This window comes from Acidobacteriota bacterium (genome assembly GCA_029861955.1).
Taxonomy (GTDB): Bacteria; Acidobacteriota; Polarisedimenticolia; order Polarisedimenticolales; family Polarisedimenticolaceae; genus JAOTYK01.
In genome coordinates this window covers 1-50,614 of the sequence record JAOTYK010000026.1, presented here as the reverse complement: position 1 = coordinate 50,614, position 50,614 = coordinate 1, and the positions used below count along the sequence as shown (strand labels likewise).

At 62.3% G+C, this 50,614-nt stretch carries 43 protein-coding genes; 26 read left to right on the top strand and 17 right to left on the bottom strand.

The window, feature by feature from the left end; all coding sequences use genetic code 11:
• Positions 1-198, top strand: a 198-nt coding sequence (locus OES25_13000; GenBank protein MDH3628556.1) for a hypothetical protein, incomplete at its 5' end; no start/stop codon positions are given.
• A gap of 22 nt (positions 199-220) precedes the next feature.
• Here the strand turns inward: OES25_13000 and OES25_12995 are convergent.
• The 3 genes from OES25_12995 to OES25_12985 all read right to left on the bottom strand — a co-directional run bounded on the left by OES25_12995 (position 221) and on the right by OES25_12985 (position 3,976).
• Positions 221-1,291, bottom strand: coding sequence for a thioredoxin domain-containing protein (locus tag OES25_12995; GenBank protein ID MDH3628555.1), 1,071 nt, complete (start codon positions 1,289-1,291; stop codon positions 221-223).
• A gap of 65 nt (positions 1,292-1,356) precedes the next feature.
• Positions 1,357-2,547 carry a hypothetical protein gene (locus OES25_12990; GenBank protein MDH3628554.1) on the bottom strand — a complete coding sequence of 397 codons (1,191 nt, stop codon included), beginning with the start codon at positions 2,545-2,547 and terminating at the stop codon, positions 1,357-1,359.
• A 16-nt stretch (positions 2,548-2,563) separates the two neighbouring features.
• Positions 2,564-3,976 carry a glycosyltransferase 87 family protein gene (locus tag OES25_12985; protein MDH3628553.1) on the bottom strand — a complete coding sequence of 471 codons (1,413 nt, stop codon included), beginning with the start codon at positions 3,974-3,976 and terminating at the stop codon, positions 2,564-2,566.
• A gap of 66 nt (positions 3,977-4,042) precedes the next feature.
• On the opposite strand from OES25_12985, the gene OES25_12980 reads away from it, so the two are divergent.
• Positions 4,043-4,414 (top strand): hypothetical protein, encoded by a 372-nt coding sequence (locus tag OES25_12980; protein ID MDH3628552.1) that lies wholly within the window; start codon positions 4,043-4,045, stop codon positions 4,412-4,414.
• On the opposite strand, the gene OES25_12975 is transcribed toward OES25_12980, so the two are convergent.
• The 3 genes from OES25_12975 to OES25_12965 are packed head-to-tail and all read right to left on the bottom strand — an operon-like array spanning position 4,411 to position 8,016.
• Entirely contained in the window at positions 4,411-6,006 is a 1,596-nt protein-coding gene (locus OES25_12975) for a peptide chain release factor 3 (protein MDH3628551.1), read from the bottom strand. The two genes, OES25_12980 and OES25_12975, sit on opposite strands and share 4 nt — an antisense overlap.
• Before the next feature lie 49 nt (positions 6,007-6,055).
• On the bottom strand, positions 6,056-7,156 hold the full coding sequence (locus tag OES25_12970; GenBank protein ID MDH3628550.1) for a HupE/UreJ family protein: 1,101 nt from the start codon (positions 7,154-7,156) through the stop codon (positions 6,056-6,058).
• Between the two features lie 5 nt (positions 7,157-7,161).
• The gene (locus OES25_12965) at positions 7,162-8,016 is read right to left on the bottom strand and encodes an SDR family oxidoreductase (GenBank protein ID MDH3628549.1); all 855 of its coding nucleotides are present in this window, start codon (positions 8,014-8,016) and stop codon (positions 7,162-7,164) included.
• An 89-nt stretch (positions 8,017-8,105) separates the two neighbouring features.
• Between OES25_12965 and OES25_12960 the strand changes: the two genes are divergently transcribed.
• Both OES25_12960 and hflX read left to right on the top strand, forming a co-directional pair.
• Positions 8,106-9,083, top strand: coding sequence for a carbamate kinase (locus OES25_12960; GenBank protein MDH3628548.1), 978 nt, complete (start codon positions 8,106-8,108; stop codon positions 9,081-9,083).
• A gap of 96 nt (positions 9,084-9,179) precedes the next feature.
• Positions 9,180-10,913, top strand: a complete 1,734-nt coding sequence (hflX, locus tag OES25_12955) for a GTPase HflX (GenBank protein MDH3628547.1) — start codon at positions 9,180-9,182, stop codon at positions 10,911-10,913.
• On the opposite strand, the gene OES25_12950 is transcribed toward hflX, so the two are convergent.
• Together OES25_12950 and OES25_12945 are read right to left on the bottom strand one after the other, a co-directional pair.
• Positions 10,891-12,129 carry an aminotransferase class I/II-fold pyridoxal phosphate-dependent enzyme gene (locus OES25_12950; protein MDH3628546.1) on the bottom strand — a complete coding sequence of 413 codons (1,239 nt, stop codon included), beginning with the start codon at positions 12,127-12,129 and terminating at the stop codon, positions 10,891-10,893. The two genes, hflX and OES25_12950, sit on opposite strands and share 23 nt — an antisense overlap.
• A gap of 106 nt (positions 12,130-12,235) precedes the next feature.
• Positions 12,236-13,261 (bottom strand): PDZ domain-containing protein, encoded by a 1,026-nt coding sequence (locus OES25_12945; GenBank protein ID MDH3628545.1) that lies wholly within the window; start codon positions 13,259-13,261, stop codon positions 12,236-12,238.
• A 217-nt stretch (positions 13,262-13,478) separates the two neighbouring features.
• Here OES25_12945 and OES25_12940 point away from each other — a divergent pair, with 217 nt between their 5' ends.
• The 4 genes from OES25_12940 to ilvE are packed head-to-tail and all read left to right on the top strand — an operon-like array spanning position 13,479 to position 17,441.
• Complete coding sequence (locus OES25_12940; GenBank protein MDH3628544.1) at positions 13,479-14,990, top strand: PLP-dependent aminotransferase family protein; 1,512 nt, start codon at positions 13,479-13,481, stop codon at positions 14,988-14,990.
• Positions 14,991-15,028: 38 nt separating this feature from the next.
• Positions 15,029-15,913: a pyridoxal 5'-phosphate synthase lyase subunit PdxS gene (gene pdxS / locus OES25_12935; GenBank protein ID MDH3628543.1), complete on the top strand. Its 885-nt coding sequence runs from the start codon at positions 15,029-15,031 to the stop codon at positions 15,911-15,913.
• A complete protein-coding gene (pdxT, locus tag OES25_12930; protein MDH3628542.1) occupies positions 15,913-16,560 on the top strand; it encodes a pyridoxal 5'-phosphate synthase glutaminase subunit PdxT in 648 nt (215 codons plus the stop codon). The genes pdxS and pdxT overlap by 1 nt, the downstream gene beginning before the upstream one ends.
• Positions 16,545-17,441, top strand: a complete 897-nt coding sequence (ilvE, locus tag OES25_12925) for a branched-chain-amino-acid transaminase (protein MDH3628541.1) — start codon at positions 16,545-16,547, stop codon at positions 17,439-17,441. The genes pdxT and ilvE overlap by 16 nt, the downstream gene beginning before the upstream one ends.
• A 14-nt stretch (positions 17,442-17,455) precedes the next feature.
• Here the strand turns inward: ilvE and OES25_12920 are convergent, their stop codons facing one another.
• Genes OES25_12920 through OES25_12910 form a run of 3 tightly spaced genes read right to left on the bottom strand, consistent with a single transcriptional unit; the run spans position 17,456 to position 22,065 of the window.
• Entirely contained in the window at positions 17,456-18,172 is a 717-nt protein-coding gene (locus OES25_12920) for a hypothetical protein (protein MDH3628540.1), read from the bottom strand.
• Positions 18,173-18,230: 58 nt separating this feature from the next.
• On the bottom strand, positions 18,231-19,049 hold the full coding sequence (locus OES25_12915; protein ID MDH3628539.1) for a phosphoribosylformylglycinamidine synthase subunit PurQ: 819 nt from the start codon (positions 19,047-19,049) through the stop codon (positions 18,231-18,233).
• Positions 19,042-22,065, bottom strand: coding sequence for an AIR synthase-related protein (locus OES25_12910; protein MDH3628538.1), 3,024 nt, complete (start codon positions 22,063-22,065; stop codon positions 19,042-19,044). Before OES25_12910 ends, OES25_12915 begins: the two co-directional genes overlap by 8 nt.
• 107 nt (positions 22,066-22,172) lie before the next feature.
• On the opposite strand from OES25_12910, the gene OES25_12905 reads away from it, so the two are divergent.
• Together OES25_12905 and OES25_12900 are read left to right on the top strand one after the other, a co-directional pair.
• Positions 22,173-23,060 carry a LysR family transcriptional regulator gene (locus tag OES25_12905; protein MDH3628537.1) on the top strand — a complete coding sequence of 296 codons (888 nt, stop codon included), beginning with the start codon at positions 22,173-22,175 and terminating at the stop codon, positions 23,058-23,060.
• A 504-nt stretch (positions 23,061-23,564) separates the two neighbouring features.
• Positions 23,565-26,159, top strand: a complete 2,595-nt coding sequence (locus OES25_12900) for a S9 family peptidase (protein ID MDH3628536.1) — start codon at positions 23,565-23,567, stop codon at positions 26,157-26,159.
• Here OES25_12900 and OES25_12895 read toward each other — a convergent pair.
• From OES25_12895 to OES25_12875, 5 genes are all read right to left on the bottom strand, one after another.
• On the bottom strand, positions 26,156-30,310 hold the full coding sequence (locus OES25_12895) for a DUF3857 domain-containing protein (protein ID MDH3628535.1): 4,155 nt from the start codon (positions 30,308-30,310) through the stop codon (positions 26,156-26,158). The two genes, OES25_12900 and OES25_12895, sit on opposite strands and share 4 nt — an antisense overlap.
• 141 nt (positions 30,311-30,451) lie before the next feature.
• Entirely contained in the window at positions 30,452-31,054 is a 603-nt protein-coding gene (locus tag OES25_12890; GenBank protein ID MDH3628534.1) for a cohesin domain-containing protein, read from the bottom strand.
• A gap of 4 nt (positions 31,055-31,058) precedes the next feature.
• Complete coding sequence (locus OES25_12885; protein ID MDH3628533.1) at positions 31,059-33,164, bottom strand: hypothetical protein; 2,106 nt, start codon at positions 33,162-33,164, stop codon at positions 31,059-31,061.
• Between the two features lie 293 nt (positions 33,165-33,457).
• Positions 33,458-34,468, bottom strand: coding sequence for an Lpg1974 family pore-forming outer membrane protein (locus OES25_12880; protein ID MDH3628532.1), 1,011 nt, complete (start codon positions 34,466-34,468; stop codon positions 33,458-33,460).
• A 66-nt stretch (positions 34,469-34,534) separates the two neighbouring features.
• On the bottom strand, positions 34,535-36,202 hold the full coding sequence (locus OES25_12875) for a methylmalonyl-CoA mutase family protein (GenBank protein MDH3628531.1): 1,668 nt from the start codon (positions 36,200-36,202) through the stop codon (positions 34,535-34,537).
• A 62-nt stretch (positions 36,203-36,264) separates the two neighbouring features.
• Here OES25_12875 and mtnA point away from each other — a divergent pair, with 62 nt between their 5' ends.
• Both mtnA and tsaD read left to right on the top strand, forming a co-directional pair.
• On the top strand, positions 36,265-37,317 hold the full coding sequence (gene mtnA / locus OES25_12870; protein MDH3628530.1) for an S-methyl-5-thioribose-1-phosphate isomerase: 1,053 nt from the start codon (positions 36,265-36,267) through the stop codon (positions 37,315-37,317).
• A 2-nt stretch (positions 37,318-37,319) separates the two neighbouring features.
• Complete coding sequence (gene tsaD / locus OES25_12865) at positions 37,320-38,345, top strand: tRNA (adenosine(37)-N6)-threonylcarbamoyltransferase complex transferase subunit TsaD (GenBank protein ID MDH3628529.1); 1,026 nt, start codon at positions 37,320-37,322, stop codon at positions 38,343-38,345.
• A 9-nt stretch (positions 38,346-38,354) separates the two neighbouring features.
• Here the strand turns inward: tsaD and OES25_12860 are convergent, their stop codons facing one another.
• Positions 38,355-39,131, bottom strand: coding sequence for an enoyl-ACP reductase (locus OES25_12860; protein ID MDH3628528.1), 777 nt, complete (start codon positions 39,129-39,131; stop codon positions 38,355-38,357).
• Between the two features lie 88 nt (positions 39,132-39,219).
• On the opposite strand from OES25_12860, the gene OES25_12855 reads away from it, so the two are divergent.
• The 14 genes from OES25_12855 to OES25_12790 all read left to right on the top strand — a co-directional run.
• Positions 39,220-40,197: an ABC transporter ATP-binding protein gene (locus tag OES25_12855; GenBank protein ID MDH3628527.1), complete on the top strand. Its 978-nt coding sequence runs from the start codon at positions 39,220-39,222 to the stop codon at positions 40,195-40,197.
• On the top strand, positions 40,194-41,174 hold the full coding sequence (locus OES25_12850) for an ATP-binding cassette domain-containing protein (protein ID MDH3628526.1): 981 nt from the start codon (positions 40,194-40,196) through the stop codon (positions 41,172-41,174). The genes OES25_12855 and OES25_12850 overlap by 4 nt, the downstream gene beginning before the upstream one ends.
• Positions 41,175-41,248: 74 nt before the next feature.
• Positions 41,249-42,769: a TolC family protein gene (locus OES25_12845; protein ID MDH3628525.1), complete on the top strand. Its 1,521-nt coding sequence runs from the start codon at positions 41,249-41,251 to the stop codon at positions 42,767-42,769.
• 19 nt (positions 42,770-42,788) lie between these two features.
• Entirely contained in the window at positions 42,789-43,493 is a 705-nt protein-coding gene (locus OES25_12840; GenBank protein MDH3628524.1) for an ABC transporter ATP-binding protein, read from the top strand.
• A gap of 172 nt (positions 43,494-43,665) precedes the next feature.
• Positions 43,666-44,310 (top strand): MotA/TolQ/ExbB proton channel family protein, encoded by a 645-nt coding sequence (locus OES25_12835; GenBank protein MDH3628523.1) that lies wholly within the window; start codon positions 43,666-43,668, stop codon positions 44,308-44,310.
• 5 nt (positions 44,311-44,315) lie between these two features.
• Entirely contained in the window at positions 44,316-44,783 is a 468-nt protein-coding gene (locus OES25_12830) for a biopolymer transporter ExbD (GenBank protein ID MDH3628522.1), read from the top strand.
• On the top strand, positions 44,780-45,289 hold the full coding sequence (locus tag OES25_12825; GenBank protein ID MDH3628521.1) for a biopolymer transporter ExbD: 510 nt from the start codon (positions 44,780-44,782) through the stop codon (positions 45,287-45,289). The genes OES25_12830 and OES25_12825 overlap by 4 nt, the downstream gene beginning before the upstream one ends.
• A gap of 18 nt (positions 45,290-45,307) precedes the next feature.
• Entirely contained in the window at positions 45,308-46,024 is a 717-nt protein-coding gene (locus OES25_12820; GenBank protein MDH3628520.1) for a TonB family protein, read from the top strand.
• Between the two features lie 198 nt (positions 46,025-46,222).
• Positions 46,223-47,416: a tetratricopeptide repeat protein gene (locus OES25_12815; GenBank protein ID MDH3628519.1), complete on the top strand. Its 1,194-nt coding sequence runs from the start codon at positions 46,223-46,225 to the stop codon at positions 47,414-47,416.
• Between the two features lie 227 nt (positions 47,417-47,643).
• On the top strand, positions 47,644-48,012 hold the full coding sequence (locus tag OES25_12810; protein ID MDH3628518.1) for an NADH-quinone oxidoreductase subunit A: 369 nt from the start codon (positions 47,644-47,646) through the stop codon (positions 48,010-48,012).
• Between the two features lies 1 nt (position 48,013).
• Positions 48,014-48,472 carry an NADH-quinone oxidoreductase subunit C gene (locus OES25_12805; protein ID MDH3628517.1) on the top strand — a complete coding sequence of 153 codons (459 nt, stop codon included), beginning with the start codon at positions 48,014-48,016 and terminating at the stop codon, positions 48,470-48,472.
• 62 nt (positions 48,473-48,534) lie between these two features.
• Complete coding sequence (gene nuoD, locus OES25_12800; protein MDH3628516.1) at positions 48,535-49,677, top strand: NADH dehydrogenase (quinone) subunit D; 1,143 nt, start codon at positions 48,535-48,537, stop codon at positions 49,675-49,677.
• A gap of 17 nt (positions 49,678-49,694) precedes the next feature.
• Positions 49,695-50,159 (top strand): NAD(P)H-dependent oxidoreductase subunit E, encoded by a 465-nt coding sequence (locus OES25_12795; protein ID MDH3628515.1) that lies wholly within the window; start codon positions 49,695-49,697, stop codon positions 50,157-50,159.
• Between the two features lie 13 nt (positions 50,160-50,172).
• Positions 50,173-50,614, top strand: a 442-nt coding sequence (locus OES25_12790) for an NADH-quinone oxidoreductase subunit F (GenBank protein MDH3628514.1), incomplete at its 3' end; no start/stop codon positions are given.

Below are 50,614 nucleotides of genomic sequence, written 5' to 3'. Positions count from 1 at the left end.
CGTGCCGCCGTACGATGCCGATTTACCCTGGGAATCTTGCGGGTGATGCAATCACATGTCCGCTGGCGGACGATCGGCGACCGGACGTATCACGCAACACACAACATTCTTCGAGCCACGTTGTCGCCGTCTGACGCAGCCGACGATGGCATGAAAAAACGGACCGTCCCCGAAGCCGAGAACGATCCGTTTGCATGAATCGGAAAATGTCCAATAGCGATTAGCTGCCGGCCGCCAGCTCTTCGTCGATGAGCGTCTTGAACGCGCTAAATGACGCCGCGCCACTCAGGCGGCGGCCATTGATGAAGATCGCCGGTGTTCCCTGGACGCCCACCGAGACGCCATCACGATGGTCGGCTAGCACCGTCTCACGATGACGACCGGAATCGAGGCACTCGTCGAACGCCGCCGTATCCAAAGCGAGCTCGGCGGCATAACCCTTGAGCTGCTCTGAGGTCAGCGCGCGTTGGTTCTCGAACATCTTGTCGTGAAGATCCCAGAACCGGTCCTGCTCGTGGGCACACTGACCCGCTTCAGCAGAGATCTGTGCCTCGGGGTGCATGTTGGCCGGCAACGGGTAGTCGCGGAAGACCACCTGGACCTGATCCCCGTAGGTGGCGATGACCTGTTCGATGGCGGGTCCGACTCTCGAGCAGAACGGACACTGGAAATCGGACCATTCGACCACCTTTACCGGAGCGCTATCGGGACCCTTGCGGGGGTCGTTAGCCGCGATGGTCACGTCGAAGCGGACAGGCTCGAGGGAGGTGGTGACGCCGTACTTGGCCTCGAGTCCCTCTCGGTAGGACTTGAGGAGGCCCGCACGATTCTGCGTGAACAGATAGCGTTCGATCTGTGGGCTAACCTGCGCGAACTCGCCGTTGATCTGAGCCTTGTTCTGATCGAAGAACGCCTGGATCTCTTCGGGAGTCGGTCGCGGGACCACGTTGGTGACGTTCTCCTCGACAAGCTCTTTCTGCGTCTTCCCGAACTCTTCGGCTTCGAGTGCCGTCAGCTTGTCGGCGATCATGGCGTTCAGCGTGTTCTGACGTGCTTCGAACAGCTTGACGTAGACGTCACCGTTCTCGCCGGCCATCGCCGCCTTGTCGAGATCGGCCATCGTGATGGTCGTGTCACCCCAGCTGGCGACGATCTGGCCATCACCGGCAGCTGCCGACGCAGAGTCCTTGCCTGCATCGGTTCCGGTGGTATCGCCACAACCGATCGCTGCGATCAGCAGAGTCGCACCCAGCAGTAAGCTCACCCAGCGAGCCGTGAATCGTTCCGTCATCTTCGTATCCCCTACATGCGTTAATTTGATCCCTCAGAATAGCACCGGACCGGACCTGCGGCCCATCAGGGGCAGGGGGTCGAGGGGGTTCGTCGGCGTCCACCGGGGAGGGTCCCCAGGATGCTCTCGGCCATCTCGGAATTGACAAAGCCGACAAGGTAGAAAAACCCTTCTCCGACCGCAGGATTCTCTGTGGTGAGCAGGACGGTGTCGGTCGTAACCGTGTCGTCGCCGCTGGCACAATCGCCATATCCCGCATCGGCAACGCCATCGGCATCACCATCCAGTAGATCCGAGAGCTCGCCGCGGTAGACCCGATACTCCTGGGCCCAGCGTATCGGCGCCCATCGCAGCGTCTGTGGATCCTCGAAACGAAGCGCCGCACGCCGATGGCCAAGGAGGAAGTCGACCACGCCGTCACGGAACCCCTGCGCGAGGGTCGGGCCGTGGGGTCCACCGGGAATGGTCCACAGCCGGGCCGAGCCGCCGATAGCGCAGCCTTCGTGGAGCGTCTCCGTGGTCTCGGCCCCCGGCGTCCCGGCGTCGATATCCCGTGGCGTGCCGCCGCTCACGGGCGCGGCATCACAGCCGTTGTAGTCCGCCCAGGTCGCGATGGTCTGCGTGGCCGAGGGATAGGAGCCGGATGTCGTCGCCCCACCGCCATAAAGGATGGTCGCGTCGCTGGTGCCGTGAATCTGCAAAACGTGTACCGCCGCCTCCGGCTGGCAGTCCAGCGGATCCAGAAACGTGGCACCGGCCAGACTCGCCAGCGAAGCGACCGTGTCCGCGTGATCGCAGGCCATGCGATAGGACATGAACCCACCGTTGGACCAGCCGACGAAGTGCACTCGCCAGGGATCGATCGGAAACTGGTCGCGAATCTCGTCGACCAGGTTGACCAGATACGTCGAGTCGTCGACCCCGTTTCCAAAGAGATCGCAACACGCATCCGTCCCGTTCCAGAACGGGCTTCCAAGGAAGTCGTCCAACCCCTGCGGATAGGCGTAGATAAACTCTCGGCTCTCGGCCCAGGGCACCAGAACGAAGTAGTTCTCCTGCTCCTGGCCGGTCAACGAGTAGCCGTGGAGGTTGAGCACCAGCGGGTAGGAACGATTCGGGTCGTAGCTCGAGGGCAGCTCGACGACGATGGAACCACGACCGATGTCGACGATCGATTGACCCGCACGGGTCGTCGAGAACGCCAACAGGACGGCGCTCGCAAGAAGGATCCAGTGTTGCAGTGTTTGTCGACTCATCACGATCTGGAAACCCTTATACGTCGAAACCGGTCGGTTGGAGACGGATACGCCGGCCGATCTCTTCGCGGGCGAACATGAGTGCGAACACGCCGTGCTCCAACCACAACCACCAGGCATGTTCCGTCTGGTCGATGTAAATGAGATAGGAGAGCAGGCTGAGGCCCGTCAGGACGATGAAACTCCAGCGTCGTAGTAGTGCTGCAAACGGAAGTGCCCACAACAGGTACCACGGCATGACCGTCGGAGAGAGAAGGACCACGGCCGCCAGGAGGTAAAAGACATTCTCGACCTGTCGATACGATGTTCCGTCATCCCGTCGCCAGAGTCCCACCATCAATAGCAGGATGGCGGCGCCGCTAAGTAGAAACGCCCCATCACCGGCAATCCAACGGAAGAGATGGTAGATCCCTGCATTGAATTCCCAATCCGTCGCAAAACGAAGAAGGTTCCTGAAGTAGTCCGGGCCATCAAAGCGCCACGGCCAGCTTACCAACGTCACGACTGTCAGAACTGTCGTCACAACGATGAGCGACTGCCGGCCCCCTCGTCGTCGCATGAGGAGGATCACCAGCGGAGCCGGTGTCAGTTTCGAGGCGATCGCAAGCCCCAGCGCGGCGCCGCCTGTGACCGACGCCCCACGCAGGAGTCGGTCCACGGCCAGCAATACGAAAAAGATCAACATGGCATCGACATGCCCGGAGCCCGCCAGCTCTTTGATGGCCAACGGGTTCCACGCGTAGAGCAGCAGACAACTCGGTGGGGCGTTCAGTCGTGACACGATGCCGGCCAGAACGCAACAACTGCCGATATCGAAGAGCATCATCAGAAGTTTGACCGCCATCGCGGAGGCCGGTGCAACTCGATGAAGAGTCAGAAACGTGTGTTGCGCCACGGGTGGGTAGACGGTCCGGTAGGAGCCGTGATCCACGCGTTCGTGCACCAGCCACCACGGATCGTCCAGAAGCTCCGATTCCGGAAGATCCGCCGCCGCGTCGGGGCTCAGATTGAACGGCGAGAGCCCGGCGGCGCTGACATGACCGTCCCACAGGTAACGCCAGATGTCGTTGTCGTAGGCGACGAATTGCGTCACGACGGGGCCGTCGCCCTTCAGGTCATCGGCCAGTCCACCCAGGGGGTCATCGGCAGGCAGCCCAACGCCGACAAATGCCAGTCGAAAGCCGACGGCAAATAACAGGATGATTTTCACGACGGAGCGCCGTCGGTCGGCATCTCGGGACAGCGAGGCGGCGTGTCCGTAGGAGACGCCGTAGAGCAAGAATATCCCGGCAAAAAGAGCCAGTACTTCCAGGACGTCTGAGCGGCTACTGGTCCATCCGGCGCCGAACGATGCCCGCACATAGGTCAGCATCGCGACGCCACCCAAGAGAACGAGCCCGCGGCTGGATCCGGCGATGGGTGGGAACATCAGAAAGAAGATATCCTGAACGGGAAGGTTTCGGTGAACATCGTTGTTTCTCCTGATGAGGTGAAGATGACACGAACCATTCTTGTGCTCTGGCTTCTAGTGACCATCGTTGCCATGCCGCTGATGGCGTCGGGCCCTTCGAGCTCGAGCTCGTCGACGAACGATCCGGGATTCGGCAGCTTCTCCACCGTTGACAGTCGGCGATGCGATCTCCTCGAAATTCGAGCAGAAGAACGGGTTCTACGCGTTTTCGATAAGGTCACGCGGAAGGAAGTCCTCGTCGTCATCGACGAGAGAACCGTCATCAGGGCGCAGAAGAAGTCGAGTTTCGATGGGCGTCGGCGGCTGGAATTTGCCGACCTAGCGATCGGTCAGGAGTTGATCGTGACCACCGACACGCAGAGCGGGCAGGTCAGCGCCATTCGCATCCGCGGCTAGCCGGCGGTCTCCAGAAACTCCAACCCTTCGTGTTTGTCCTGGATCCAACGTAGCGAATACTGGTTGTCCACCAGAAGAACCGGCTGCCCCTCGCGATCCTCCAGAAGCTTGGCGGTCTGCGAGTGGATGAACGCCGCCGGATCGAAGTCACCACGCAGCCATCGTGCGACCTTGAACTTGAGGGGTTGGAGTTTCAACTCCACGCTGTACTCGCTCTCCATGCGGAACTTGAGTACCTCGAATTGCAAGGGCCCCACCGCGCCCAGGACCGGTGCCGCACTGCCGGCACCCGGTTCGCTGAACAGTTGCACGAGCCCCTCCTGAGTCAACTGATCCAGTCCCTTGGTCAACGCCTTACGACGCAACGTCTCCGCGACATGCACCCTGGCAAAATGCTCCGGCGAAAAACTGGGGATGCCCGCGTAGTTAAAGTCTCCCCGATCGCTAAGTGTGTCGCCGATCCGAAACGTCCCGGGATCGAACAGACCCACCACGTCGCCCGGGTAGGCCTCGTCGACCTCCTGGCGGTCTTGCGCCATCAGCAGCGTGGAGTTGGCAAGACGGATCTTCTTCTTCGACGGCACATGGGTCGTCGTCTCACCCTTCAGGAAGCGGCCGGAACAGACGCGTACGAAGGCCACGCGGTCTCGATGATCCGGGTCCATGTTTGCCTGAATCTTGAAGACGAAGCCGCTGAACGAGGGGTCCAGAGGATCCACGGGTCCAACATCCGATTCTCTCGGCTGCGGTGACGGTGCCAGGTCCAGAAAATTCTCTAGCAGTGGAAAAACACCGAAGTTCGTCAACGCGCTGCCGAAAAATACCGGCGTCAACTCGCCACGGGCAACCTTGTCTCGGTCGAACGACTCGCCGGCGCCATCGAGTAATTCCAGCTCGTCCCTCAGCGTCTCGGCCTGGGTTCCCAACGCCTCGCGGATCGCCTCGGAATCCGGAGCGCCGTCGATCTGCTGTTCCTCGACCTGGGACGTTCCGTGGTTTCCCCCTTTGAACAACGAGAGGCGCTGTTTGAGTCGATCGTAGATCCCCGAGAAGTCGCTGCCCGCACCGATCGGCCAGTTGGCGGCGGTCGAGTGAATCCCCAGCACTTCCTCGATCTCGCTCATCAGATCCAAGGGTTCATGGCCACGACGATCCCACTTGTTGATGAATGTGAAGATCGGGATGCCACGCATGCGACAGACCTGGAACAGTTTCCGCGTCTGTGGCTCGACCCCCTTGGCCGCATCGATCAACATGACGGCGCTGTCGGCGGCGGTCAGCGTCCTGTAGGTATCCTCGCTGAAGTCATGGTGACCCGGGGTATCCAGAATATTGACCCGAAGCCCATGGTGCTCGAAGGTCATGACCGAGCTGCTGACGGAGATGCCTCGCTGTTTTTCGAGTTCGAGCCAGTCACTCGTTGCATGACGCGCAGCGCGGCGGGCCCGCACCGCGCCCGCCTGACGGATGGCACCGCCGTATAGCAGAAGCTTCTCCGTCAACGTCGTCTTACCGGCGTCGGGGTGCGAGATGATGGCGAACGTCCGTCGCCGCTCGGTCTCTTTTCGAAGGATGGTGTCTGTGAGTTCCATGGCAGTAATCGGATGCGTACTATAGAGATAACATCGGAACTTGCCCAGTTCAGGCGATGGCCCGTTGCACGGTCCAGAAGAGAGCGACGGCGGCGATCATCAGGGACACCGGCACGACGATCCGGGGCCGATACCAGGGTAATCGTCGATACCGACCCACCAGCACGAACGCCACCAGGATCACCGCCAGCTGACCGAATTCGACGCCGACGTTGAACGAGATCAACGACACGAGGAAACGATCCTTCCCGAGCCCAAGTTCGCGGAGCGCGCCGGCAAACCCCAGCCCGTGGAGGAGTCCAAAGCCGAAGACCAGAGCCAGTCGCCACGATTGGACCCGATCCGTCAGGAGGTTCTCCACGGCGACGTACACGATGGACAACGCGATCAGGACCTCGACCCAGCGCGAGGGCAACGCGACGACGCCGTAGATCGACAATGCCAGCGTCATGGTGTGCGCTACCGTGAAGGCGGACACCTGCAGAAGGAGCGCTTTCCATCGGCGTCCCAGGAGGAAGAGTCCAAGAACGAAGAGGATATGGTCGAATCCGTACGGCACGATGTGCAGGAATCCCAGCCTGGCGTAACGCGACCAGGACTCGTCGGACTCCTCGACACCGCTTTCGCCGAAGACAAACGGAGCCGAGCCCTCGCCTGGCGATAGCAGTTCCTTTCGGACCCGACCGGTGGCCGCCTCGCGGATGGACAGTCGCACGGGACCAAATGCTCGTGACGCTGTAAACGTCAGGGTCTTCCCGTCGACGGGGATCTCGGTATCGAATCGCGCGACACTTCCGAAGACCGTCGGGAAGAGCGGGTCCGTCGATGGCCTGGACCACTCGGGAAACTCGATCGAGGGCATCGATTTCTCTTCATCGAAACGGATTCGCACCCGACGCAGGAGGACCCGTCGAGCGCTGTCGAGCAGTGTCTCGGCGTCGTCGCGGGCCTGGATCTCCGAGACGTTGGCTGCGTCATCGCTGTCGGGAGAGACGCCGAGAGCCAACGCATCGACATCGACTTGCATCCACGCCTTGACGTGGCCGTCGATCTCCACGACGAGATCGACCTCGGTGATCTCGAAGCGATGGGCATGGATGGTACCGATACCCGAGACGAGCAGCAGGAAAAACAGCGCGGCGTTCTTCATCCCGGTTACTTGCGTGGACGGATCTTCTGTAGCTGTTCCATGACCTCGGGAGGTAGATCAAGAAGATCGTTGAACTCACCGGCTCCACGGAGCCACTCGCCCCCGTCGAAGACCATCAGTTCGCCACAGAACCAACTGGACGCGTCGCTGACGAGAAAGCACGCCAACTCCGCGAACTCTTCGGGAGTTCCGAAACGACCGGCGGGTATCTTCCGTTTACGACCCTCGAGCATCTCCTCAGACGGCAAGAGTCGAGAGAAAGCGCCCTCCGTCGGTATCGGGCCCGGGGCGATGGCATTCAGGCGGATGTTGTACCGGGCCCACTCGACGGCCAGGGATCGGGTCATCGCGACGACTCCGGCCTTGGCGCACGCACTCGGCAGCACGAACGCCGATCCGGTTTCCGCGTAGGTCGTGGCGACGCTCAGGATCGACCCGGCCCTGCCCGTGTCAATCCAGTAGCGACCGGCGGCCCGGGTGCACAGGAAACTGCCCTTGAGCACGATATCGACCACGGCCGAAAACGCCTTGGGCGATAAGGTTTCGGAGGGACAGAGGAAGTTTCCGGCCGCGTTGTTGAGCAGGATGTCCAGGCCGCCGTGGGTTTCCACGATGTGGGCCAACGTCGCATCGATCGCTTCGGGCTCGCGAACGTCGCCGGCGTGCCGGGAGGCGATTCCGCCCTGGTCCACGATCATGGCGACGGTCTCATCCAGCGGCTTCTCCCGTCGCCCCATCACGCATACCTGAGCGCCCAGTCCGGCCATCCGCAGGGCCGTCGCCCGCCCGAGGCCGCTGCCGCCACCGGTGATCCAGGCCACCTTCCCTGCCAGCATGTCGTCTTTCAGCCATGGGGTCATTGTTTGAGGATACCCGAAGTGAGGGTGGTGTGGAGCCGCCGGGCGGTTTACTCTCTGGCCGAAGGCTTCGACCTTCCCGGAGGACTCCGATGAACGAACTGCACCACGACGACGACGGTCATCCGCTGGCGCTGATCGCCATGGGCGGTCACGCGTTCATGACGGGAAAGGAAGCCGGCACCATCGACGAGCATGTTCGGCACGCAGACCAGATCTGCGAGTACCTGATGAGCCTCGTCGAGCGGGATTTCCACATGGTCGTCACCCACGGCAACGGTCCGCAAGTCGGCAATCTCTTGTTGCAAAACGAGATGTCCCGGGGCGATGTCCCGGAGATGCCTCTCGATGTGCTGGTCGCGATGACCGAGGGGTCGCTGGGTTACGTCCTGCAGCAAAGTCTGTTGAACCAGCTGCGGAGTCGAAATCTGCGACGCTACGTCGTCACGATGGTCACCCAGGTTCGGGTGGACGCAGAGGACCCGGCGTTCGATGCTCCGACCAAGCCGATCGGCCCGTTCCTGCCCGAGTCCGACGCCCGTCGTCGCGAAGCGGAACATGGCTGGATCATCCGCGAGGATCCCCAGGGTCGTGGCTGGCGACGTCTCGTGCCGTCGCCCCAACCGCGACGGGTCATCCAGCGGGACATGATCCGCGGGGCGGCCCGGGACGGACATATCGTCGTCGCGTGCGGTGGCGGCGGCATCCCCATCGTGTCGGGCCCCGGTGAGAGCTATCACGGGATCGAGGCGGTGGTGGACAAGGATCTGACGTCGAGCGTACTCGCCACCAACATCGGCGCCGACCTGCTGATCATCCTGACCGCGGTTCCTCAGGTCTACGTGAACTTCGGAAAGCCCGACCAACGTGCACTATCGGCGATCACCCTGGCCGAGATCGAGCAGTTGATGGCCGAGGGGCATTTCCCCGCCGGCAGCATGGGACCCAAGATTCAGGCCGTGATCGATTTCCTGCGGAACGGCGGGAAACGGGCGCTTATCACCGATCCCGCCACTCTTCCGAAGGCCATCGATGGACGAGGCGGCTCTCATTTCATCGGCAAACTGTGAGGTTGATGAGCCCAGGGACGCGGTTCGCCGTATGTTCCGCTGGGATCGTGACACGTCGCGAGTTGCCGGAATGGGGAGGGTCGTAGCATTCCAACGTTGAAGGGCGATCTGCGCAGTCTGTCGCCGGAAGAGCGACAGCGTATCGAGCGCCTCTATCGCAGACGGGTGCCCCCGCGGGAGATCGTCTCTCACGAGTTGGCGCGGGAACTGTCCTCCATCAGCCGCGATCTGAAGCGGCGCCTCGGCCTGTTGGTCGATCGTTCGGGTCGCGTCGAGGCCATTGCGGTCGGGGACGCGCAGCGCATCGAGGTACCACGAAAGCCCAGCGCCCCCTCCGGGCGAATGCGGTTTTGCACCCTGCGCTTCATCAGTACACGACTCATTAATGACGACCTGAACGCCACGGAATTGGCACCCCTGGCGTTACACCGGCTGGATGCGATGGCGACCGTTACCGTACGAGAGGACGGCTTACCGGGACCCGTCCGCGTGGCCCATCTGCTGCCGGCCCCCGAGAAGACCCGAAGAGGCGGCAAGGTCGAGACTCGGGTGCTCGGCGAAGGCGGGAACGGCGACCGCAGGCAACGCGACGACGTCACCCGCGACGTGTTCGCTGATGGCGAGCGTTATCGTTTGTTTCCGCCGACCCCCGCCCGGCAACTTGACGACGACTTCCTCGAACTGATCCGTGCACTCGAGGTCGAGTTCGAACGCCTTCGCGATCGAACCAAGGTCGCAGGGCGTGATGGTCGAGCCATCCTGGTTCACGTCACCACCGGTAGTCGAGCCCAGGCGAAGCGATCGATGGACGAGCTCGAAGAGCTTACGCTCTCCAGCGATCTCGAGGTGGCCGAGAAGATTGTCCAGCGTCGACAGGCGTTCGATCCGAAAACACTGATGGGTTCCGGCAAGCTCCAGGATCTGATCATCCACGCGCTTCGTCTGCAGATCGATTTCGTGATCGTCGATCAGAACCTGACCCCGGCGCAGGCCCGCGCGATCGCGGAGGCGACCGACATCAAGGTGTTGGATCGCTCGCAGTTGATTCTCGATCTTTTCTCCCGTCGCGCGCGTACACGGGAAGGAAAGATCCAGGTCGAACTGGCACAACTGAAGTACCTGCTCCCTCGCCTCATGACCCGCGGGGACAACGGTCTGTCGCGTCTAGAGGGCGGAGTGGGCGGTCGCGGCCCTGGTGAGCAAAAACTCGAGATCGATCGACGTCGCGTGCGGGACAGGATCCGTGCGCTCGAGCGGATGCTGCAGGCCGAGCGGAAACGACGCGAACAACGACGGGCACGACGTCGCAATCGTGACGTTCCGGTCGTATCCGTCGTCGGCTACACCAACGCGGGCAAGAGCACATTGCTCAACTTGTTGACCCAGAGCGAGGTCATGGTCGAGCAACGGATGTTCGCAACTCTCGATCCCACGAGTCGACGTCTTCGGCTACCCCGGGAGCGCGAGATCGTGATCAACGACACCGTGGGATTCATCCGAGATCTCCCGAAGGATCTCCTGGCGGCGTTCCGAGCGACGCTCGAGGAGATCGAGGACTCGGACCTGATTGTGCATCTGGTCGACGCGTCGCACGAGGGGTATTCTCAGCAGATCGACGCCGTCCGTCGAATCCTCGGCGAACTGAAGTATGACGAGATCCCGGAGCTTCTGGTCTACAACAAGATCGATCGGATATCCGTCGACGACAGGACCGAACTTCTGGCCGGCAACGATGCGGTGGGAATCTCTGCGCTCAAGCGTTGGGGAATGGACGAGCTCCTGGCGCGTGTCGACGATCTACTCCCCGTCAAACGACATCGGACAGCCTGACCTCGTCCAGTAGATTCAAGACCTCGCCAATGTCGGACTCGGTGTGGGCCGCGTTGATCTGAAAGCGGATCGTCTCATCGCCTTTAGGGACCACGGGGAACGTAAGCGGGACCGCCAGCACACCCCGATCGAAGAGACCCTGAACCATCTGCCGTGCGCGGTCCCCGTCACGGACCAGTACCGGTACCACCGGGTGTGGACCGGGAATCGAGTCGAGACCCAACTGGGCCACCCCTTCGCGGAACTGCGCGGTGCGGAGGGAGAGATTGGCAAGACGCTCGCGCCCCTCGTCGCCGGCGGTCAAGCGGACGGCCGTCGTGGCAGCGGCGCAGTCTGCGGCACTCAGTGGGTTGGTGTAGATGTACGTGTCGGCCTTCTGCCGAATCGTGTCGATCAGTTGTTCACTGGAGGCGACGAACCCGCCATTGACACCGAACGCCTTGCCGAACGTTCCAATGAAAACATCCGCCCGCGCACCGCAGTGCTCCTCGGTGCCGCGTCCGCTCGCACCGTAGGCTCCGATGCCGTGGGAATCATCCATCACGGTGATCACCCCTTCGGGAAATCGATCGTGGTGCTTCGCGCAGAGCTTGACGATGGCATCCAGCGGTGCGTTATCTCCACGCATGCTGAAGATCCCGTCAAAGACGACGATCACGCGACGGATCCCGTCGGGGACCTGCTCCAGGTGTCGTGCGAGATCCTCGACATCGTTGTGGGCGAAGATCGATCGACGCTCTCGTGGCACGGATGCGATCCGCATCGCACGGATAATGCAGTTGTGATTGAGTGCGTCGCCGATCCAGTAGGTGTCCCTGGTCGTCAGCGTCAGTCCCACTCCCAGCATCGTCGTGTAGGCGGAGTTGAAGATCCTTGCTGCAGGGCGACCCGCGAAGTCGGCGATCGTCTGCTCCAGCTCGATGTGGGCCGTCGTGGTGCCATCGATGAAACGCACGGCACCGGGGCCGGCACCGAATCGGTGCGAGGCCTCGTCGGCGGACGCGATCAACGCCGGATGGTTGGATAGCGAGAGGTAGCTGTTGGAGTTCATACGTAGGAACTCTCGATCGCTTCCCTGAATTCGATAGCGTGGTCCTCGCGAGTTGTTGGCCGGGACGTAGGCCTCGAGAATCCGTTCGGGGCCCTTGGCGCGACTCTCCCGTTGCAGCGCCGCCACCTCTTCCATCAACGCCGGATTCAACTTGTCCAGTCCCATGCCGCTCTCCCGGAGATCGAAAAAACCCGCAGACGTAGCTTAGCAGCCCGGCAAAAAAAAGAGGACGACCGGAAGGTCGTCCTCGATGAAATCAGGTTGTGTGTCTTCAGGTGTGAATGGAGGTCTGACGCGCAGGGCGGGGACGGTCGGGGCGCACGTGGTTGCGAATCTCTTCCGGTTCTTCCGCATCCGGGAGGACGACGGTCACCGATCGTGGGGAGCCGTCCCGGATGACGTCGACGCCGAAGCTCTCGCCCTGGCGGGATCGGAGGTGTCGGCGAAGGTCGCCGGCATCCTCGACCGACTCGCCGTCGACGGCGACGATCAGGTCGCCGACCTGTATTCCGGCGGCCTCGGCCGCACTGTCTTCGAGAACTCGACCAATCAGGACACCCGCGTTGTCACGGGCGCCAAGATGTTGACGAAGCTCGGCGGTGACCTGGACCAGCTCTACACCGAGCACCGGACGGCTACGACGAAATCCGTAAATGTGGTGGGGACTGTCATCGAGATCGAAGCTGAAGTTCATTTCGCCCAGCCGCTCGCCCAGCTGCTCCATCCGCTCCTCTAGTTCCTCCGAGTCAAACTCGAAGTTGAAATCCATGTTCTCAAACCGCTCGGCCATCTCTTCCATGCGATGACCGAACTCCTCGGCATCGAAGTGACCCATGCCGTGTCCAAACATCCGATCACTCTCGGAAAGATTGGCGTCGATTCGTTCGGTGCGTCCGTCGCGCTGGACCTCGATCTGGATCCTGTCGCCCGGCGAGGCGCCCCACACGTTGTGGGTGACGTCCATCGGCGATTCGATCGACTCACCGTTGATGTTGAGAATGATGTCGCCTTCCTTCAGGCCGGCTTCCGCCGCAGGGGAATCTGGGATCACGTGGGTGATCCGTGCGCCCTCATCGCTGCGTTCGACACCGACGCCGAGGAATGCCGGCGCTTTGTCGCCGCTCCACTCGAACACCTGCTCGTGTGGTTCGCCGTCTCCATCGGAGATCACGATGCGAGTCTTGTTGTGGAACCGATGCCGTTCGCCCGGTTCATCGTCTGCCAGCAGCGAGCCGGCACCGGTGAGGGTCAGAAGTAGGGCGAGGGCCAACAGGAGGGGGGTCGAGGTCTTCTTCATCGGCGGACTCCAGGATGGGGGTTCTTCGTTCACGTCCTCATTCCGGTACTACGGCCAGGGCCGCAGAAAAGTTGTGAACCCATTTCAGGTAGAGGAAACCGCCGCAAATCGGTCTATCTGGGTTTCCCATGGTGAGGGTCCAAGCAGGGCTTGTAACCGGTCCAATACGCGCTAGAATACTGTATTGGCCTAGTCCAATAGGCCTGAAGGCGTGGGAATGCTGGAAAGTCTCAAGATCGACTGCGAGAGCCCGGTCCCGGTCTATCGTCAGATCGCGGGAGCGATACTGGACCAGGCCGATGCCGGGGGCATGGCCGCCGGCCACCGTCTCCCGGCCACCCGAGATCTCGCCCGCAGTCTGGGCGTCAATCGCAATACGGTGGTCGCGGCCTACGACCTTCTCATCCGTGACGGTCGTGCGCGAAGCCACACGGGTCGCGGGACGTTCCTCGTCGACCCGCCCGTCGCCGAGAAGCATGACGACAACTGGTATGGCGGTTTCTCGCAGGCGGTGACCGGCGCGGCCACCGCCGGACTCCAGTCGATCTATCGGCTCGCCATCTCGACCGAGGGCATCTCGTTCGTCGGTTCTTATCCGGCGGACGAACTCATTCCGGTCCGGGCCTTCGAGCGGGCGATGCAGAAGGCACTCGGGGCTCGTGGTGTTCGGAACCTCAGTTACGGTCCCACCGCCGGCCAGCCCGAACTACGAGAAGCGATCGCAGGTCGCATGCGTCGAGACGGGTCGGACGTGGGTGCGGACGACGTGCTGGTGACCAACGGCGCGCAGCAGGCGCTGCAGCTCGTGTTCAGAACGTTTCTCGACCGTGGGGATCCGATCGCCATCGAGGAGCCGACGTACACCGGCGCACTGAGCGCGCTGGAGTCCATCGGGGCTCGTCCGTTGGGCGTTCCCGTCGACGAGCGAGGGATTCGGCCGGATCTCCTGGAAGTCGTTCTCGAGCGCCAACGCCCCAAACTGCTCTACCTGCAGCCGACGTTTCACAACCCGACGACGTGTGAGATGGACACCGAACGACGACAGCAGGTGCTGGAACTGGCTCGGCGGTACCGCTGCACGATCGTCGAGGATGACTGGGGCGGTGAACTCCGCTTCAAGGGCCAACGCCTCGCGACCCTTCACGCGATGGATGGTGGTGCGCACGTCATCTACGTCAGTACCTTTTCGAAGAACCTGATGCCTGGCCTGCGTCTCGGTTGGCTCACGGCGCCGACACCGGTGCTTCGACGACTCATCGAGCTGAAACGGGTCCAGGATTGTGGGACCAGTCCCATACTCCAGGCCGCACTCCACGCGTTTCTTGAAGAGGGTGAGCTGGAACGACACCTCGAGCAAACGCTACCGCGATACCTGGCGCGACGCGACGCCATGTTGACGGCCCTGGAACAGTCGTTCCCGGAGGGCGCGCACTGGACCCGGCCCCGGGGAGGGCTGTTCATCTGGGTGACGCTGCCGCAGGCCATTGACGGCAACGACCTGTTCGTCACCGCCCGCCAGAGAGGTGTGCTGTACAGTCGCGGTGAGCTCTTCCACAGTGACGGGTCCGGAAGACATCAACTTCGATTGACGTATTCGGCGGCCACGACCGACGAGATCGCCAGGGGTGTTGCCACACTCGGCCAGCTCGTTCGGGAGCGGTGGCCAAAAGACAACGACTCAAGAACGGACGGCGAGACCGGCAGTGTCGAAGCGGTGCCGATCTTCTAACGGAGCGAACGGAGAATGCAGCCATGAATAACAACGGCATGATCGACAAGGGAACCCTGCGTCTGAAGACAGGGTTGGCAGAGATGTTGAAGGGTGGCGTCATCATGGACGTCGTCAACGATGAGCAGGCGCGTATTGCGGAGGACGCCGGTGCGACGGCGGTCATGGCACTCGAACGCGTCCCCTCGGACATCCGCAAAGACGGTGGCGTCGCCAGAATGTCCGATCCCGCGATGATCGAGGCCATCAAGGCAACGATTTCCATTCCGGTCATGGCCAAGTGTCGGATCGGCCATTTTGCGGAGGCCCAGATCCTCGAGCAGCTCGGCATCGATTTCATCGATGAGAGTGAAGTCCTGACGCCGGCGGACGAGGCCTACCATGTCGACAAGTTTGCCTTCGAGGTGCCGTTCGTCTGCGGCTGTCGCGATCTTGGCGAGGCGTTGCGTCGTGTCGGCGAGGGCGCGGCGATGCTGCGCACGAAGGGCGAAGCCGGCACCGGTAACGTCGTCGAGGCGGTGCGTCACATGCGGTCGTTGATGACCGGCATGCGCAGACTCACCCAGCTGGACAGTGAAGAGTTGATGACCGAAGCCCGTAATCTGGGCGCGCCCTACGATCTTGTTCGCCTCGTGGCGCAGGACGGTAAGTTGCCCGTACCAAACTTTGCCGCCGGTGGCATGGCAACCCCGGCCGACGTCTCGCTGTTGATGCAGCTCGGCGCCGAGGCGGTCTTCGTCGGCTCGGGCATCTTCAAGTCCGAGTCTCCCGCAGAACGTGCGAGGGCCATGGTCCGCGCCGCAACCCATTTCCGTGACCCCAAGCAACTGGCAGAGATCTCGCGGGGACTCGGCGATGCGATGCCCGGACTCGAGATCGGCAAGTTGGCGGAGTCGGAACTCTTACAGACCCGAGGCTGGTAATGATTCGCGTCGGTATCCTGGCACTCCAGGGAGACTTCGCCGCGCACGCGGCCGTGCTGTCCAAACTTGGACGCGATGCGGTCGAAGTGCGCGGAGTGGGGTCGCTGGACGATGTCGATGCGCTGATCATTCCCGGTGGCGAATCGACAACCCTCCTGAACCTGATGCAGGATGAGCCATGGTTCGATCGTCTGCGGGATTTCCACGACCGTGGCGGTTCGATTCTGGGAACCTGTGCCGGTGCAATCGTGCTTGCGCGTGAGGTTCTGGACCCGCATCAGCCATCGCTGGGCCTGTTGCCCGTGACCATCCGTCGAAATGGGTACGGCCGCCAGGTCGATTCGTTCGAGACAGAGATCGACGTCGCGGGCGAATCGAGTCCGAAAAATGCCGTGTTCATCCGGGCTCCTCGGCTCGATAGCTGGGATGACGACGTACAGGTGTTAGCCTTGCACGCAGGAGAGCCGGTCCTGGTGGCTCACGACCGAGTGATGGCCGCCACCTTCCACCCGGAGATCACCGGGGAGACCTGGCTCCATCGCCGTTTCCTGGAGACGGCAACCGAACGAATCGAAAAACGAATAAAGAACACGGTCCGCACCAAGAACGAGACCGCCCACGGAGGAATGACATGTACATCTACCTAAACGGAAAACTGGTCCCCGACGATCAAGCCAAGGTTTCCGTATTTGATCACGGCCTGCTCTATGGCGACGGGGTGTTCGAGGGGATTCGTGTTTATGAGGGCAACATCTTTCGACTTCGCGAGCACATCGACCGCTTGTTCGAGTCCGCAAAGACGATCGGTCTTGACGTTCAGATGACTGTCGACGAGCTGGAACAAGCGACGATCGACACCGTGGTCGCCAATGACATGCGTGATGCCTACATTCGTCTGGTGATGACCCGGGGCGTTGGCGACCTCGGCATTGACCCTCGCAACTGCCCGAAACCGACGCTATTCATCATCTGCAGCACGATCTCGCTCTACCCGAAGGAGTTCTACGACAACGGAATCGCGCTCGTGACGGCCAGCACACGTCGCATTCCGCTGGAGTGTCTCGATCCACGGATCAAGTCGCTGAACTATCTCAACAACATTCTGGCCAAGATCGAAGCCGGCAAGGCTGGTGTGCCGGAGGCCGTGATGTTGAATCTATCCGGTCGTGTAGCCGAGTGCACCGCGGACAACATCTTCATCTTGCGTGACGGTCGACTGAAGACCCCGCGTCTGACTGAAGGAGCCCTTCCGGGGGTTACCCGTGGTGCCGTCCTGGAACTCGCGCAGGAAGCGGAAGTCGGAACCCACGAGACGGTTCTGGGTCTCCACGACCTGTACAACGCCGACGAATGTTTCTTGACCGGTACCGGCGCGGAGATCGTGCCGGTCATCTCGATAGACGGTCGTCAGATCGCGGACGGTAAACCGGGCACGCTGACATTCGACCTACTCGATCGATTCCGCAAGCTCCGCGTGAGAGACGGCATGAAGGTCGACTATGACCGTACCCCGACCCTGACAGGTTGAGTTCGTCGTCAGGTCTAACGAGACGCGCGCGGCGATTTCGGTTGCCCGAACAGCCAGCGCCGACCACGTTCCGCAAGCCCGAACCGTTTGGGCTCCGTGCCGGGCATGCTGAGGCCAAGCCGTGTTTCGAAAGGCTTGTGCGTGTAGGCGCGTAGGAATTTCATCAACACCTTGAACAGCTCGGGGTCGCAGAACTCTTCGTCGTGACCGATCTCCGTCAGCGCTTCGACGAAGGCATTTCGGTGATCGATATGATCCATGCAGGGCGTGTAGCTGATGATCAACGCCATCTTGTAGAAGCCCTCGCGTCCGCTGAAACGACCGCGGATGCGGACCTCGTCGCGGAGATAGGTCATCAGCTGAGTGCGTAACATCGCGGGGTCGTGACCCAACAGGGCCAGAAGGTCATCCCGCAGCATCTCCTCCCAGTATTGCCCACCGGTTCGTCGGCCGAGGGATGGGAGGTCACTGGTCAGGAGTTGGGCCAGGTCACCCTTGAGGTCTGCCATCTCGCCACGCCAGCCGTTCTGGCGGGCCACCTCGAGCGCCTCCTGATTGGCCTTCTTGCGGGCCTGGCTTCGTTCCCAGCCCGACGCTTCGTACTCCTCGCGGACCCGCTCGCGATGCCAGAGCGCAACGATCTTGGCCCACAACGTCTCGTCGTAGCGAAGTCGCTTGAGCTGACGGCCCTGTCTTGGACGGGGAACCGTGGGGTCGCGTTGTTCGGACATGTTGAAAACGTACCACGAAAGTACGTGCGCGGCAGGAGTTCACCTGTATGGGTGGGTGTCAGAGCGAACGGGCTGCCGCTTCGACCCCGTTCCTGAAAATGGCCAGACCTGCACCCTCATCCGGCAGTCGGCCCTGATCCTGCTGCGCTCGCCAGCGCGGGTGGTGGAAGGGGTAGAGGTAGGCGTCGGGATGCGGCATCAGGCCAAACAGCCGCCCCGAGGGGTCACAGAGTCCGGCGACCCCCCCCCGAGAACCGTTGGGGTTGGCCGGCCAAGATTCCGTCGGTTGGCCATTGTCATCGAGGTAGCGGGCTACCAGCTGTCCCGTCGCATCGAGACGTTCCAGAAGCTCGGGACTCTCGGCAAGAAACTTGCCCTCGCCGTGTCGTGTGGGGAGATCCATGCGGCCGAGTCCGGCGGTCCAGACACACGGGGAGTCCTCGCGGAACCCGAGGGTCACCCAGTCGTCCCGATAGCCAAGTCGGTCATTCGGGGCCAGTGTCGCTCGTGGAGTCCGATAGTCGCCGTCGAGTCCGGGAAGCAGGCCCAGTCGGACCATGGTCTGAAAGCCGTTACAGATGCCAATCGAATAGCCGCCGCCCTCGATGAACTCGAGCAGCTGGTCGTAGAGTCGCCAACGGATCTTGTTGGCGAAGACGAATCCGGCGCCGAGATGGTCCCCGAACGCGAAGCCTCCGATGAACGCCAGCACGTGAAACTCTTTCAGTCGTGGGCCACGACCGTCGAGCACATCCAGGAGATGAACTCGTTGGGGGCTGGCCCCCACCATCTGGAAGGCGGCCTCGGTCTCGGCCTCACAGTTGAGTCCGAGACCGGTCAAGATCAAGACCCGGACACGGCTGTTGTTCTCAGGCATGGGAAAGTGTCTCCTTGAACGCGTGACGGAGTGTCGCTGCGTCGACGGACAGCCACTCGCGGTCGGCGTCGCTGATACGCAGCTCACCGCCAATTACGACGTCTCCGATCGGACGACAGAGCAGGCCGGCAAACATGGATTCAAATGCCGGTGCATCCTCGGGTCGGACCGTCGCGACGAATCGACCATTGGACTCCGAAAACAAAGCGACATCGGCAGGGAGTGATTGGAGATCGGCACACGGAGACAGGTCGATATCCAGACCGAGGTCTTCCGCCGCAAGAAGCATGCGGACGAGGGTTAGGCCTAGGCCGCCTCGTCCGGGTGTCGAGATCGATTGGACGAGACCACGGGAGCACGCGTCCGCCGTCGCCTGGTACATCGGAATGGTCTCCTCCAGGCGGACCTGAGGCACTCGATTGCCGATGTAGGGGGCCGGCGCTCCGATCTCCCGGGGAACGCCATCGCGCGCACCGAGTAGACGAAGGTACTCGCTTCCACCCGTATCGCATCGTGTCGTACCCAGCAGGTAGACCCGATCGCCGACGTGTCGCGGCTCCAGCGTCAACGCATTCCGCACATCGTCAATCTGCCCGATCGCGGACACCAGCAGCGTTGCCGGCACACTGATCTTCACGCCACCCATCGTGGAGTCGTTCTTCATCGAGTCCTTGCCGGAGATCAGCGGTGTTCCGTAGGCCAGGACCGCGTCATGCAGACCCCGGCACGAACGGACCAGTTGGGCCATCTTGTATTCGCCATCGGGAGTTCCGACGGATTGCACCGGATCGGGCCAGCAGAAGTTGTCGAGGAGCGCGATCCGATCGAGCCTGGCTCCCGCGCAGATCTGTCGTCGGACCGCCTCGTCCACGACCGTCTGGGACATGGCATAGGAATCGAGATCCGAAAGGAACGGTTGGATCGACTCGCTGAGGACGAACCCGCGCAACGAGCCATGCCTTAGAAGCGAAACCGTGGCGTCGGCCGGAATGTCCCGCCCGGCACCGATGAACGGTTTGATCACGCTGAGGGCCTTGACCTCGTGATCGTAGTGTCGGGCCTTCGTCTCCCCGGAGCAGAGATTGAGGCGACCCACCATCTCTACGAGTGTCCCGGCGAGGTCCTCGTCACGACCCACGTCCGGCTCCTCGAACGTGCGTCGCTCCCAACGGGCGGTCAGTTCGAGATCCGGCGCGCCCTCATGGAGGAACTCCATGGAAAGCAGGGCAACCGTCTCGTCGCCGTAGGTTACGTGGAAGTTGCCGTCATCGGTAAACTCGCCGAGTACCGTCGCCTCCACCTGACGTCGCCGCGCCAACTCCAGCAAGGCGTCGAGGTCTTTGGGAGGTACGGCAAGCGTCATGCGTTCCTGGGCCTCGGAAACCAGGATCTCCCACGGCGCCAACCCCTGGTACTTCAGTGGCGCCCGTTCCAGGTCCAATCGAGCTCCCCCACTGGCCTCCGCCATCTCGCCGACCGACGACGACAGCCCACCGGCCCCGTTGTCGGTGATCGCACAGTAGAGACCCGCATCGCGGGCTTCGATCAGAAAGTCGAACATCATCTTCTGGGTAATGGGGTCGCCAATCTGTACCGCCTGGACCGGTGCGGTTTCATCGAGGGCGGCCGACGAGAACGTCGCACCGTGGATCCCGTCGGCGCCGATTCGTCCGCCGGTCATGACGATTAGGTCGCCGGGCCGCGCCGCCTTCTCTTCGCCGGGTTTGCCGGCGACGGTGACGGGCAGGGACCCGACGGTTCCACAGAACACGAGCGGTTTGCCGAGGTACCTTTCGTCGAAGACCTCGAAGCCGCGACTGTAGGGCACGCCACTCTGGTTGCCGCCGTCGATGACGCCTTGGTGCACCCCGTCGCGGACACGACGTGGGTGAAGCAGTCCGCCCGGAAGTTTGTCGTCATAAAACGGCGAAGCGAAACAGTATCCCCAGACGTTTGCGATGAGATCGGAGCCGATCCCCGTGCCGAACGGGTCGCGATTGACGCCGACGATCCCGGTCATCGCGCCGCCGTAGGGGTCCAACGCCGATGGGGAGTTATGTGTCTCGACCTTGTAGACCAGGTGTCGCTCATCGTCGAACGTCACCACGCCGGCGTTGTCATGAAAGACCGACACCAGCCAGGACTCTCCGGTCTGCTTGATGACCTCCCGGTCGATATTCTCCGTGGCACCGCGAATGAACTGCTTGAACAGTGAGGGGATCGTTTCCGGGGCGTGTCCCTGTTCGTGATAGGTGACCGTCGCATTGAAGATCTTGTGCTGGCAGTGCTCGCTCCACGTCTGCGCGAGGCACTCCAGTTCGACATCGGTCGGCGACGCCACGAGACCCGCCGCCTGACGACGGGGATCGGCCGCGGCTGCGACGAAGTGATCGCGGATGGTCGTCATCTCCCGAATAGTCAACGCAAGAAGACCCTCGCGACTGATCCGTTCGAGCTCGGCGGCGTCTCCGCCAAGATCGACACAGCGTACGGGAGGGCGTCCGTCACTCGTGACCCGAGGCACTTCGAGATCCGGTTTCAGTTCGAGCCACGCGCGGTGGTCCAGGATCTCGATCGTCTGAATCACGGGGTTGGCAAGCAGCTCCTCAGCGATTCGACGGGCCTGTTCTCCGTCGACGCCATGGAGTCGATAGAGTTGGCTGGTATAGACCGTGGCGTCATCGCCGAGCGCTCGTCCCAGAGTGTCCTCGATGGCGACCCGCGCACTCTTTCCCACCGGGTCCGTCACGCCGGGCTTGTAACCGACACAGACGATCTGATCCGCGGTGTCGGTCTCTAGACGATTCAGTGCTCCGCGCTGGGAGACGGGATCGACCAATTCTCGAAGGACTCGCCGGGCGTCGTCTCCCGAAAGATCCGCGTCGATCCGATAGACATCGCAGGTTTCGATCCGCTCCACGGGAATGTTGAGAAAGGACCGAACGCGGTGGGCTGCCTTGGCTCCTCGGGGATCCTGCAGCCCGGCGTGAGTTCCGATTTCCAACCGAGTAACCATGGCGACCTCGTCTGCGGGAAGGGATTCGCGACTATCTTTCCCCGAATTCTGATATAAATCAAAGTGATTTAACCAATATGAGCCATAGAGAACATCTATATCTAGGAATGCTTCACGCGTTCGTCTCCGTCGCACGTCACGGTAGTGTCACCGCCGCCGCGGAAACGCTCGGTCGCACCCAACCCAGCGTCAGCTCGAGGATCGACGGGCTGGAGCGTCGCTGGAACACCCGGCTCTTCCGGCGAGTCGCGCGGGGGATGGAGTTGACCCCCGAGGGGGCCCGTCTGCTGCCGACGGCCGAGACCGTTCTGGCGGGACTGGACGAACTCGGTCGACTCGCGGGAGTGGTAGACGAGGGCCGATCGGTCTTGCGGGTCGGAGCGGGGGACGCGCTGGGTCGAGAGTTACTCCCCGCGGCCTTGGCGCGGCTCGGTCGCGGAGGCATCGAGACCGAGCTTCATCTCCGGGAGGGGCCGGGGCCGGTCCTACTGAAGGCACTACGTGATGGCGAGATCGATCTGGCACTTGTCGTCGACGAGCCCGTCGACGGACAGGGCCCTCGGCTGCGGGGAATCCGCAAGGACCGGTTGCTTCAGACTCCGGTCGTCTTGTTGCAACCGGCGCCGCCCCGTGGAACGACCGTACGGCGTCTCACGTTACGATCGGTGAGTCAATCGCGGGTGGTGTCACTCCAGCCGGGTTCCGCGTTTCGTCGTCATCTCGAGCGTGAATTCGCCGCCGCCGGACTGGCGTTCCGTCCCACCATCGAAGTGGGAAACCTCTCGCTTGTTCGTCGGTTCGTTGCCGCCGGTCTTGGTGTGGCGCCGGTTCCCCGTGTCGCCTTCGACGCCCGTCGCGAGCCTCCGGGATGTCGCGTCACGCCTGTCTCCAGTATCGGCGATGTCGCGTATTCGGCAGCGGTTCGGGACGGTGCGCCTCTACCGGCCACGGTCGACCGTCTCCTCGAGGAACTGGGCCGAAGCCGGTCGAGTTGACCCTCCGCGGTGCGCGTGCAGCAATAGCTAAGGATCGCACGCACCACGGCCGGCCTACAAACGTAGAAGAGTTACGTAAGGTCTCTGCAGGCGGGCGGTACGCAGGTGATGCCCCTCTTTGCGTACCGCCCCATTTTTTTGTTTCAAGATCCCGTCCGTGGCCGCGGCACGAATACAGCATTCGGCGCGGAGTGATCGTCGCGCAGAGACCCAACTCCCGGCTCAGCAATGAACGGTTCAGCGGATCTTGGTGCCGTGGTTTGTCGCGGCATCGTCGGGTGGACGCTTCGCCCCAACTGAGTCCACCCGATCGAGTCGATAGATCTCAAGGATGGAGAGCGGCGTAACGGACCGGTTCCGTCGCGATTCGTTTCGCGAGATCGATCGCAGAAGCGTTGACGAGGCAGCCCATGGGGACACCGGGAGGATCTCCCGGTGTCCCCATCTTCCGATCGGAGTTCGCCTATACTCCGTCGATACGGATTCCCCCGGGAGGAGAAGGGCATGTGGAACGGCTTGGTGCGCGCGGGCGGTGGGTTGTTGGCACTCTTGTTGGTCGTTGGCGTCGTCGAGGCTCGCGGCAAGAAGGAACCGGCTCCTCCGACACTCCAGGCGACGCAGTGGCTGACGCTCGGTCCCGTCGGTCACGCCCATGCCGTCTTCGACGAGGCGCCGAAGGTCGCCGACCTTCTCGACGCAACGCACTTACCCGATCCGTTCCTGGAACCCAGCGCGGGACTGAAGGCGATCGGGCCCCTGGCCTGGAGCGAGGTTTCCGGCGTCAAGGACGGCCGGGTATCGTTCGAACGCCCCGCCGCGGAAGATCTCTCGCAGGTCGGCTGGGCGGCGACCTACGTGACGACGCCGGCATTCGCCAAGGTAGAGATCGAACTAACGGGCGCCCATCCCCGGCGATTGTGGCTCGACGGCAAGCCGCTGGTTTCCGGCGGCGGCGACAGCGCAGACGACGAGATCAAGAAGGAAGTGGAGTTGGATCCAGGCACCCACACGATCCTGGTGAAGACCGTGTTCGATCCCGAGCGCAAGAAAGACTGGACCGTCGGCGTGACCCTTCACGGTGATCAGCCGTCGTTGGCGGGAGCAGGCTTCTCCGCCAACCCCCAGCGTGCGGTGGAATTCCGAGACGTGACCGACGCGCCGACGATCAGCTCGCTTGCGCTGTCACCCGACGGTACGCGCTATGTCCGGAACGTCAGCCGCATCCGGCCGGGGACCCACGATCGCGAGTCCTGGATCGAAATCCGTGCGCTCTCTCCGGATCGAACGGTCATGAGTTGGCGGGGAATGAGCGGCGCCAGCCAGGTCAGCTGGAGCCCGGATGGCAGCCGCATTGCCTATCTTGCCTCGACGCCGGGAAAAGACGCCGGCAAGACCCTCTTCGTCTACGAATTGGATTCCGGTAGCGTTCGTGCCCTCCTTGAAGGTGTCAAGGAGCTTCAGAGCTATCGCTGGTCACCGACCGGCACCGGGATCGTCTTCACCACCCAGGTGAAGGCAGAGAAGGACAAGCGGGGCGTCAAGCTTCTCGAAGGACTGATGGACCGCCAGGCGACCTATCGCAACAAGAGTTATCTCCACTGGGTCGACGTGACGAGCGGCGTGCAGCGCAGGCTGACGGCCGGAGATGAAACGACGTCCCTGCAGGATATTTCCGCCGACGGCAAGCGGTTGTTGTTCAGCCGTCTTTTCGAAGATCTCGAGGAAATTCCGTTTTCCCGCAACGAGCTCTGGGAGCTTGAACTGTCCAGCGGTAAGGCGACAAAACTCCGTGAGATTGGTTGGCTGAACGGTGTCTCCTACGCACCCGTCGGCGACAAGCTGTTGATCGGAGCTCGCGCCGACGAATTCGAGGGTCGGGGCGTGAACGTTGAAGAGGGTCAGATTGCCAACAGCTACGACGGGCAGCTCTTCATCTGGGATCGTGGAACAGACGAGGTCGATCCGATCACCCTTATTTTCGATCCGGCAGTTCAAAACGCGGTCTGGAGTCGACACGATGGGCGGATCTATCTGACCGGCACGGATCGCGATCTTGTCGAGTTGTACCGGTACGATCCTGCTGACGGTAGCTACAGCGAGTTCGACACCGGCGTCGAGGCGATGGAGTCGTTCACCCTCGCCGAGTCCGCATCGGTTGCCCTCGTCAGGGGAACCTCCGTCTGGACACCGCAGCAGCTCCGGCGACTCGATCTCGAAGACGGCACACTCACCCCGTTGCACCACCCCAACGAGACGTGGTTTCACGCTCTGAATCCAGGGACGGTGAAACCGTTCCGTTTCGAAACAACGGGCGGCAAGGCAATCGACGGACGTGTCTATTACCCGCCAAACTTCGACGCCGCGAAAAAGTACCCGACCATCGTCTACTACTACGGCGGGACCGTTCCCGTGTCGCGCGCATTCGGTGGTCGTTACCCGAAGGAGTGGTGGGCTTCTCAGGGCTATCTCGTGTTCGTCCCTCAACCCTCCGGGGCGACCGGCTATGGACAATCGTTCTCCGCCGAGCATGTCAACAACTGGGGGATTACGACCGCCGATCAAATCATCGAGGGCACGCAAAAATTCCTGGCCGCCCACCCATCCGCCGACCCCAAGCGTGTCGGATGCATCGGGGCATCGTACGGCGGCTTCATGACCATGTTGTTGACGACCAAGACCGATCTATTTGCCGCCGCGGTCGCCCATGCCGGGATCTCATCGATCTCATCCTACTGGGGTGAGGGGAACTGGGGCTATAGCTACAGCGGCGCGGCCACGGCCGGTTCCTACCCCTGGAATCGATCGGATATCTACGTCGACCAGAGTCCACTGTTCCGCGCCGACAAGCACCAGGTGCCACTGCTCCTCACCCATGGTCGTTCCGACACCAACGTACCGGTCGGTGAGAGCGATCAGTTCTTTATCGCGCTACGTTTGCTCGGAAAACAGGTCGAGTACCTACAGGTGGAAGGCGAGGATCATTGGATCCTCGATCACGCCAAGCGCACGGTCTGGTCTCGCAGCATCGTGGCGTGGTTCGATCGTTGGCTGAAGGAAGACGATCGCTGGTGGAACGCGCTCTATTCGGAGCGTGACTAGTCCTCAGCTCCGAGTTTTGCGGTCGTGGCACGACGCTGCCGGTCCAGATTGCGTAGTCGACGCTGCGCCATATCGTAGGTCGACGCACTCAATGGCGTTGCACGCTCGGGAGCGGGCACCTTTCCGTAAGAGGTCCGCGCACTATCCATCAGGCCATAGCTCTCGGCGATGCGCCCCACGATGTACCAATCGGAAGCGGACGGGGCCTCATCGGGCTGGGTCTCCAGGAGTCGCAGGAGGACATCACGAGCCTCGGCTGGGCGACCGGTCTCGACGTAGAGCGTGGCCAACGTATGCAGCGAGTTGGGATCGCTGAAGTTATCCAGCATCGCGGAACGTTGCGCCCAACGCAGGCTATTGTCGGTGATCGTGCCGTCCATGATGTGGTACCAGGCGATGTTGTTGTAGATGTCTGCGTTTGCCTGGCCCGTCCGGATACTCGACTCCAGTAGGTCCAGTGCCGTCTGTCGATCGCCACTGTTGCGGGCGATGTCTGAGGCCAATTCGATGACGTCGGTGTCGTCCGGATGACGGTCCAACCAACGCTCCGTCGCTCGCTGCGCGGCCTCCCAGTCGGACGCCTGATACAGGCCACGGGTCCAGAGAAGGAGCGCTTGCTGGGAGTCCGGGTAGGCCCGATAGAGATTACCCGCGTGACGCGTCCAGCGAACCGTATCGTCGGCCCCCGCGGCGAGACTGGCGATCGCCAGATCGATGTCGAGACGCTGCGTGTCTTGTCGACTGCCCCACGCACGATCGAGAATTGCGAACGCGCGCGGCGCGAACGCCGCGTCGCCCATCAGAAGAGCTGCCGCAACACGCATCCTCTCGGGTCGATGCGAGCCGCTGCGACTCCAGAATCGTTGGTAGAGACCGCCACCGAGAGGGTCGCGCGGATCGGCCCGCTCCGGCTCTTCGAGGCACCATGTCAGCCAGCGGGCGGCGGTTTCCAGCCGATCGCTGTCGATCAGTCGTTCGATGTAATAGCCGACGACCGTCGGTCGCCCGAATTCGACAAGTCGATATCGTTTGCCATCGTGTGCAACGAACGCCTGGAACTCGGCGGGTGCCTGCTCGGGAAGCACGAGTCGGAACCTCAACTTGAACCCATCGTCGCGGTCGCCCTCGCGGAGGATCTCGCCGTTGGATAGCGCGATATCGAGCGTCACGTCGCTCGGGGCCGAGGCACTCCCCAGTCCGCTGCGAAGCGCCTCGATCGTCTCGAAGAACCCACCAGCGTCGGTGCGCTCGTCGAGTCGCTCACGGATGACCGGGTGGAGATGCTCCATGGCGTCGCGTCCACCCCGATCGGAGGCCAGCACGTCGACGAGGAACCCACGCAACAGCCCCTCCGGCGTGGCCGGGTTGGTGTCCAACTCTTCGTGACGCACGGAGCGTCGCAACATAGCCACCCTGGGGAGGAGCGACACGGACTGCGTCTCACCTCGTGCGCCGGCGGCGAGGAGGTCGCCGGCAAGCCGATAGCGTCGCACCAGCGGCAAGAGTTCCGACGCGGACACGAGAAGCTGACGATAGTGTTCGGCCGACGACGTTCGACGCGCCGCTATCCGAATCGCCTCCTCGGATCCCTGCAGCGCCGCGATCGAGATGATGTGATGAACCGTCTCGGGTCGTGGACCTCTAGCGCCCTCGGTGAGATCACGCAGCTCTTCGAACTGCTCCGACTGCATGAGCGCAACACGGAGGTTGTTCTTGAGACTGAGCGACTCGAGGGCCGGCCCCAGAGTCCGGTACTCTTCGATGGCCTGTTCCAGATCGGCACCACGCCCGTATCGAACGCCTTCGAGGTTATGCTCCAGAAGGATCGCCAATTCGCCACGCGTCTCCACGTCTTCCGGGTTCAGAGAGAGCGAGCGTCGAAGGGCGCGCTCGGCACCATCTCGATCGAAGCCCGCATGAAACTTCCGTCCCAATGCGTCGTGGGCCAGCACCAGCCCGAGGGTCTTGTGGACCTCCGGCGAATCCGCGGCCATCCGACTTGCGATTCGTGCGTGCCGCCGCGCCTCATCGCCAAGACCTGCCGTCAACAAAGCACGGGCGATCCGGGTGTGATGGATCGGTTCGTCGGGGTCGTCACGAAGCAGCTCGCGAAACGTCTGCAGAGCGGGACCGACATCGCCATGGGCGAGTTGTCGTTCGCCGATCTGTTCGAAGACGATCTTTGCGGCCTCCTCTTCGCCATAGTTGAGGTAAGCCGTACGGAACTGCTCGACTTCATCTGCCGTGTAGACCCTTGCGCCCGTGTCGAGCTCGAAGGAAGCGTGGACGACCCCGCCCTCATCACGACGGTAGGTTTCCGTCAGCATCAGAGGGCCAAACGGTCGTTTCAGATCGTCCGGTAGATCCAGTGCGTCGTACCCCGGCGGGGCCTGGATCCGATAACTCCACTGTTTCGTGTGGGGACGCGAGAAGACGAAGTCATGTTTCCGGGGGGTGTCATCTCCGGTAGGGAAGAGGGCCGGAGGCAATTCGTCAAATAGCGGTCCCGTCGGAATCGTAACGGTTGCCCGCGTCGTGCGTGTGCGAACCCAGGATGCCTTCAGAGCCTCCAGTCGCAGGCTGAGTTGCTTGTCCAGTCGGTCCGTATCGGGCAGGATCAACTCGCCGAGCGTCTCGGCCGAATAGGCCGCCTGCACATATCGATTGAAGTGCTCGACCAGCCGTTCGCGCTGGACCTCCGAGAAGAATCCCCGATACTCGCCGTCGAAGCTGCCGAACCACTCCGTGGTCTCCACAACCGTCCCCGGGCCGTTGGGCGAGATAGTGACGTCCCGTGTCTCGATGATCCGATTGTCTCTGGAGCCAAGGTTCGGCGTCATCAGCAGCGTGTGAGAGATCCCGGACGCCACCAACGCCAGTCGACCCTGATCCGGCAGTGGAACCTCGCCGGCACGGGAGAAGGGATCCGTAGGGTCGATCCAGAGCGGTTCGTCGCCGGGCACGTAGACGATCGCATGATTGAAATCCCCGATTCCCGGCAACGCGGGGTCGATGTCGGGCCCCGGCCCTGTCAAGAGCAACGCCAAGTGGGCCGCGATGCCATGACCACGCAGCCGAGAGACCAGCAACGCAGACTTGTCCTTGCAGTCGCCGAACTGCCGCGCCAGGGTCTCCTCCGGTGTGGAGGGGATCAGCGCACGTTCACCGAACTCGACGCCGGTATAGCGAACCTGTGAATGAACCCATGCGAGACTCTCGTCGATCACTGCGCGACGGTTGACGGAAGTCAGGTCGGCCGTCGCCTCGACGAGTTTCGACGAGTCACCGAGCTGGCGGTCCACGATCGCGTCGTAACTTGTTGCGATGGTGTTCCACGACTCGCCGGTCGAAAACCCGACATACGGCCGCACGGCGATCTCGGCGGGGGAGAAGAGTTCGGCATCTTTCCAGGCGTCGATCCCGTCGATCTCCACGATCTTACGGGTCGATCGGTCAGCGGTCTCCGTCGTGACACGGGCATGATCGAGTCCGCGAATCACATGATGCAGCGGCGCGTCGATCGGAGCCTCGACGACGATCCGACTGAAATGAACGGGGGCGCTGATCGCGACCGCGGTTCGGCGAACGGTGCCCGCGGCGTAGTACGGGAGCTTGTCACGGACGATGTGATGTTCCTCGACGATCGAACCGACATCGACGGCAGGTAGGGGTCCGGCGAGGGTTCGCGTGTCGTCGTAGATCTGACTCGTCGACTCTGCGCGTGTGAACTCGCCGACGTTTGCCTGGTCGAGCCATCGTTCCTCGCCACTTGTCGAGATAACCCGAGCTTGAATGTCTGGTCGATCCTGATGCCACGGATGCCACGTCTGAGAGACGCGGGACCACGCGTCCACATGAGTCGCGGCCTGCACTCGATAGATCAAGCGATAGTCGAGTTCCGACCGACCTTCTTCATCCAACCGATACGTCAGTCCACGGTAGAGCACCTGGACGCCGGCGTCGGCATCCCCGACGATCGTCGAGGCCCAGTGACGTAACGCTTCGGCCTCGACACTGTTGGGCGGAAGGTCCCAGGGAGGGGTCGCATCCCCCTCATGGGGTTGCGCAATTGCGACGGTGCTCCAGAGGGCAACCAGCCCCATAGCCAGAGCTAGAGTAATCCACCGCTGCTGTCGTGAAAGTCCCCGCATCAAGAGAAAGCTACGCACGGAACGCCGCGATTCCCTCAGCAAGTTGAGGGAGCTATCTCTGTTGTCGGGGTATTCGGGGCGTCCACGAAAAAGCCCGCCGCGATGTGCGGCGGGCTTCGCTGTCTGAGACTGGCGCGGAAGTTAGTTGGCCACCATCGTCCCACCAGACCAGGTCAGCATGTTGTCGTTGAGCGCAGGACACACGCCGTTGGCCGTCGCACAAGTTCTTACTTCTCGATCGGCAGCGGTGCCGAAGGTAAACACGTTTCCGCCAGTCGCCGCGTCAGCGTTAAACGTCAGAGTGATCAGCAGATCCGTCGCCGCAGGCGAGACGCCCGCCACCATTCCCTGACGGGTCGCGTTGACGAGCACGGTGCCCGGAGTCGATTCGACCGCATTGAAGTTGACGGTCGCGCCGCCGACGTCGATGAATGACCCGGCTGCGCTAGACCCCGCCAGTGAGGCCGTCGCCCCATTAAACGTCACACGAAATGCCGCCCCGAAGAAGTCGGGAATCCCGGTCACGTTGACGAGGATCGAAAAAGTCGAACCGTTGGAAGGACCCGATGTCATGTTGATCGTCATGGCTCCGGGTGTGGGGTTACCACCGGCGAACGCGGCGACCAGTCCAGGCGGGATAACGGCACCGCCACCACCGCCGCCGCCGCCGCAGGCGGTCGTAAGGGTCAGTAAGATCCCCAACACAATCAAGGCGCCAAAACCATTCTTTCTAAAACGCATCATCACCTCAGTTGGGGCAGGTGTCGCCGAATTGCGCGGCGACAAAGGCCAGGTCGGTGCCGTCAATCGTGTCGTTTCCGTCTTGATCGGCCGTCGGGATGAACCGAACGCCACCAAGACTTGAACCGAACGAGACCGAGACCTGCAATACGTCAATACCGTCGACAATGTTGTCGCCGTTCGGGTCTGCAAGCGAAGTGGCCGCGTTCGCCGTCGTTCCGGTATGACCCAGGTTGGCGAGCGCGCCATTGGGCGCGGGTTCCGAACCCACACCGATCGCCGGATCCGCTGCGTCGATCGTCGGCGAGCAGGCCATCGGCACCTGGGTGATGGGATCCAGCAACGAATCCAGGGAGATATTGCCCTGCAGGTTCGTGCGGTCGTTGAACCAACCCTCGTAGTTGGCGTTCCCACTCCCGAATACGTTGTTGTACGTGAAACCGGAATTGTCGATGTTGGCGGTACTGCCCATCGCTCCACCGGGCGCCGGGCCACCCACGCCGAAGCCGGTGTTTCCATCGATGATGTTGTTGTTCATCTCCAGAACCGCCAGACCCTCCTCGGGTCCACCCGCGTTGTCGAAGCCGGTCAGAAGTTCGATTTCGACCCCGCCCGATGTGACGGTGTCCGCCACGTTGTCGGAGATCGTGTTGAAATCCTGGCGGATCGTCGCGGTCGCTTCACCGAAGGCCACGAAGAAATTGAACAGACCGCCACCGGCACCGACGAACCCCGGCTGCGTGGCCGTGTTGCCGGCCACAAGGTTGCCGATGAAGTCGATGGTTGCGGTTGCCGGTCGAACGATGCCGTCGGCCACCGGGAGACTCTCGTCATCCGCCTCCGCCGAGGCGAACAGGCTGGCACCGCCACCGATCACGTTCGCCGTGTTGCCGATGATGCGGTTGTCGCCGATCGCAAGTCGCATGGATGGCGCGTTGGAGCGGATCGACTGGAACGTTGCCAGGACCCCGCCGCCACCGGCGTTGGAACCGGCCGCGTCGTTGCCGCTGACGGTGTTGCCTATCGCCTCGATGTCGACGTTGGCCACCGCCATCAGATCCTGGGCGTAGAGGAACAGGTCGAGACCGCCACCATCTGCCTCGGCACTGTTGCCGGTGATGTTGTTGTCATTGACGGCCACGTTGTGATCCGCCGAATCCAGCGAGTCGATCCGCGCCGAGATTCCCGCGCCTTCCGTCCCGAAGTTGCCGGCAACGTTGTTGTTGGAGACCGTAAAGTTCTCGCCGTAGTAACCGAAGGTCGTGACAAAGATGCCACCTCCGGCACCGTCGGTGGCACCGAGTCCGGCGGTGTTGCCGCTGATCAAGTTTCCGGTGACGGTGACGGCCGTGGCCAGATCCGTCGTCGTGTTGGTGAACGCGTAGATGCCGCCGCCGTCCAGAGTGGCGGTGTTATCCGTCACAGTGTTGTTGTCGATGATGACGGTTGGCGCACCACCAACACAACCCAGCGAGCCGCTGATGAACGGTTCGGATTGAGCCCGTACGAAGATGCCGCCACCACGACCGCTTAACTCCTCACCGGCCTGGACGGCGACCGAGTTGTTGACGACGGTGTTATCGATGATCTGTGTCAGCGTATCCCCGTAGTAACAAGTCGCCGGGTTGGCGTAGATGCCAGCGCCGGCTGTGGAAGTGTTACCGGTGATCATGTTGTTGGTGATCGTGACGGTACCGATTGTAAAGATGCCGCCGGCACCGCCGCCCGTGATCGTGAAGCCCTCAACGCGAGAGTTGAACCCGCCGATGTTGACCACCGAGAACGGAAAGAAGCACTGAGCCGTCCCATCGATGATGGTCGTCGTGTTGTCCTGGTTGACGAACCAGTCCTCAGCTTCCAGGTTGATGGAACGCTGGGTGATGACCGAGGCGAAGATGCACTCGATGTAGGTGCCGGGCATGACGCGGATGGTGTCGTTGTCGAGGGCATCGTCGTAGGCGGCCTGAATCGTCAGGTAGGGCAGGCCGAGCGTGCCGTCGGCCGTCATGTCGTCGCCCGTCGTCGCGACGTAGAGCGTCGCCGCCGTCGTCGGCAGCGACGCCAGGGCCGCAAGCGCCAGGGCAGGCAGCAAATATCGTGCAAGGGTTTTCAAAACGTATCCTCCCCGTGAGCCTGTACACGAACACAACCGGCGACACCCGTAGTGCCGGTGATTCCCCTAAGTCGTTGTTTTCCAGATAGTTGCGACTGGGGTTGCGCTCGTCTTGCCTGTGCACGGTGCCAGACTCAAAGGGTATACAAAGCATCTCACCGGCTGTCAACCTGAGGCCCGTCGCCGTTTGCGGGAGATCGATCCGCAGAAAGCGGTGTTTTCAAAGGGTCCAGACGTAAGTAGGGCCGATCTAATCCAAGATCGGCCCCCCCCTCCTCCTGGTTCTTCGATCGCTAGAATCTGAAGAACACGCCGAATTTATACCCCGAAAAGGTCACCGAGTCACGCTCGCGAAGCGTCGTCGAAAGACCCGTCGGGTTTCGGAGAAGGTCCGCCGTCAGGCCGTCCCAGCGGGATTGCTCCCAACCCAGTGAAAGCTCGAGCTGGCTGCCGAGAGTCGACCAGACCAGATTGACATCGAAATCGCGGATCTCGCCGGAGCGGCTGTCGTCGAACGCCACGGCGGCGGCACCCAGAACCCCGGCCTGTCCCCGGGGGGCGGTCGCGGAGTTGGCGGTGATCTCGCCGTCCAGAAAGCTGACCCCCAGACTGCCGGTCACCGCCACCGATCCGGTCAGATCGTAGCGACCGCCGACGCCTGCACGGACGCCGACTCCCTCACCCTGCATCGTCTTTCCAACATCGAACAGATTGCTGGCGGAGGTGTCTCCGTAGACGCCCAGGTAGCTCTCCTCGAAATTGGCGTAGCGCAGGCCAAGCGACCACTCCATCGTCAGCCGCTCGCCAACCTCGTTGCCCTTGGCCCAGGTCAGGTCGGCAAGGGTTCCCTCGATCTGCGTGTTGACGGCGTAAAACCCGGGGTTTCCCGACGAGATCGGCGTTCCGCCGCTGGTCGCAGGAGGCGCGATGGTGAAATGGAGCATGTCGCCGCCACTGCCGAGACCGGTGGCGCCGGTGTCGGTCTCGTAGCCCCAGACCGACGCCTCGATGCGGCTCCCGTTGTCGAACCGGTAGCCGAATGCGGCACCGCCGGCGAACTCGTCATCCCAGATGGGAATGACCTGACTGTGCACGCCGGAGTCGACCACCGATCCGAGCACCTGATCGGTGTTCCGCGGATTGAAGAGGCCGCCCTCGGCCCGGACGTAGAATCCGGACTCGGCGCCACCTCCGTAGGCGGAATAGCCTCGATAACTGTACTTGCCTGCCTCGACGGGTCCGGCCGCCAGAAAGAGCGAGCCGATTACGATGCCGAGACCGTATTGAACCAACCTAGATCTCATCGGAATCCTCCCCCCGGCCCGCCGGGGATGCTGCTGGAGTATACGTACGATCCGCCGGGCTGCGCCCTAGAAGCGGAAGCTCTCGCGGAATGTCCCGAACTCGCGACGCAGGGCGTCGGCGACCTCGCCGAGCGTCGCGTACGCCTCGACCGCCGACAGAATCGCCGGCATCAGGTTATCCGTCCCGCCCGCACAGCGCACCACTTCCGCAAGCGCCGTCCGAACCGCCTCATCATCCCGTTGGCTTCGCAGGGCCGCGAGCCGCTGGATTCGATCCTTTTCCAGGGCGGGGTCGATCCGCAGGACCGGCGGCCGAAGGTCGTCATCGGTCCGGAAGCGGTTCACTCCCACGACGACGGCGTCTTCCGATTCGACCTGTTTCTGCCAGCGAAAGGCCGCTTCGTGGATCTCTCGTTGCTGGTACCCGCGTTCGATCGCGGCGACGGCTCCCCCGAACTCGTCGATCTTCGCGATGTACTCACGGGCCTGATCTTCGAGCTGGTCGGTCAACGACTCGACGAAGTACGAGCCCGCAAGGGGATCGATCGTGTCGCAGACACCGGTCTCGTAGGCGATCACCTGCTGGGTTCGCAGGGCGAGGAGCGCGGCGTGTTCCGTGGGAAGCCCCAGCGCCTCGTCCATCGAATTGGTGTGTAGCGACTGGGTGCCGCCGAGCACCGCGGAGAGTGCCTGAGTCGCGGTTCGTACGACGTTGACGTCCGGTTGTTGCGCGGTGAGTGTCGACCCCGCAGTCTGCGTGTGAAATCGAAGACGACAGAGATCGTCCCGCTGGACGCCGAAACGCTCGCGACAGAGGGTCGACCAGAGTCGTCGCGCCGCCCGGAACTTGCAGATCTCCTCGAAGAAGTTCGAGTGACCATTAAAGAAGAAGGACAGCCGCCCGCCAAACTCCTCAAACTTCATCCCCCGTTCCAACGCCGCATCGCAGTAGGCGATCGCGTTGGCAAGCGTGAAAGCGATCTCCTGCGCTGCCGTCGAACCGGCCTCGCGCATGTGGTAGCCGGAGATGGAGATCGTGTTCCAGCGCGGAACCTCTGCATGACACCAGGCGAGCATGTCGCTCGTGATCCGCAGCGACGCCTTCGGTGGATAGATGTAGGTCCCGCGGGCGATGTATTCCTTCAGGAGATCGTTCTGGACCGTACCGGAAAGTCGATCGATCGCGACGCCCTGCTTTCGAGCGACCGCGACGTACAACGCCAGCAGGGTCGCCGCGGTGGAGTTGATCGTCATCGACGTGGAGACGCGCTCGAGCGGAATACCGTCGAGGAGCTGCTCCATATCGGCCAACGAGGAGATCGCTACGCCGACCTTGCCCACTTCTCCCACGGCCATCGGGCTGTCCGAGTCATAGCCAAGTTGTGTCGGCAGATCGAACGCCGCGGAGAGCCCGGTCTGACCCTGCTCGAGGAGATAGCGGAACCGGCGGTTGGTCTCTTCGGCCGTGCCGAAGCCCGAGTACTGGCGCATGGTCCAGAACCGACCGCGATACATCGTCGGCTGGACGCCACGGGTGAAGGGAAACCCGCCGGGATAGCCAAGGTCGGCCGCACGCCGTTCCGCGTCCTGCGGCGGGTCGTCGGCTGTATAGAGCCGCTGGACGTCGACGCCAGAGCTCGTCTCGAATCTGTCGCGCCGTTCGGGCCGCCGCTCCAACGTCTTGCGGACGGCCGCTTCCCACTCCGCCCGGCGCGACTTGTCGTCGTTGGGCATCCGTGTTTCACCTATTTGACGTTGAATCAAGGGACGATAGCACAGGCTGCTAGAATGACTCGATGATCTGGACACCGGTCGAGCGGACAAAAAATAGCGTCCGCATGATCGATCAACGCAAACTTCCGTTGGTCGAAACCTGGCTGGAACTCAAGTCGCCGCAAGCCGTGATCGACGCCATCCGCGACATGGTCGTGCGGGGCGCCCCTGCCATCGGTATCTCGGCGGCGTTTGGTTTGACCCTCGCCGCAGAATCGTTGAAAGGTCAGGATCCCGCTTCGTTCAAGACCGGTTTCTACGACGCCTGCGATCGGATGGCGGAGGCGCGGCCGACGGCCGTCAACCTTCGCTGGGCGGTCGAGCGGATGCGGGCAACGCTGGACGACGCGTTACGACGGGATCTGGAGCCAGCCGCCGTCATCGAGACGCTGACCGCGGAGGCGGATGCGATCCACGCCGAGGATCTTCAATCCTGTCAGGAGATCGGTCGACACGGCGCGACGCTCGTTCCCGGTGTGGCGACGATCCTCACGCACTGCAACGCCGGTGGACTTGCGACGGCCGGTTACGGAACGGCGCTCGGTGTGGTCCGCGGTGCGGTCGGAGCCGGCAAACGGGTTCACGTTCTTGCGGATGAGACCCGCCCGTTCCTGCAAGGTGCCCGACTGACCGCCTGGGAGCTGATGAAGGACAACATCGAGACGACGCTCATCACGGATAACTCTGCGGGCAGCCTGATGCAACGCGGCGAAGTCGATCTCGTCGTCGTCGGGTCCGATCGGATCGCCGCCAACGGTGATGTTGCCAACAAGATCGGGACGTACACCGTCGCCGTCCTGGCGAAGGAACACGACATCCCGTTCTACGTCGCGGCACCGATCTCCACGATCGATTACGACTGTCCGCATGGGGACCGGATTCCGATCGAGGAACGAGACCCGGCGGAGGTTACGCACTTGTTCGGGACGCGCATCGCGCCCGAGGGCGTTGGTGTGCGCAACCTTGCCTTCGACGTGACTCCGGCGCGACTCGTCACGGCGATCGTCACAGAGCGAGGCATCGCGCGCCCGCCGTATACCGAGTCGTTACGAGCCCTCATCGACCCGGATCGCTGACGATGACAACCATCCTCGCGATCGAATCATCCTGCGACGAGACGGCGGCGGCGGTGGTCCGTGATCGTGACGAGGTCCTCTCGAACGTGATCGCGTCCCAGATCGATATCCACCGGGAGTACGGCGGTGTCGTGCCGGAACTGGCTGCACGTCACCACATCGAGGCCATCGACTTCGTTCTTCGGCAGGCACTTCTGCAGGCCGATACCCGCCTCGAAGAGATCGACGCGATCGCCGTGACCCAGGGGCCCGGGTTGATCGGCTCGCTGCTTGTCGGCGTGATGACGGCCAAGGCCATCGCATGGCAGCGTCAGCTTCCCCTCATCGCGGTCAACCATCTGGAGGGGCACGTCCGATCGGTTTTCATCGACCACCCCGCGACGCCGTTTCCGAATCTGTCGTTGATCGTCTCCGGTGGCCACACCGCGCTCTATCTCTGTCCGGGAGAGGGAGACTATCGTCTGCTGGCTCGTACGCGGGACGATGCCGTGGGTGAGGCGTTCGACAAGGTCTCCAAGCTCCTGGGTCTGGGCTATCCCGGCGGGCCGGTCATCGAGCGGATCGCGAGGGACGGCAACAGTTCGCGTCACGACTTCCCCCATGCACAGATGAAGGACGGTTCCCTCGACTTCTCCTACAGCGGACTGAAGACGGCCGTCCGCAGAGAGGCCCAGCGCCTGGGCCTGGACCAAGAGTCCGCCACGGGCGGGGAGGTCTCCGATGACGTGAGGGACATCGCCGCGTCATTCCAGCGTGCCGCGATTCGCGTACTCGTGCGTCGCACGGTCAAGGCCTGCAAACGAGAAGGCGTCGACACCGTCGCCGTCAGCGGTGGCGTCTCGTGTAACAAGAAGCTGCGTGAGTCGTTCGCCGGCGCGGCCGCTCGTGAAGGGCTGCAGGTCGTCTTTCCGGCGCCGCAGTACACCACCGACAATGCGGCGATGATCGGCGCCGCGGCGTTCCTGCATTACGAACGTGGCGAGTTCGCCCCGTTGTCGATTAATGCGGACCCGTCGATGAAGCTGTAGCGATTCGGCCTAGATCGCCATGATGTTGTAGCCGCCGTCGACATACATGATCTCGCCGGTGATTCCCGATCCCATATCGCTGCACAGGAACAGGCCGGCGTCACCGACCTCTCTCGGCTCGATGTTGCGTCCGAGAGGGGCCTTCTCCCGATGCTGCTTCGCCATCGACGAGAACCCGGAGATCCCGCGCGCCGATAGCGTCGCGACCGGTCCTGAGGAGATCGCGTTGACGCGGATGTTCTTGGGTCCCAGTTCGTAAGCAAGCTGTCGGACCGAGTGTTCGAGCGCGGCCTTCGCACTTCCCATCACGTTGTAATTGGGAACCACTCGTTGGCTTGCGAGATAGCTCAGTGCCAGCACCGATCCGCCGTCTTCCTGCATCAGCGGGAACGCCCGATTGGTGAGGTTGACGAAGGAGTAGGCGCTGATCTCCAGCGCGACACGCCAACCCTGGAGCGACGTGGTGCGGAAGGCGCCTTCGAGTTCCTCCCGCCGCGCGAACGCGACCGAGTGAACGAGGATACTGAGTTTGCCGAACTCCTTCTCGACTCGCGTGAAGACGCCTTCAACTTGCTCGTCGCTGGTGACGTCGCACGCCATGACCGGGGCGTTGGGGTATTTCTCCGCGAGCCCCAGCACGTTTTTTTGTAGGCGCTCACCCTGGTAGGTAAAGGCAAGCTTGCAGCCGGCCTCGCCCAGCGCATCCGCGATCGCCCAGGCCAGGGATCGCTGGTTGGCCACACCCAACACCAGCGCTGTCTTGTTCGAGAGATCGATCTGACGCATGAAGTCCTCCGGCGCTGACGCTATACCTGTCTTACACGGACTGTCAATCGCCCATCGTCCTCGGGGTAGAATGCTCGGCGGGAGACCCATGGACTCGATCCTCTCTGTCCGCAACCTGTCGGTCGAATACGTGTCGCGGGACGGCGTCGTGCCGGCGGTCGATTCGGTCTCTTTCGATCTGGTGCCCGGCGAAACCTACGCACTTGTCGGGGAGTCGGGCTGTGGTAAGTCGGCGACCGCGCTGTCGATGTTGCGTCTGGTCGAGCCCGGCCGGATCGTCGGTGGCGAGATCCTGTTTCAGGGCCGGGACCTGATGCAGATGACACCGCGCGAGCTCCGCTCGATCCGCGGTCGTCACATCGGCATGGTTTTTCAGGAGTCGGCGGCGGCCCTGAACCCCGTCATGCGGATCGGGGCGCAGGTCGCCGAGGCGATCCGCATCCACGAGAAGCTGCCTCGCAAGGAGGCTCACGCACGGGCCGTTGAGTTGCTGCGACGGGTGGCGCTGCCCGAGCCTGAGCGGCAGGCTCGAGCCTACCCCCATGAGTTGTCGGGTGGGATGAAGCAGCGGGTCATGCTGGCCATCGCGCTCTCGTGTAACCCCGCTCTGTTGATCGCCGACGAACCGACGACGGCATTGGACGTCACGATTCAGGCCCAGATCCTCGAGTTGCTGCGTCGTCTGCGTGATGAACTGTCGCTGACCATCCTGCTGATCACTCATGACCTCGGTGTCGTGGCCGAGAACGCAGATCGCGTCGGCGTGATGTACGCAGGACGGATCGTCGAGCAGTCAGGGGTTGAAGACCTCTTCACGTCACCGGCCCATCCCTACACCCGGGGCCTGCTCCGGTCGACGCCGGGCTACGGAGACGAGAACCCCGGTCGTCGTCTCACGACTCTCGACGGCAGCGTGCCGGATCCGATCCACCCCCCTTCGGGCTGTCGATTTCACCCCCGCTGCGCCGAGCGGTTGGAGCCGTGTGATCGGCAGGCTCCCGGTTGGAGTGAGGTCGCGTCGAGTCACGGCGTGCGCTGCTGGTTACACGAATCGGAGTCGTCGTGACGGAACCCCTCGTACGCGCCAGCGGGCTGACCCGCAGCTTCTCCCGGCGGACCCACTGGTGGGGTGCCAGCGCACGGGATGTGCGTGCCGTCCGAGGCGTGGATCTCGAGATCCATCCCGGCGAGACGGTGGGTCTGGTCGGGGAGTCGGGCTCCGGCAAGTCGACGCTGGGTCGGATGTTGATCCGTCTTCTGGATAGGGACGCGGGCGAACTGTGGTTCGACGGCGTCGACCTTGGCGCCATGGAGGGAGAGTCGCTCCGCAAGATGCGGCGCCAGTTCCAGATCGTCTTCCAGGACCCCTACGGATCGCTGAACCCTCGGATGCGAATCGGAACCGCCATCGGTGAACCTCTGACCGTCCATGGCCTGGTGGCCAACCGGCGGGAGCGCGACCGCAAGGTGGCAGAACTGCTCAAGCAGGTCGGGCTGGAACCCACCGCCGCCGTCCGTTACCCCCACGAGTTCTCCGGTGGCCAGCGGCAGCGGATCGGCATCGCCCGGGCGATCGCCTGCTCACCTCGCTTTATCGTCGCCGACGAACCGGTCTCGGCCCTCGACCCACCGGTGCAGGCCCAGATCATCAATTTGATGCTGGATCTCCAGGAGGCCCTGGGTCTTGCCTATCTGTTCATCGCCCACGACCTTCGATTGGTCCAGCGAATCTGTGACCGTGTGGCCGTGATGTATCTGGGTCGAATCGTCGAGATGGCCCCGACCCGCCAGCTGTTCGCGGCTCCTCGGCACCCGTATACCCGCGCCCTGCTGGCGTCGACCCCCTCGCTACGGCCGGGAGACCCCGCTGGGGCGGCGGTGACCGGAGAACCGCCCTCGGTGACGGCGCCGCCGGTCGGGTGTTCGTTTCTGGACAGATGCCCTTTGGCCATCGACCGCTGTCGGACCGACGACCCAGGGTTGCTGGAAGTCGCGGAGGGTCATAGAGTGGCCTGCCACGTGGTTCCCGACTCTGATGGGTGAAACCATCTCCAGACTACCTGCGTAGTACAAGCGTACCCGCTCGATGCGGGAGGCACGACGCCGGAGGAATAGTTGTGATTCGAAGAACGCCCGGACTCCTGTGGGCCGTCGCCGCCCTATTGGCCATCACGTCCCTTCATGCCCAGAGTGGCGAGACCGAGGAGGGCGTCACCCTGACCCTCTCGCAGTGCCTCAAGACGGCACTGGAAAACAACCTCGATCTGGTCTCATCTCGTAAGGATCCCGAGATCGCGGAGCAGAGCGTCGTCGGTCAGCAGTCGTTCTTCGATCCGAATCTCTCGATCAGTGCGTCGTTGCAGGAGACAGAACAGCAGCCCACCGACCCGACCCAGCCTTCGTCTCGCGAGACGACGTCGATGAATGCCTCGCTGGCGCAAGAGCTGCCGTTCGGTGCCGATTACTCCGCGACGTTCTTCACGAACCAGGACGACGCGCCGGGCTTCAACTTCTTCAACCCGTTCTACACCTCGGGTCTCGACCTCCGCTTCAACGTTCCGTTGTTGCGTGGACTCGGCAAGACCGCGACCACCGAGCGACTGGTGCTGTCCCGCAAGGACCAGCAGATGAGCGAGCAGGAGTTGTTGCGCCAGGCGATGCAGACCATCGAAACGGTCGAGGGCGCGTACTGGGACGTGGCCGCCGCCCGTCGAGCGAAGACGGTGGCGCAGCAGTCCCTCCGTCGCGCAAACGATCTTCTCGAACTGAACCGCAAGAAGGTCGAGGTCGGCACGCTGGCACCGATTGAGATCACCCAGGCCGAGGCCGGTGTGGCGTCGGAGGTCGAGCAGTCGATCATCGCCGAGACCAATCTCGGCAACGCCGAAGACGAGCTACGTCGCCTGATGGCGGTTCCCACCGACGACGCCATGTGGGATAAGCCGCTCCTGGCATCCGACCGACCGAACACGACCAAGGTCGATGTGGACGTGGAAGCGGTCCTGGCCACCGCCCTCTCCCGACGACCGGAGATGATCAACGCCCGAGTCTCACTGGACAAGGACCTCCTCAGCGAGAAGTCCGCACGCAACGCGACCAAGAGCGATCTCACGTTCAACGCCCGGGTGACCCCCACCGGCGACAGCCTGGAGATCCCCGGTGGCATGGCACCGCCCGTCAACGGCGATCTGGGCGATTCGATCGGCGAGATCCCCGATTTCAACAATTACACCTGGAGCGCGGGCTTCACCTACAACATCCCGATCCGCAATCGCAGCGCCAGGAGCGCCTATCGCACCTCGACCCTCAACCGAGAGAAATCCGAGCTTGCGGTCAGCAATCAGGAACAGACCATCCGGGTCGAGGTCCGACGTGCCGTGCGAGAGGTCACGTCGGGGATCCGGCGATTCGAGGCGTCCACCGCCAACGTCGAGTTGCAGCGGAAGAAACTGGAGGCCGAGGAGAAGAAGTTCGAGAACGGCATGAGCACCTCGTTCGAGGTCTTGACGTTCCAGAACGACCTGGCCGACGCCGAACTGTCGCAGATTCGGGCCGCCGTCGACTACCAGAAGGCGCTCGCAGCCCTCGAGCGGGTGCAGGGCACGATGCTGGAGGCCCGCGGTCTGTCGCTGAACTAGCGTCGGTCCCGACGACGCAATGGATGCACTCATCGAGTTTCGCGATGTCCGCCGGGTCTATCGCATGGGCGATGAGGAAGTGCATGCCCTCGACGGGGTTAGCCTCAAGATAGAGCGCGGCGACTACGTCGCGGTGATGGGGCCCTCGGGGTCGGGCAAGTCGACCCTGATGAACGTCGTGGGCTGTCTCGATGTGCCGACGAGCGGCTCCTACCGGCTTAACGACCGCGAGATCTCGGAGCTGGACGACGATCAGCTGGCGGCGATCCGCAACCGCGAGATCGGCTTCATCTTTCAGACTTTCAATCTCCTGGCCCGGACCGACGCCGTCCAGAACGTCGAATTACCGCTGGTCTACGCGGGAATCCCCAGGAAAGAGCGTCGAGAACGGGCGATCGAGGCCCTCCAGAACGTCGGCCTCGGCGATAGGACCGGGCATCGCCCCAACGAGTTGTCCGGGGGGCAGCGGCAACGGGTCGCCGTCGCCAGGGCGCTGGTCAACAAGCCTTCTTTACTGTTGGCCGACGAACCGACGGGAAATCTGGACTCCAGGACCGGCGCCGACATCATGGCCCTCTTCGACGAACTCCACGAGGCGGGGCACACCATCGTCCTGGTGACTCATGAGGAGGCGTTGGCAGACCGAGCGGCACGGGTCTTGCGGCTGAAGGACGGCTTGCTGGTTTCAGACCGCACACGGCCGGCCGTTTCCTTGACACCCTAGAAACGCTGGCATAACATCCATCGTGCCGCGAATGACCTGTTTGCCTGTAAATCCATGACTGGAAAGGGTTTGCAAACACGGCGATAGGTTGGTATACACGGCACGGGGCGAAAATTAACGGACGACCCGACGACGGTGATCCCGTCGGTGGGCGGCACTCGGAGGGCAGGCAGTGCTCCTAGGAAACATCGTAGGCGATCTTTTCAAGTACTACACCGATGGCGGCAACGTCATGCATGCGATCTCGATCCTGTCGCTCGCGTCGGTGGCAACGATCATTTATAAGTTGATCGCCTTTCGGCGCGTGAAGATCAACGTCAACAACTTCATCGCGCAGGTGCGGTCGTCGCTCTTGAAGGGCAACGTCAAGGGCGCCATCCAGGCTTGCGAGGAACAACGCAGCCCCGTCGCGTCCATCGTGAAGTCGGGACTGCTGAAGTACGGCATGCCCCGGGTGCAGATGGAGAAGGCGATGGAGAACGCCGCCATCCACGAGATCGCCTATCTCGAGAAGTTCCACACGGTATTGGCGACCATCGCCAACATCGCGCCGCTGCTGGGCTTCCTCGGAACGGTTGTCGGCATGGTGTTGTCGTTCGAGGTCATCGCCAAGGCCGGTCTCAACAACCCCGGCGAGGTGGCCAAGGGTATCTCCCAGGCGCTGCTAACCACCGCCTACGGCCTGATTGTCGCGTTCGTGACGCAGCCGTTCTACAATTACTTCACATCCAAGGTTTCGGCCTATACCCGTCAAATCGAGACGGCGGCCAACATCATGTTCGAGACCCTGGACGAGTTGGAACGTAGGGACTCCTAGATCCGATGAAGCTTCGATCCTCAAAGAAAGCCGATGCCATCATCCCGACGGGTTCGATGGCGGACATTGCCTTTCTGCTGATCATCTTCTTCATGGTGACGACGGTTCACGAGGTCGATCGTACAAGCGTCAACCTCCCGTCGGCCAAGATCCGCGAAGAGGCCGAGAAGGGCGCAGCCATCGTCGTCCTGCACAAGGCCGTCGAAGAAGACGGCAGTTTCGAGTGGTTGTACAAGTTTTCCGACGGCGAGCAGATGAGTCAGGTCGTCGCCGGTCCCAGCCAGATCTACCTCGAGGCGTCCCGATTGACCGCCCGAGACGAGACGAAGCAGTTCATCCTCAAGGCCGATGGTGAGACTCGTTTCGAGATGGTGGACGAGCTCCTGCAGGCGATGCGGGAGGGGGGCGTCGAAAACGTCCTCCTGCTGACCGCCCAGCGAGGGGACGATTCCGGGGGAGAGATACCCCAATGATGAAGAAACTGGTTTCCAAGCCGCCCGAGTCGGAGATCCCCACTTCGTCGATGGCGGATATCGCCTTCCTGCTGATCATCTTCTTCATGGTGACGGCGGTGTTCTCGGCGACCAAGGGGTTGGACTTCAAGCTCCCCTCGGACGACAAGAATCAAGAGACGTCCACGGAAGAGGCGGTCTTCATCAAGGTCGCCGCCGACGGCAGCCTGACGGTGGACTGTCAGCCCATGGAGCTGAAAGGCATCTTGCCCTACCTCGAGCCCAAGTTGACCCGCGACGCTCAGAAGCCGGTCATCCTCTATACCGACTCCGACGCGCCTTACTCGGCCATGGTGGCGGTCTACGATGTCCTCGGAACGCCCGAGCTGGTGCAGGACATCAACGACCCGGTGCCGAATCCCTGGCTCGGTTGGAAGGTCAAGAACATCTCTGTCCCGACCCAGAAGGAAGTCGCCGAGTACATCGAGCTGTTCGGCTTCAACCCCTTCGAGAGTCACTGTGAGTAGGCAGGGGAGGTAGGACCGATGGCTGACGAAACCCAACGCCACGGAATGACCATCGACGAGAAGGTCGCCGCCGAGGATGCCCTTTTCCGTGCGATGTCTCACGAAGGCGAGGGCAAACTTCTCTACATCTGTTTGGCCGGCGCCATCCTGCTTCATGTGGCGGTCTTCTTCATCCAGTTCCCCGAGATGAGCAAGACCCTCAAGCCGACCCAGAAGAAGCGGATTATCGTCAAGAAGTACGTTCCCCCGCCGCCGAAGGTCGAGAAGAAAGAGATCATCCAGAAGAAGCTGACCCGCAAGGTGCCGATTCCCGATCCGACACCGGACGAGCCGGAACCGATCCGTGAGCCCGAGCCGGAGATTCTGGACGACCCGATCCCGCCGGATGTGGATGTCCTCATCGGCGTGCCGGAACCGCCGCCGCCGTCAGGCCCACTGCTGGCCGGTGTCGGAGATGTTTCCAACCCGATTCTGATCCAGGAGTCCAAGGTCACACCCGACTATCCGGAGATCGCCCGGACGGCGCGGATGGAAGGCACCGTCATCATGCAGGCGATCATCTTCAGGGATGGCACCGTCGGTGAGGTGGAGGTGCTTCGAGTCACCCAGCCGGGTGTCGGCTTCGAGGAGAATGCCATCAACGCCGTTCGCCAGTGGCGTTACGAGCCGGCGAAGCAGAATGGCAAGCCGGTCGAGGTGTTCTTCACGATCAAGGTCGACTTCACGATCCACTAGATCGGGGGACCCTGTCCTCTCCGGGGGACATTTCAGGGTGGATCCGATCCGAGAAAACTGCCCAGAATCGGAAAATATGCCGTTTGTTGGGGTTTTTTGCGTCGGGGTACGGTCCTTGCATTAGAGATAGGGGTGCAGACCGAATCCGTGCAGATTAGACTGGGGTTCAGGAACCCCGTGCCGAAAGGAGTCCTCACCATGAACATCCGAACACGACTCGCGATCCTTACCGCGCTTTCGATGCTGTTGACCGTCGGCCTCGTTTCTGCCGATTGGGAACAGGCGATGAGCGATTACAAGGCCGGTCGGTTCGGTGAGTCCGCTGCCGCGTTTCAGGCGCTGGTCGACGACTCTCCCAACTACGATTTCGGCTACTACATGTTGGGCCAGTCCTTCGTCAAGTTGAAGAAGAACTCCGACGCCGAGTCCAACTTCCAGAAGGCGATCGAGCTGAACGGTGAAAAGTTCGAGTACCACTACGGACTCGCCACGGCCTACTTCAATCGCAAGCAATACGCCAAGACCGTCTCTGCGCTGAAGAGCGCGGAGAGTCTCGCGTCGGCACCGAACCTTCAACTGCTTCTTTACAAGCTCCGTGGTTTTTCCAATTCGGGCATGAAGCACTGGTCCGAGGCCATCGACGACCTCGAGAAGGCCAGGGCCATCAAGTCCAGCCCGGCGGTCCTCGATCGTCTGGGTTCGGCGTACTACGAGCTGGGACATATCGACAAGGCGTTGCCGGTCCTCCAGTCGGCGGTCTCCGCCAACCCCAGCAGTCCCGCGTTGATGCTGCGATTGACCAATGCGTTGATCGATACCGCCGCAGAGACCCGCGACGAGTCGGGCAAGATCTCGACCTACGGCAAGGCTCTGGACGCCGCCAAGCGCTACAAGGCCCTGAAGCCCGACGACGCCGACAGCCACAATCTGGTCGGGCGCTCGGCGCTGGGGAACAAGCAGTACGCGGTCGCGGAGAATGCCTTCAAGGAGGTTCTCAGCCGCAAGAAGGACCATTGCTACGCCATGGTCAACCTCGGCAAGGTCTACACCGCCCAGAAGTCCTGGAAGGAGGCCGAGAGCATCCTTCGAGACGCCGCGACCTGTGCTCCCCGTCTGCCCGTGATCTACGAGACCCTGGGTTTCGCGCTGCAGAAGCAGAAGCGGCTGGATGAGGCGATCACGACCTATGAGAAGGCGATGGCCATCCATCCGTCGTCGGGGACTCAGAGCCTGATTGACACCTGTAAGAAGAACATCGCCATCGAGCAAGAGAACAAGGGCATGGACGCCGCGGAGCGGGAAGCCGCCGAAGCCAAGCGCATTGCCGACGAAGAGTTCGCGGAAGCTGAGCGGAAGCGAAAAGAGTGGGAGAAGAAGCGGGAGCAGAACTGATCCTGCCGGCTCATTCGCTCAAATCACGATCCAGGAAGGGGAGGCCGTCAGGCCTCCCCTTTTTCGTGAGTCGAGAGACGGCCCCGCGCAACGTAACGCTCTCAGAATAAAGGAGTTAACCATCCAGCGGGTCCGTTGACACCCGGAAAGCCGCTGTGTTAGATTTCCAACCCCTGACTCCTTGATAAAAACCCGGCGAAAACGGGAGCGGCGTGGGGCCCTCTGGAATGGCTGAAACACGGTTGTCACTACTGATGATGGTCGTCACCGCCGCTGCGATGGGCGGTGGCATGCTCGTCATTTCTCACCTGCTGGGTCGCGTCAAGGGAACACGACTCGATCTCACACCGTACGAGTGCGGCATGAAGCCGTACGAACGGATGGATGGTCACCGCTACTCGATTCACTTCTATCTCGTGGCGATGTTGTTCATCCTGTTCGACATCGAGGCCGCGTTCCTCTGGCCGTGGGCGGCGACGTTCCGTGCGTTCGCAGACAACAAGATGTTTGCTCTCGGCGAGATGGGCGTGTTTCTTGGCATCCTGGTCGTCGGGTTTGTCTATGTCTGGCAGCGCGGCGCGCTGGAGTGGGACTGACGTGGCAGACGGCAAGCGCGCGATTGACGCCATGATCCAACGATTCGGCGACCGCGTTCGGCACGGCGGCGAACACCAGGGACAACACTGGTGCACCTTAGACGCCGAGAATCTCCTGGAGATTGCCGCGTGGCTTCGTGACGAACCCGAGATGGACTATCGCTATCTCGTCGATGTCACCGGCGCCCACTTCCCCGATGAGACGCCGCCGATGGAGATGATCTATCACCTCTACAGCCACAAGCACGACGACTATCTGCGCATCAAGCTTCGGACCGGTGACGAAGGGCCGGTGCCGTCGTTGTCCTCCGTGTGGAAGTCCGCCGACTGGAACGAGCGGGAGACCTACGACATGTTCGGGATTCGATTCGACGGTCACCCGGACCTGAGACGGATCCTGATGCCCGACGATTACACCGAATATCCGTTGCGGAAGGAGCTGCCCCTCTTCAGGGGCTAGGCGCACCTGTGGAAAACACGATTCAGCGATCTGCCGACAACCCCGATGTGGTCACCATCAACATGGGGCCGTCCCATCCGGCAACCCATGGCGTGTTGCAGCTGGTGTTGCAGCTCGAGGGTGAACGGGTCGTCAAGTGTGTTCCCCACCTTGGCTACCTCCACCGCGGTATGGAGAAGATCGCCGAGAATCGCACCTACCTGCAGTTCATTCCCTATACCGATCGGATGGACTACCTGGCGCCGTTGGCGTCCAACGTCGGCTTCGCGCTGGCCGTTGAGGAGTTGATCGGCGTGACGGTCCCCGAACGCTGTCAGGTGATCCGTGTGATCTGCTGCGAGTTGGCGCGGATCGGCGCCCACCTGTTGTGGCTCGGCACGCACGCGTTGGATCTGGGCGCGGCGACGGTTTTCTTCCACACCTTCAAGGACCGCGAGTGGCACTACGATCTGGTGGAGGATCTCACCGGCGCACGGCTGACGACCTCCTTCACCCGGATCGGCGGGCTCATGCACGACGTCACGGATCCGTGGCTCGGTCGGATGCGAGAGTTTGTCGACGCCTTCCCCGGCAGGGTCGACGCCTTCGAGTCGCTATTGACCAACAACACGATCTGGTTGCAGAGAACCCAGGGTGTCGGCGCGATCAACACGGAAGACGCCATCGACTATGGCATGACCGGGCCGTCCTTGCGGGCGACCGGCCTCGAGCAGGATCTTCGCAAGAGCCGCCCCTACTCCGGCTACGAGAACTACGAGTTCGACATCCCCTGCGGCACCGAGGGCGACATCTACGATCGCTATCTGGTGCGGATCGAGGAGATGCGACAGTCGGTACGGATCCTCGATCAGGCGTTGAAGAACCTGCCCGATGGCCCGATCAACATCGACGACCCCAAGATCGTCCTCCCGGAAAAGAAACGCGTGCTGACCAGCATGGAGGAACTGATCCATCAGTTCATCCTGGTCACCGAAGGCGTCGGTTGCCCGGCCGGCGAGGTCTACCACTCGACCGAGGCGCCGAAGGGCGAACTGGGCTTCTACATCGTCTCGACCGGCGAGGCGTCGCCCTACCGACTGCGGATCCGTTCTCCCAGCTTCAACAACATTGCCACCCTGCCCCATCTGGTCGAAGGCGGCCTGGTGGCGGATGTCATCGCAAACATCGCAAGCCTCGATCCCGTCATGGGCGAGGTTGACCGCTGAATCGTAGAGAGAGTTCCATGTTCGGTGCCGAGTTCGAAAGTAAGGTTGACGGAATCGTCAAACGCTACCCGGAGAAGAAGGCGGCCATGCTGCCGGTCCTCTGGGAGGTACAGAAGAGCAAGGGCTGGATCGATTCCGACTCCGAGGCGTGGGTCGCCGAGCGGCTCGGGACGACGCCCGCGCATGTCCACGGCTGCGTCACGTTCTACACGATGTACAAGCAGAAGCCGTCGGGCAGGCACCACATCCAGGTGTGCACGACGCTCTCCTGCATGTTGCGGGGCAGCGATGAGCTGGTCGAACATCTGAAGGGCAAGCTCGGGATCCAGGAGGGTGAAGTTACCGCAGACGGTAAGTTCTCGCTGGTCCGCGTCGAGTGTCTCGGCTCGTGCGGCACGGCGCCGATGTTTCAGCTCAACGACGACTATCACGAGGACCTGACCCTCGATCAGGTCGACCGACTCCTCGAAAAACTGGACTGAGCGGGCCTACACCATGACCGAAAAAATCCTCACCCGAAACATCCACAAGGAAAACTCGACGTCGATCGACGTCTACGAGTCCGGTGGCGGCTATCAGGCGCTGCGCAAGATGTTCAGGGAGATGTCCCCGGACCAGTTGATCGACGAGGTCAAGAAGTCCGGTCTTCGGGGGCGTGGCGGCGCGGGCTTCCCGACGGGACTGAAGTGGTCTTTCATGCCGAAGGAAAAGACCCAGCCCCACTACCTGCTGATGAATGCCGACGAATCCGAGCCGGGAACCTTCAAGGACCGTCTGTTGATGGAGAAGGATCCGCATCTCGTTGTCGAGGCCTGCATGACTTCGGGGTATTCGATGAAGGCCGACGCGGTCTACATCTATATCCGCGGCGAATTCGTCGAGGCCACGCTCACGCTGGAGAAGGCGGTGCGAGAGGCCTACGCCAAGGGCTACTGCG

Bases quoted from the DNA above. Each gene is read 5' to 3' on its own strand.
- OES25_12995 (MDH3628555.1), bottom strand. From the start codon at position 1,291: ATGACGGAACGATTCACGGCTCGCTGGGTGAGCTTACTGCTGGGTGCG.
- OES25_12990 (MDH3628554.1), bottom strand. From the start codon at position 2,547: ATGAGTCGACAAACACTGCAACACTGGATCCTTCTTGCGAGCGCCGTC.
- OES25_12985 (MDH3628553.1), bottom strand. From the start codon at position 3,976: ATGTTCCCACCCATCGCCGGATCCAGCCGCGGGCTCGTTCTCTTGGGT.
- OES25_12980 (MDH3628552.1), top strand. From the start codon at position 4,043: ATGACACGAACCATTCTTGTGCTCTGGCTTCTAGTGACCATCGTTGCC.
- OES25_12975 (MDH3628551.1), bottom strand. From the start codon at position 6,006: ATGGAACTCACAGACACCATCCTTCGAAAAGAGACCGAGCGGCGACGG.
- OES25_12970 (MDH3628550.1), bottom strand. From the start codon at position 7,156: ATGAAGAACGCCGCGCTGTTTTTCCTGCTGCTCGTCTCGGGTATCGGT.
- OES25_12965 (MDH3628549.1), bottom strand. From the start codon at position 8,016: ATGACCCCATGGCTGAAAGACGACATGCTGGCAGGGAAGGTGGCCTGG.
- OES25_12960 (MDH3628548.1), top strand. From the start codon at position 8,106: ATGAACGAACTGCACCACGACGACGACGGTCATCCGCTGGCGCTGATC.
- OES25_12950 (MDH3628546.1), bottom strand. From the start codon at position 12,129: ATGGGACTGGACAAGTTGAATCCGGCGTTGATGGAAGAGGTGGCGGCG.
- OES25_12945 (MDH3628545.1), bottom strand. From the start codon at position 13,261: ATGAAGAAGACCTCGACCCCCCTCCTGTTGGCCCTCGCCCTACTTCTG.
- OES25_12940 (MDH3628544.1), top strand. From the start codon at position 13,479: ATGCTGGAAAGTCTCAAGATCGACTGCGAGAGCCCGGTCCCGGTCTAT.
- pdxS (MDH3628543.1), top strand. From the start codon at position 15,029: ATGATCGACAAGGGAACCCTGCGTCTGAAGACAGGGTTGGCAGAGATG.
- pdxT (MDH3628542.1), top strand. From the start codon at position 15,913: ATGATTCGCGTCGGTATCCTGGCACTCCAGGGAGACTTCGCCGCGCAC.
- ilvE (MDH3628541.1), top strand. From the start codon at position 16,545: ATGTACATCTACCTAAACGGAAAACTGGTCCCCGACGATCAAGCCAAG.
- OES25_12920 (MDH3628540.1), bottom strand. From the start codon at position 18,172: ATGTCCGAACAACGCGACCCCACGGTTCCCCGTCCAAGACAGGGCCGT.
- OES25_12915 (MDH3628539.1), bottom strand. From the start codon at position 19,049: ATGCCTGAGAACAACAGCCGTGTCCGGGTCTTGATCTTGACCGGTCTC.
- OES25_12910 (MDH3628538.1), bottom strand. From the start codon at position 22,065: ATGGTTACTCGGTTGGAAATCGGAACTCACGCCGGGCTGCAGGATCCC.
- OES25_12905 (MDH3628537.1), top strand. From the start codon at position 22,173: ATGCTTCACGCGTTCGTCTCCGTCGCACGTCACGGTAGTGTCACCGCC.
- OES25_12900 (MDH3628536.1), top strand. From the start codon at position 23,565: ATGTGGAACGGCTTGGTGCGCGCGGGCGGTGGGTTGTTGGCACTCTTG.
- OES25_12895 (MDH3628535.1), bottom strand. From the start codon at position 30,310: ATGCGGGGACTTTCACGACAGCAGCGGTGGATTACTCTAGCTCTGGCT.
- OES25_12890 (MDH3628534.1), bottom strand. From the start codon at position 31,054: ATGATGCGTTTTAGAAAGAATGGTTTTGGCGCCTTGATTGTGTTGGGG.
- OES25_12880 (MDH3628532.1), bottom strand. From the start codon at position 34,468: ATGAGATCTAGGTTGGTTCAATACGGTCTCGGCATCGTAATCGGCTCG.
- OES25_12875 (MDH3628531.1), bottom strand. From the start codon at position 36,202: ATGCCCAACGACGACAAGTCGCGCCGGGCGGAGTGGGAAGCGGCCGTC.
- mtnA (MDH3628530.1), top strand. From the start codon at position 36,265: ATGATCTGGACACCGGTCGAGCGGACAAAAAATAGCGTCCGCATGATC.
- tsaD (MDH3628529.1), top strand. From the start codon at position 37,320: ATGACAACCATCCTCGCGATCGAATCATCCTGCGACGAGACGGCGGCG.
- OES25_12860 (MDH3628528.1), bottom strand. From the start codon at position 39,131: ATGCGTCAGATCGATCTCTCGAACAAGACAGCGCTGGTGTTGGGTGTG.
- OES25_12855 (MDH3628527.1), top strand. From the start codon at position 39,220: ATGGACTCGATCCTCTCTGTCCGCAACCTGTCGGTCGAATACGTGTCG.
- OES25_12840 (MDH3628524.1), top strand. From the start codon at position 42,789: ATGGATGCACTCATCGAGTTTCGCGATGTCCGCCGGGTCTATCGCATG.
- OES25_12830 (MDH3628522.1), top strand. From the start codon at position 44,316: ATGAAGCTTCGATCCTCAAAGAAAGCCGATGCCATCATCCCGACGGGT.
- OES25_12825 (MDH3628521.1), top strand. From the start codon at position 44,780: ATGATGAAGAAACTGGTTTCCAAGCCGCCCGAGTCGGAGATCCCCACT.
- OES25_12820 (MDH3628520.1), top strand. From the start codon at position 45,308: ATGGCTGACGAAACCCAACGCCACGGAATGACCATCGACGAGAAGGTC.
- OES25_12815 (MDH3628519.1), top strand. From the start codon at position 46,223: ATGAACATCCGAACACGACTCGCGATCCTTACCGCGCTTTCGATGCTG.
- OES25_12810 (MDH3628518.1), top strand. From the start codon at position 47,644: ATGGCTGAAACACGGTTGTCACTACTGATGATGGTCGTCACCGCCGCT.
- nuoD (MDH3628516.1), top strand. From the start codon at position 48,535: ATGGGGCCGTCCCATCCGGCAACCCATGGCGTGTTGCAGCTGGTGTTG.
- OES25_12795 (MDH3628515.1), top strand. From the start codon at position 49,695: ATGTTCGGTGCCGAGTTCGAAAGTAAGGTTGACGGAATCGTCAAACGC.